This window comes from Actinacidiphila yanglinensis, assembly GCF_900107965.1.
Lineage (GTDB): Bacteria > Actinomycetota > Actinomycetes > Streptomycetales > Streptomycetaceae > Actinacidiphila > Actinacidiphila yanglinensis.
This window is the reverse complement of sequence record NZ_FNVU01000027.1, coordinates 56,353-114,023: the sequence shown is the minus strand read 5'-3', so window position 1 is coordinate 114,023 and position 57,671 is coordinate 56,353. Positions and strand designations below refer to the sequence as shown.

Here is a 57,671-nt window from a genome sequence, read left to right as displayed (position 1 = left end):
CGCATATTGTCGTGGGGGCGCGCATGTCGGGGGCGGGTGTCCGTAAGTCGGTTACCGTATCGATGCGTTGGGGGTTTTACGGTGGCCGCTGGGGGTGGGTGGCGGAGGTGGGGTGCCGGACCTTCCGGCGGTGGTGGGTTCTCGCGCAGTTCTCCCCCAGGGCTGCGCCTGGGAGGTGCCCCCTCGCGCGCCTGAGTTGCTGCGGGTCCTACGCGGAGCGGCTATTCGGGGAACTCGATGACGATTTTGCCCTGGACGTGGCCCTGTTCGACGGCGCGGAGGGCTTCCCCGGCGTGGGGGAAGGGGTAGGTGCGGGTGACGAGGGGGTCGAGGTCGCCGCCGACGACGAGGGTGACGAGGTCGTCGAGGACCTGGGCGGTGCGCTTGCGAAGGACCGGGCTGCCGCCGAGTTCGGCGACCGTGGTGCGGTCGCCGGCGCTCACCAGGCGGGCCGGGTCGGCGAGCAGCGTGGCGACGTCCCGGAGCGGCTCGCCGCCGACGAGGTCCACGATCCCGTCCACCCCGCCGGGCGCGACCGCCCTGACCCGGTCCGCGACGCCCGGGCCCGAGGCGACGTGCACCGCGCCCAGCGACTCCAGGAACTCCTTCTTCGCGGCGCCGGCGACCCCCAGCACCGTCAACCCGTCGTGCCGGGCGATCTGGACCGCTGCCACGCCCACTCCACCGCCGGCCCCGTTGATCAGGAGCGTGGCGCCGTCGGGCAGATCGAGCTGGCGGACGGCGTCGTACGCCGTGGCCGAGGCGACCGGCAGCGAGGCGGCGTCGGCCCAGGACAGCGCGGCGGGCCTGTGCGTGGTGACGGAGGCGAGCAGCAGGGCGAACTCGGCGTAGCCGCCGTTGACGGTGTTGCCGAACACCTCGTCGCCCACCGAGAAGCGTGCCGTGTCGCCGTCGCCGTTGTCCGGGCCGACCTCGACGACAACACCGGCCGCCTCGTTGCCGAAGACCGCGGGCAGGTCGGGGAGGGGCGCGCCGGCCGGGCGGAACCCGGCCCGGCGCTTCCAGTCGACGGGGTTGACGCCGGCCGCCCTGACCCGGACCAGCAGCTGCCCGGGCGCGGGCACGGGCCGGGGCAGGTCGGCGAAGGCCTCGGTCTCGGGTCCGCCGGCCTCGGTGAAGACGTACGCCTTGGGCATGGCTGCTACCTCGCGTCGAGAGGGGAGGTCGGGATCGGGTCCGGCACCCGGACCAGGCGGAACACGGTGGTGCGGCGAAGGGCGAACCCGATCGACTCGTACAGCTTGACCGCTGAGGTGTTCGCGGCGGCGGCATGCAAGAACGGCGTGTCGCCGCGCGCGCCGATGCCGGCCGCGACGTGCCGGATCATCCGGGTCGCCAGGCCCTGACCGCGGTACGCCGGATCGGTGCACACCGCGCTGATCTCGGTCCAGCCCGGCGGGCGAAGCCGCTCCCCGGCCATCGCCACCAGGGCACCCTCGCGGCGGATGCCGTAGTAGGCGCCCATCTCGACGGTCCGCGGCAGGAACGGCCCGGGGCGGGTGCGCTCCACCAGGTCCAGCATCTCGGGGACGTCCTCGGCACCGAGCCGCACGGCCTGCGGGTCGAGCTCCCCGCGCAGCGTGGTCGCCACGAGCTGCACGCCGGGGATGGCGTCGCCGCCGGTCCAGCCCTCGGGCAGTTCGGCGACCCCGGCGACGGTGAACGTGTTGCCCGCGCCGACCAGCTCGGCCACGTCGGCCCAGGCGGCGGGGTCGTCGAAGTCGGCGAGGGTCACGAACGGCGACACGTCGCTGAGGTAGCGTCCCGCCCGGCCGACGAACTCCGCGAGGTGCCGGTGCGGGCCGTTCATGGCGGCCCAGGCGGGGTTGTCCAAAACGTGCCCGCCGCCGGCCCCTGCCGGGGGCTGCGGGAGCGGTTCGTGTCGTGATGGATCAAGGCTGGTCGACATGCGCGCCGTGACTCTCCGTTCAGTGCGGTGGTGGGCCGCGGGTGCTGCCGGCCGTACGGCGTCGGGCCGTACGGTTCCGGGCTCCGCACCCGTACCGGACAACGCCGGGTCGGCCCGGGGAAATTTCGCCGGGCCGGCCCGGAAGCGTCAGGAGTTGCTCAGCGGCAGCCCGGGCGGGTTGATCCGGGCGCTGGGCACCGCCTCGTTGCTGAGGTTCCACGCGGCCAGCCACTTGGCGTACTGGCCGTTCTTGATCAGGTAGTTGATGGCGTCGTTCAGCGGCTCGACCAGGCCGTCGCCCTTCTTGGTGGTCGCGCAGATCAGGCCCTGGAGGCTGGCGCCGGCCCCGGAGTAGGTCCCGGCGCTGCGGGTGGCCTGCGGGCTGCCCGCGGTCTTGGCGACGTGGTAGGCGACGCTCGGGTTCGGCGCGAAGTAGGCGTCGATGTGGTGGGAGTTCAGCGCCAGGTAGGTGCTGTTCGCCTCCTGGTAATACGTGACGGTCAGCTTCTTGCCCTGTGCTTCGAGCTGCTTCTGCCAGGCGAGCAGGATCTTCTCCTGGTTGGTACCGGAGCCGACCGCCACGGTCTTGCCGGCCAGCGCGTGGTAGTCGCCGGTGAACGTCCAGGGATCGTCCTTGCGCACCTCGAAGCCGAGGTTGTCCTGCCGGTAGCTGGAGAAGTCGTACTTCTCCTTGCGCTGCTCGGTGTCGGTGATGTTGGAGAAGCCGACATCGGTCCTGCCGCTGTCGATGCCGATGAACAGGTTGTCCCAGGTGGCGTTGGTGAGCTGTGGCTGCAGGCCGAGGACGGCCGCGACCAGCCGGCCGAGGTCGGGCTCGGAGCCGGTGAGGGTCTTCTGGTCGGTGCCGATGTAGCCGATCGGCGGGGAGCCCGCGGGCAGGAAGCCGAGGCCCACCACGAGCTTCCCGCTCTTCCGTACGGACGCGGGCAGCTCGGCGCGGATCGAGGCCACCTCGGGCACCTTGAGGACGGTCTGCCGGGCGGCGCCGTTGGACACCGCGCCGACCACCACCGTCCCCTTGGCCACGGCCGCCGCCGGGGCGCCGGCACCCGGGTCGCTGTCGCTGCCGCAGGCGGCCAGGCCCAGCAGGAGTGAGGTGGCGGCGGCTGCGCTCAGGACGAGTCTGGAAGCGGAACGGTGCATGACGGCCTTCCTGGGGCGAGGGTGGTGGGCACGGTGGAACGAAAGGGCGGTGAGCGGCGGGCGGCGGGCGCGGGTCGCGCGTCGGTGCGGCCCGCGTCACAGGACGCGGCTGAGGAACTCCCGGGTCCGCGGGTGGCGCGGCGCCGACAGCACCTGCGCGGGCGGCCCCTGCTCGACGATCCGGCCGCCGTCGAGGAAGACGACGGTGTCGGCCACCTCCCGGGCGAAGCCGATCTCGTGGGTGACGACGATCAGCGTGGTGCCGCCCGTCGCCAGGTCCCGGATCACCGCGAGCACCTCGCCGACCAGTTCGGGATCGAGCGCGGACGTCGGCTCGTCGAAGAGGATGACGCCGGGCTCCAGGGCGAGCGCGCGGGCGATGGCGACCCGCTGCTGCTGCCCGCCGGAGAGCTGCCGCGGGTACGCCCCCGCCCGGTCGGCCAGTCCGACCCGCGCCAGCAGGTCGCGCGCGGCCTCCCGGGCCTGCGCCCGGTTCCTGCGGCCGGTCGCGACGGGCGCGGCGGCCACGTTCTCCAGCGCGGTCAGGTGCGGGAAGAGGTTGAAGTTCTGGAAGACGAAGCCGATCCGGCCGCGCTGGGCGAGGATCGCCCGCTCGTTCAGCTCCTTGAACCGGCCGCGGTGCCGGCGCACTCCGACGGGCTCGCCGCCGACCTCGACGTGCCCCGCGTCCAGCTTCTCCAGGTGGTTGATCGCCCGCAGCAGGGTGGACTTGCCCGAGCCGGACGGCCCGAGGATCACCGTCACCTCGCCGGCCGGCACCTCGAGGTCGACCCCGGCGAGCACCTGCTGCGCGCCGAACCGCTTGTGGGCGCCGGTCACGGTGACCGAGACCGGCTCCGCCCCGACCGCTCCCACGGCTCCGGCCGCCTCGTTCCCGGCGGCGGGGGCGCTCATCGGGCCGCTCCCGTCGCGAGCCGGGCCCGGGCCCGCAGATCGGCGACCGCCGTACGCAGCCGCTGCCACGGCGTGGGCGGCACCGTGCGCAGCGCCCCTCGGGAGAAGTAGCGCTCCACGTAGAACTGCGCGACCGAGACCACGCTGGTCAGCACCACGTACCAGACCGTCGCCACCAGCAGCAGCGGCACGATGTCGCTCGGGTAGGTGCTGCCCAGCGTCTCCACCCGGCCGAACACGTCCAGCAGCGAGACGTAGAAGACCAGGGACGTGCTCTTCACCAGGCCGATGAGCTGGTTGACGTAGGCGGGCACGATCGCCCGCAGCGCCTGCGGGAAGATGATCCGGGTGAACTGGTAGCGGCGGGGGAGGCCGAGCGCGGCCGCCGCCTCGTGCTGGCCCTGGTCCACCGACAGCAGCCCGCCGCGGACCACCTCGGCGGCGTACGCGGCCTCGTTGAGGCTGATCCCGACCACCGCGACCACCAGGCTGCTCGCCGCCCTGGCCTCGTCGAACTCCACGAAGTGCGGGCCGAACGGCACCCCGAGGCTCACCGTGCGGTACAGCGCGGAGAAGTTCGCCAGGAACAGCAGCAGCACGATCAGCGGCACCGACCGCAGCAGCCACACGTAGGTCCAGCTCACCACCCGCAAAACGGGGCTGCGCGACATCCTCGCGAGCGCCAGTACGATCCCGCCGACCAGCCCGAACACCGCACTCAGCGCGGTGACCTGGAGCGTGACGCCGAGGCCGTGCAGGATGATCGGCCGCAGGAACCAGTAGCGGAACCGGCCCCACTGGAAGAACGGGTTGGTGACCAGGCCGTGGGCGAGCTGCGCGACGAGGACCAGCACGAGCGCGGTGAGCACCCAGCGCCAGGGATGGCGCAAGGGGATCACCCGCTCGTCGTGGGCCGGACCCGCGGGGGTGTCAACGGCCGGGCCGGGCAAGGGATCCGGCGGTGCCGGGTCGGCCGGCGCGAGCCGTTCGGGTGGGACGGCGGCACGGGAAAGGTCGCTCATGGGAGAACTCCGGCGCGAGGGAGGGCCGCACCGCGCACGCGCGGCGGGCGGCATGGCTCGCGGGCGCGGCGGAGGCGGGGACGAGGAGCGGGAAGGGTGGTGCGGCGTCCGGCGCAGCCAGCACGCGGCGCGGGGGGCCGGGCGGGCGGCGGCGCGCCGGTGCTCGGCTGGTGACCTACGTCAACGGGCGTGTGGCCCGGGGGAGTTCAGCCCTGACACAGGGCGCTGCTGACGCGCAGCAGGTCGATGTGGCGGGCCTGCGTGGCGAGGTTGCGGCAGTGGCGTCGCCACCGCGCAGAGCCCGTCGCCGCGTCCATCCCCGCCCACTCCCGTCCGCCCGCGCCGCGGGCCGCGTCCCTGCCGACGGCCGGGGCCGACCCGGCCTTGACCTGCGCGTCAACGTAGGGAACGGCCGGGGGGCTGTCAATGCGGCGAGCGGCGGTTCGTCCCGTTCCAGGCGCGTTTGAGGGCCGGGGTGTTCATGCGGCGTTCACAGCCGCAGGCCCTCGGCGAGCATGCGGAAGGGGCCCTCGTAGAGGGCGGGCAGGTCCGGTTCGCCGTCCCGCTCCACCCAGTACCGGACCACCGCCGTGGCCACCGCCATGATCGCGGCGGCCGCGGCGTGCACCTCCAGGTCGTCCGGCCCGCGCCCGGTGCGGGTCATGATCACCTCGGCCAGCCGGTCCTGGCTGCGCTGCAACTCGTCCCAGGAACGGGCCCTGATCGCGGGGTCGTTGAAGCCGAGCCGGGTCCGCAGCAGCAGATCGTCGACGTCCGACTTGAGGATCGGGCTGAAGGAGTCCGCGAGCGCGGCGAGCAGCGACTCCACGATCGGCTCGCCGGCCGGGCGGGACAGCAGGGCCTCGGCGAGCACCGAGTCGTAGTCGTCGACCAGGACCACGTCCTCCTTGGTCGGGTAGTACCGGAAGAACGTGCTGGGGGAGACCTCGGCCGCCTCGGCGATCTGGTCGACGGTGGTCGCCTCGTAGCCCTGCTCGGCGAAGAGCCGGTACGCCTCCCGCCTGATCGCCTCCCGGGTGCGCTGCTTCTTGCGCTCCCGCAGGCTCGGTGCCGCCACGGCCGGGGTCTCCTCAGTGCTCATGTCCCTGATTCTCCGTGCACGGTGCCGCGGACGACCACCCCGGCCGGGGTGTCGGACGGTCCGGCCACATCGGCGGGCCTCCCGGTACCCGGGTCGTCCGCGGCGGAGGCGGAGGGGGAGGCGCTGGCGGGGGCGCCGTCGGCCCGACCGCCGCGGGGGAGCAGGAACAGTCCGAGCACGGCCGCGAGCAGCGAGCAGGCACCGCAGGTGAGCAGCACCAGGTTCAGGCCGTGCACGAAGGCGGAGTGCGCGGAGGCGAGCAGCGCGGGGTCGTGCAGCCGGGCGGCGACCGCGTCGGCGCCGGTGACCGAGTCGCGGGCGGCGCGCGCGGTGGACCCGTCCAGGTGGGAGACGGAGAGCCGGCCGAGGTAGCCGGCGCTGAGGATGCTGCCCAGGGCGGCCACGCCGAGCACGCCGCCGACCTGCTGGACCGTCTCCAGCAGGCTGGTGCCCTGGCCGGAGCGCTCGGCGGGCAGCGATCCCATGACCAGACTGGTGGCGGGGACCATGGCGCTGCCGAAGCCGAAGCCGATCAGGGACAGCCACACGGCGGCGAAGCCGTACCCGTTGTCCGCCCCGGTGGTCGCGCCGAGCAGGGCTCCGGCGGCGAGCAGCAGCAGCCCGGCCGGGATCACCAGACGGGGCCCGAACCGCTTGGCGATCGGCTCGCTGAGGGTGGCGGCGAGCATGAGCCCGACGATCAGCGGCAGGATGCGCAGCCCGGTGCCGAACGCGTCGTGCCCGAGCACGGACTGGAGGTACTGCGGGACCACGAACAGGATGCCCATCACCGCGAAGTTGACGAACACCGCGAGCAGGGTGCCCCAGCGGAAGGCCCGGTCGGCGAAGAGCTTCAGGTCGACCAGCGGGTGGGCGGTGCGCCGCTGCCGGACCATGAAGGCGGCCAGTACCAGGGCGCCGCCGACGATCCCGGCCAGTACCTTCGGGCTGCCCCAGCCGTCGTCGGGGACGAGGATCGTGCCGTACACCAGGGCGGTGATGCCGACCGCGCTCAGTACGGTGCCGGCGATGTCGAAGGGCGCGGCGGACCGCGGCCGGCCGGTGCGGTCGCCGGGCAGCAGCCACACCGCGGCGACCAGCGCGATCGCGGCGACCGGCACGTTGAAGACGAAGACCGAGCCCCACCAGAAGTGGTTCAGCAGCCAGCCGCCGACCAGCGGGCCGACCGGCATGCCGAGCGCCGTGGCCGCGGTCCAGGTGGCGATCGCCTTGGGCAGCTCCTGACGGGAGAAGATCCGCGGGAGAATCGCCATCGACAGCGGCATGATCATCGCCGCGCCGGCGCCGAGCACGGTGCGCACCGCGATCAGCTCGTCCGGCGACGTGGCCTTGGCGCCGGCCAGCGACGCGAGACCGAACAGCGTGATGCCGCCGATCAGCAGGCGCTTGTGCCCGTACCGGTCGCCGAGCAGCCCGACCGGCAGCATCACCACCGACAGCGCGAGCAGGTACCCGCCGCCGATCCACTGCAACTGGGCGCTGCTCGCGCCGAGTTCGCCGGACAGGGTGGGCAGCGCGACGTTGATGACGGTGCCGTCCAGACCGATGATCAGCACGCTCAGGGTCAGGGCCGCGAGCGCCAGCCAGCGGCGTGGCGACGCGGCCGGCGGCGGGGGCGCGGACGATTCGGCGAGCGCGGCGGATGCGGCGGGCACGGCGGCCATGGGAAGCCTCCTGAGAGTCGACTGTAAAAAGACAGTACACTCTCAAAAAGCTTGCAAACAGCAAATGACGGCAGACTTTCACTTTATCCGGGAGGTGCCTCCGCTCAGCTCGCCTTCCGTCCGGAGGAGGCCGTCTTCCGCGCCGCCGTCTTCTTCGCCGCGCCCTCCTTCGTCCCGGCCGACCCGTCGGTGCCGGACTTCGCCCCGGTCTTCTTCGCCGCCGCCCGCTTGCCGGGCGCCGCCTTCTTGGCCGTGCGCTTCGCCGCGGCGCCGGACCGCCCACCGGACGACGGCTTCGCCTGCTCCACGGACGCACGCAGCGCCGACATCAGGTCCACGACGGTCCCACCGCCGGCCTCCTCGCCCGCGGTCGGCGGCTCCGCGCCCTCCAGCTTCGCGGTCACCAGCGCCTCGACGGCCTGCGCGTACTCGTCGCGGTACGCGCTCAGGTCGGCCTCGCCGAGCGCCTCGATGAGGGTGTCGGCGAGCTTCAGCTCGGAGTCGCTGATCTTGACGCTGCCCTTGGGTGCCGCCTCCGCGGGGTTGTTCAACTCGTCGGGCCAGCGCAGCGTCTGGAGCATCAGGACGTCGTCGCGCGGCCGGATCAGCGCCAGGTGCTCGGAGTTGCGCATCGCGAACTTGCCGATCGCCGCCTTCCCCGATCGCTCCAGCGCCTCGCGCATGAGGACGTACGGCTTGTTCGCCCCCGCCGACGCCGGGGCGAGGAAGTACGGGGTGTCCAGCTGCATCGAGTCCACCGAGGCCGTGTCCACGAAGCCGCGGACCTCGATGGTCTTCGCGGTGGGCAGCGGCAGCGCCTTGAGGTCGGAGTCGGTGACCTCGACGAGCTGGTCGTCGGGGGTCTCGTAGGCGCGGCCGATGTCGGAGGAGTCCAGCACCTGCTCGTCGAGCTCGCAGGTCTTCTGGTAGCGGACCCGGCCCTGGTCGGCCAGGTGGATCTGCCGGAAGCTGATCTTGTGGGTGGAGACGGCGGAGCCCAGTTTCACCGGTATCGAGACCAGGCCGAAGGCCAGGTTGCCCGACCAGACGCTACGCATCGCATGTCCTTTTTGTCGGCGTATGGGATCTTTATCGTATGCCGATCACCGAGGTCGAGGGCCGCCGGCTGAAGCTCAGCCACCTCGACCGCGTGCTCTGGCCGCAGACCGGCACCACCAAGGCGGAGCTGCTCGAGTACTACGCCACCGTCGCCGGCGTCCTGCTGCCGCACACCCGGGGCCGGCTGGCCAGCTTCGTCCGCACCCCCGACGGGGTGGACGGGCAGCGGTTCTTCCAGAAACGCCCGCCCGCGGGTACGCCCGACTGGGTGACGACCACCGAGCGGGTGCGCAGCGGCGGCGAGCTGATGGAGCAGGTCGAGGTGAACGACCTCGCCACGCTGGTCTGGGCGGGCAACCTCTCCTGCGTGGAGATCCACACGCCGCAGTGGTGTGCCGCGGACCCGGACACCGCCGACCGGCTGGTGCTCGACCTGGACCCGGGGCCGGGCCGCACCGCCGTCGACTGCTGCCGGGTCGCCCTCGACCTGCGCGAGCGGCTGGCCGCCGACGGTATCGCGTGCTGGGCCAAGACCAGCGGCTCCAAGGGGCTGCACCTGCTGGCCGCGCTGCGCGGCGCCACCCCGGACGGGGCGCGGGCATACGCCAGGACGATCGCCCGCGAGCTGGAGGCGACCCGCCCGGACCGGGTGGTGTCGCGGATGGCCAAGGCGGACCGCACCGGGCGGGTCTTCATCGACTGGTCGCAGAACTCGGCCAGCAAGACCACCGCCGTCCCCTACACGGTGCGCGCCCGCGCCCGGCCCACCGTCTCCGCGCCGCTGACCTGGGACGAGGTCGCCGCCGTCGACGCACCGGAGCAACTCGGCTTCGCCATCGGCGACATGCCCGCGCGGTTGGCCGGTACCGGTGACGTGCTCGCGGCACTGCTCGACCCCGGCAGCGCGGCGGCGCTGCCGGGGTGACGAGGCGGTCCCGCCTGCCGGTTACTGCTGCTGCGCGCCGGACAGGTGCTCGGCCAGCTCCTTCTCGTCCTCGTCGGTGAGCGAGGTCTTCAGCAGGGTGCCGCCGAAGGGCTGCATGGCATCGGCGAACTTGTCCTCGGTGATCTTCGACGCCATCACTACCACGGCCGACGTGCCGGGCTTGAGCATCTCCTGCACCTGGCCGCGGAACTGGTCGTCGATCCCGGACTTGCCGAGCTTGCCGAGCAGCCCGCCCATCGCGGCGCCGGCCAGCAGGCCGAGCCCCGGTACCAGGAAGAGAAGGCCGAAGACCATGCCCCACAGGGCCCCCGACGCCGCCGAGACGCCGACGATCTTGCTGGGCGTGTCGACGTGGGTCTTGCCCTCGGCGTCCACGGAGACCACGGCGAGCCCGTTGAGGTTCACCACGTAGTCCTGCTGGAGGCCCTGCACCTTGGCGTAGGCGTCCTCGGCGGTCTTGTGGTCGTTGTAGCCGATCACGATGAGTTCGGACATGGGAGCCTCCTGAGTGGCATGGGCGAGACACTAGGAACTTTATGTCCGAATTGTCGGTAAAGCTATATTTTGTCCGGTCTCGGTCGATCGATCGCACCGCGCACCGGCCGCACAGCCGGGGCGGATGCCGACCCGGGCGCCGCAACGGACGCCGACCCGGGCGCCGTAGGAGCCGCCGAACCGGGCGCCGCCGGGCGGTTCAGCCGCGCGGCTCCCCGTACCAGCGCCACTCCGCCGGCCGTGCCCGGCCCGGGAGTTCGGCCCGACCGGTCGACCACAGGAGCACCGGCCACGGTGCGGCGTCCGTCGGTGCGCCGGGGAACAGCCGGTGCAGCGCCCGCGCGCACAGGTCGGCGGGCGGCTGCCAGGGCAGGCCGAAGCCGGTGGCGACGTCATGGGTGTGCACCAGCGTCTCCACCACGCCCATCGCCCCGAAACCCTCGGGATCGGAGACCCCGTGCACGTGGTGCGCGCGCACCGTCGGCGGGGTGCTGCGCACCATCGCCACCAGCAGCGCGCCGCACGCCTCCAGCACCTGGAGCAGCCCGTCGCGGCCCTCCTCGCGCGCCACGAAGACGGTGCTCGCGGGCCCGCCCGGCCGCTCGCGCCGCCAGGACGCGGGCACGTGCGTGGTCAAGGGCGGTGTCGCCGGGCCGATCTGGAGTGCGTAGGCGAACAGGTCGTCCGCCAGGTGCTCGGTGGTCTCCCAGCGTGACCAGTCCAGGTCGCCGGCCGGCCGGTCCCAGTCCTCGTCCGGCGCCTGGGCGAGCGTCCGCGCCGACAGCGCCACGGCCAGCGCCACGTCGTCGGCGGTGACCGGCCCGGGGTGCGGGGCGTGGCCGGTGGTTTCCGGTGAAGGGTGATCCATGCCGGGCACCGTACGCGCGGCCCGCGGGCGGCGGCAACGCGGTTCCCGGTGCCGCCTCAGGTCACGGAGGCGTCCGCGCCGGTCCGCGGGGCGGGTTGGGCCGCCAGCCGGTCCACCTCGTCGTCGGTCAGCAGTCGCGAGCGCAGCAGGAACCGGACGCCCTCGGGGGCCTCCAGCGAGAAGCCGCTGCCCCGGCCCGCGACGACGTCGACCGTCAGATGGGTGTGCCGCCAGTACGCGAACTGGCTCGCGCTCATCCAGAACGGGGTGTCGCCGGCCACCCGGCCGAGCAGCACGTCCGCGCCCCCGACCCGGAACTCCCCGCGCAGGTAGCACATCGGGGAGCTGCCGTCGCAGCAGCCGCCGGACTGGTGGAACATCAGCGGGCCGTGCCGGTCCGCGAGCCGCTGGAGGAGTTCCTCCGCGGCGGGCGTCAACTCGACCCGGCGCACCGGCTCGACCGGGTCCGCGGGGGAGGCCGGGGGAGTCATCGCAGCCCTCCGTTCCTGACAGGACGGCCGGTCCGCGGACGCGCGGCCTTCGACCCGCACGCCCCGGTCGCCGCTGCCGCGGCGGTCCGTCCCGCTCTTCGATGCTACTGCCGAAGCGCCCGGCCGACCCCGATCGTCAGCAAGGGTGTTGCCCGTGACCGGGCGCGAACGGACGTGCCCGCGCACGGCTTTGGCCCGGAGCAGCGGTGCGCCGCGGCCCGCGGGTGGGGCGGAGGCGGGACCGCGTGCCGCCTGCGGGGGCGGCCGGCCCGACGGGCGAGGACCGCGCCCCGCGGGCCGTACCGGCGCAACGGCGCCCTACGGCAGGGAGGTTGGGCCCGGTGCAAGGGACGGCCTCCCCGGCGCCGGGCCGCGCCCTACCAGGCGGCGGCGTCGCCGGTACGGGGCGAGGGAGGGGGCCGCGTGCATGCGGTCAGCGCGAGGGTCAGGGCGACGGCGTCCTCCAGGAGGGCGGCGGGCCAGTCGGGGTAGCAGCGCCGGGCCCAGGTGCGGCGCCAGCAGGCCCCGGCGAAGGCCGCCGCCACGGCGGCACCCCCACCGACCGCGGCGGCGGCGCCCAGCAGACCCGGCGACAGCCCGGACCCGTCCGCCGCGCCGTCGCCCTCCGCCCCGGTGAGGCCGCCGTTGCCGTTCGGCACCATCGTGACCGGCTTCGCGGCGTCCGCCGCGAGGACGGCGGCGGCCAGCCCGCCGAACAGGAAGCGCGGCACCAGCCCGGCCACGCTCAACCGGCTCGGCGTCATCGGCAGCTTGTCGACGACCAGTTCTCCGACGGCCGCGGTCACCGTGCCGATCACCACCGGCCGGGCGGACAGCAGCGCGAGCGGCTCGGGCGCCCCGGCGGCGGCGCCGCTCACCGCGACCGCCGCCGGCCCGAGTTGGCTGCGCAGCCCGGACGCCGCCCCGATCAGCGCGGCCCGTGCGGGCGCGAGGGCCTTCATGTGCGCTGCTCCCCGGCCGTCATGATGCCGTACGTCACCAGACCGTAGATCAGGTGCGGGATCGCGTCGGACAGCCAGTCGGTGCCCGACCAGGTGCGCGGGTCGCTGACGTCCAGCTCGGCCATCGACAGGTCGGTGACCGCCATGGCGAGTGCTCCGGTGAGGACGCCGCCCATCCACAGCGGCAGCCGTACCCCCGCCTTCCGCAGCACGGCCACGGCCGTCCCGACGCCGACGCCGGTGACGATGCCGGAGAGCGCCCCCAGCCCGGTCAGCCGGTTGCCGCGCGTCTCGCCGGTGCCGCCGACGGTGACCCCCGTGAGGTCCGCGAGCGCCTCGACGGTGCCCTCCGGCGCACTGCTCGTCGGCCGCCCGCGCACGGCCATGTCGCCGTACGTGACGGCGTTCAGCACGGTCGTTCCGGCGGCCCCGGCCACGGTGCCTCGCAGTAGTGTTCCCATCATGGCGTCCGGGTGTCCCCGCGCGCGGGCCTGAAACACCCCGCCACGACCAGGCGCTTCGTGCCGTGACCAGGCGTACCGACCCCACCGGGGCGCCGCGCCGCATCTCCGCACCCCCACCCCACCGGCCCCACGCGCCCCCGGGCCCGAACGCCCCGCCCGTGCCCCCCGCGGGTGAACTGACGCACCGTCACCACCGCACCGTGCGCCGCCCGCCGGGCCGGGCGGGAGCGTTCCCGCGGCCACTTACGTGTACTTGCCCGCGTTTGTCCGGGGCGGTGGCGGATCGATGCTTGACACCCTTCGAGACCCAAGAGGAATATCGTCCCTCGATTCCCTGACAACGTTGTCGGGTGCGGTCCCGCCTCCCCGCCTCCTCCGGGGGAAAGACCGTCCCCTGCCGGTCACCCAGTACGTCACGAAGGGCAGGATTGGTGCCAGAAAGAACCCCGCACCGGGCCGTCGGAACCCGCAGCAGGCGCAGGATCGCCTGCGCGCTGGCGGCGGCGAGCGCACTCCTCGGTCTCGGCCTCGGCGCCGGGACCGCCAACGCGGCCGCCGCGTCCGGCGCCCCCGCCGACCCGGCCGCCACCGTCAACCCGCTGATCGGCACCTCGAACGCGGGGAACACCTACCCCGGCGCCGTGGTGCCGTTCGGCATGCTCGCGTGGAGCCCGCAGAACTCGACGGGCAACCAGTTCTCCACGCCCGCCCCCGGCGGCTACCGCTACGACGCCACGAAGATCCGCGGCTTCAGCCTGACCCACCTCAACGGTGTCGGCTGCTCGGGCGCGAACGGCGACATCCCGATCATGCCGTACGTCGGCGACGTGACCTCCTCGCCCAGCGCGGACACCAAGGACGCCACGTACGCCAGCACCTTCAGCCACGCCAACGAGACGGCGTCGCCCGGCTACTACAAGGTGGGCCTGGACAGCGGCGCCAGCGCCGAGCTGACCACCACCGCGCGGACCGGCACCGGGGAGTTCGGCTTCCCGGCGGACAAGCCGGCGAGCATGCTGCTGCGCACCTCCAACTCCGAGAGCGGCAGCAGCGCGGCCGACGTCCACGTGGACGCCGCGACGCAGACCGTCACCGGCTCGGTCAGCGCGGGCAACTTCTGCGGCCCGCAGAGCGCGAACAACCGGCACGACGTCTACACCCTCTACTTCACCGCGCACTTCGACCAGCCGTTCGCGAAGGTCGGCACCTGGACCGACGGCACGCTGAACGCCGGTTCCACGTCGGCCTCCGGCGGCACCGGCTACAACTCCAGCGGCAACCCCACCGCGGGCAAGGGCTCCGGCGCCTACGTCACCTTCGCCGCGGGCACCCAGCAGGTGCAGGCGAAGGTCGCGATCTCCTACGTCAGCGCCGCCAACGCCGAGGCCAACCTGCGCGCGGAGAACCCGCCCGGGAAGAGCTTCGCCGCGGTGCGCGCGGAGGCCAAGGCCGCCTGGAACACCGACCTGCGCAAGGTCCAGGTGTCCGGTGGCAGCGCCGACCAGACCAGCACCTTCTACACCGCGCTCTACCACTCGATGCTGGAGCCGACGCTCACCAGCGACGTCAACGGGCAGTACCTCGGCTCGGACCGCAAGACCCACCAGCTCAGCCGCGGACAGCACGCGCAGTACGGCACGTTCTCCGGCTGGGACCAGTACCGCGCGCAGGTACAGCTGCTGACGCTGCTCCAGCCCACCGTGGGCAGCGACTATGCCCAGTCCCTGTTCAACTACGCGAGCCAGAACGGTGGTGAGTGGGACCGCTGGCTGCTGGAGAACGGCAAGACCAGCATCATGTCCGGCGACCCCTCCGACGCCGCGCTCGCCGGGATCTACGCCTTCGGCGGCACCGACTTCGACGTCAAGGGCGCCCTCGCCTCGCTGGCCAAGGCCGCCACCGTGCCGACCGCCAACGACTCAGACAGCGCGGGCTGCAACGTCGAGTGCGTCGGTGAACGCCCCGCGCTGGACCAGTACGAGGCGCTCGGCTACGTGCCGGCCGACAACTGCCACTGCTGGGGCGGAGCGGCCGAGACCCTGGAGGACGCCGCCGCGGACTTCGGGCTGTCGCAGCTGGCCGGCCAGGTCGGCGATCACGCCGACGAGAGCAAGTTCGCCCAGCGCAGCGGCAGCTGGACGAACGTCTTCGACCCGAACGCCACCACCCAGGGCGGCTGGATGCGCAACCGCAACTCCGACGGCACCTGGGCCGGCACCAACTTCAGCCCCGCGACCGGCGACGGCTTCGTGGAGGGCAGCAGCGCCCGCTACAGCTGGATGGTGTACTCCGACGTCGCCGGGCTCGCCCAGGCGATGGGCGGCGACAAGGCCACCGTCGACCGGCTCGACTCCTTCTTCCGCGCCCCGGACGGCAGTTTCGACTTCACCGCCCAGGACCAGACCCGCTACGACCCGACCAACGAGCCCGACATCAACGCGCCGTACCTCTACGACTACCTCGGCGCCCCCTACAAGACCCAGCAGACGGTGCGGGCCGAGACCGACACGCTGTGGACCAACACCCCCGGCGGCATCCCGGGCAACGACGACGCGGGGACCATGTCCTCCTGGTACGTCTTCTCCGCGCTCGGCATGTACCCGCAGGTCCCCAGCCGCGCCGACCTGGTGCTCAGCGCGCCGGTCTTCCCGCACGCGGTGATCCACACCGGCCTCGGCAAGACCATCACGGTCAACGCCCCGCAGGCGTCCACGAAGAACATCTACATCCAGAGCCTGCGCACCAACGGCAAGAAGTCCGACCAGCCCTGGGTCCCGGCGTCCTTCGCCACCCACGGCGGCACCCTGGACTACACGCTGGGCAGCACCCCGAACACCACCTGGGGCAGTGCCGCGAAGGACGTGCCGCCGTCCTTCCGTGACGGCGAGGCGCCGTTCTTCGCCACCACCACGCCCGGCGCGGTCAAGGTCGAGCCCGGCGGTTCCGCGGACTCCGCCCTCGCCGTGTCGTCGATCCAGGACCGGGGCCAGGACGTGCGCTGGTCGGCCGCCGCGCCGGACGGCATCACGCTCACCCCGGCGAGCGGCCACCTCAACGTGCCCAAGAACGGCAAGGCCACCGCGAAGCTGTCGGTCGCGGTCGCCGCGGGCACGAAGGCCGGCGTCTACCAGGTCCCGCTGACCCTGACCTCCTCGGCCGCCGCGCACGGCAGCACGTCACCCAAGGCGTGGCTGTCGGTGACGGTCGGCGTGAAGGGGAGCGTGAGCTGGTACGTCAACAACAAGGGCATCTCGGCCGACGACGACAACCCGGCGGCCAACTTCGACGGCGGCGGCTGGAGTTACTCGGCCAAGGCGCTCGCCGCGGCCGGGGCCACCCCGGGCAGCACCGTCTCCGCGGGCGGCTTCGACTTCACCTGGCCCCAGGTGACGCCGGGCGCCCCGGACAACATCCAGGTCGGCGGCGGTGACCAGGTCCTCGACGTCTCGGCGACCTCGGCCGGCGACACCCGGCTGAGCCTGCTGGGCAGCGCCGACGACGGCCCCACCACCGGTACGGCCACCCTCACCTACACCGACGGCACCACCCAGCAGGCCGACATCGGCTTCAGCGACTGGACCCTCGGCGGTGGCGGTGACCAGCCCTCCTTCGACAACACGGTCGCGGTCCACACCGCGTACCGGGACGTCATGGGCGGGACCACCGACCCGGTGGGCACGGACGTGTTCGCGACCGCGCCCATCACCCTCCAGGCGGGCAAGCAGCTCGCCTCGGTGACCCTGCCGGCCACCACCTCGGGAGGCGACATGCACGTCTTCGCGGTGGCGACTGCGTGACGCAGGACGGCAACGGCCGTCCCCGGACCGGGCAGCCGGTTCCGGGGACGGCCGTTGCCGCCGGGTGCGCCGCGCGCGGCGCACCCGGTCGCTCAGCCCGCCGGGCGGACCGCCACGGTCCGGGTGCCGGCGGTGATCCCGTCCAGGACCACGTAGCCGTCCTGGGCCTTGGCGCCGTACGCCTTCGCCTTGCTGCCGTTCCACGCCAGTTTGCCGTCGACGTGCACGGTGACGGCCCGCCCGTCCGTGGGGACGGCGATGCTGCCGGTGGTGCCGCGCGGCACCCGGACGGTCAGCGCGAAGGTGCCGCCGCGGGGGTGCTGCCAGTCCACCGCCAGTGGGCCGCGCGGGGTGGGCACCTGGCCCCGGGCCCAGGCGACCGAGCCGGGGCGGGGCCGCACCGCCCACGTGCTGAAGCCCGGCGCGGTCGGCTGGACGCCGAGCAGCTCGTTGGTCAGCGCCGGCACCACGCCGGTCGACCAGCCGTGCGCCATGCTGGTGTACGCGCCCTCGTACGGCGAGCCGTCCGGGCCGATGCCCTCCCAGCTGGTGATGCCCGGGTCGTGGGTGTCCATCCAGCCGTAGGTGCGCCGGATCTGGTCGAGCGCGGAGTCGGCCCGGTCGCTGCGGAAGCGTGCCACCAGCTCCGGGTACGAGGTGAAGGCGTACACCCGCTGCGAGGCGCCGTCGAAGATGGTGTCGTTGTCCATGAAGGCGTTGCCGTACGGCAGTACCGTCGTGGCGTCCAGGTGGGCGAGGGCGGACGCGGCCCGGCCTGCGTCGGCCACGCCCGCGGTGATCGCGATCGCGTTGCCGTCCTGGGCGTGGCGGGCCGCGCCGCTGGAGGAGTCCAGGTAGGCGCCGGCCGCCGCGTCCCACAGGTGGGCGTTGACGGCGGCCGCGACGGTGCCGGCCCGGGCCGTCCAGCGGGCGGCGTCCGCGGAGTTGCCGAGGTAGGTCGCCAGCGACGCCGCGTCGTTGAGGGCCTGCACGTAGTTGGCGTTGTAGTAGGTGATCTGCCCGGAGCGGCCGAGGAAGGCGTAGTCGCCGTACCCGGAGGTGCCGTTGAGGCCCTTGCTGAGCAGGCCGTCGCCGTCGGTCACCGACGGGTACCAGGAGTCCAGCACCTTGGTGAGGTGCGGGTAGTAGCCGGTGGCGTAGCCGCGGTCGCCGGTGTGCAGTATGTAATCCCAGCTGCAGGTCACCCACCACAGCGGATAGTCGAAGAGCGGCAGCGTGTAGCCGTTGATCGACGCGGGTGGGATCCAGCCGTCGGCGCGCTGGTGGTCGGCGAGGTCCGCGAGCACGTCGCGGGCGGCCGCGGCCGCGTCGTCGTGGGTGAGGTAGAGCGTGCGCGCGGACACCGCGAGGTCGCCGACGTACGGGTCCCGGTCGCGCTTGGCACCGTCCTGGAGGACCAGCTTGCCGTCCAGGGTGGGGCTGTCGGCGCCGCGGGGGTCGATGTCGTCGGACCGGAAGGTGTCGGTGACCAGCTCGTTGGTGTAGGCGGCCCCGTACCAGTAGCGGTTGAGGTCGTCGTCGGAACTGAGGAACCAGCCGGTGTACGACTCCGGGGTGCCGAGGTAGGCGGTGAAGTCCAGCCACACCGCGTCGACGGAGACCTCGCCCCAGGGCTGGGCGGCCGGCGCGTCGGAGGCGAGGGCGTCCAGGCTGATCTGGAGGTAGCGGAACCCGTGCAGGCCGTCGGCGTAGACCTGGGTTCCGCTCTGGTAGCCCTTGGTGTCCTTCCAGTCGGCGCCGCCGGCCGGCACGGCGAACTGGTCGGTGCCCTGGGAGGGCACCCCGGACTGGTCGGAGCGGGTGAAGTCGCTGCGGTCGGTGAGGAACTGCACGGTCTCGGAGAACGCCAGCCGCACGCCGGGGGAGTTGCCCGACGCCGAGGAGAAGCTGATGTGCGGGTAGCCGACCACGACCTTGCCGAAGTCCACCACCACCCGCGGCACGTCGTCGGCGGGCAGCAGCCCCGGGTACACCTCGTTGATCCGGGTGAACTCGCCCTGCGGCGTGCTCTGGTCGGCCGTGACGTTGATCCGCACCTGGGTGGTGGACACGGTCGACCCGAAGGGCACGGCCCGCCGCACATCGGTGTTGCCGGTGACCGTCGCGGCGGTCTGCCAGGCGCTGCCGTCCCAGGTCTGGACGGTGAAGTCGCTCGGCGCGCCGTCGGAGTTGGACAGCAGCGTGATGCCCGGCAGGGACAGCGGCGCGGCCGTGGTGACGGTCAGGGTGTCCGGGTAGGCCGCGATCGTGTCGTCGTTCCAGAACGTGCCGGTGTCGCCGTCGATGGCGTTGGCGGCGTCGTAGGTGCGCGGCTGCCCGTCGTCGCCGCCGTTGGGCGCGTGGAAGGAGGAGGCGGTCGCCGTGGTGCCGTCCGGCCAGCGCGGCGGCTGCTGCGGCTGCGGGCGCTTCAGCACGGTGGCGGCCCCGCCGGGCGCCAGGAGGGCCTCGGGGGCGGTCACCGCGCCGCTGCTGCGCAGCACGCCCACCGGGCGTACGGTCCGGCTGGAGGGGCCCTGGACGTAGTGGTGCCAGTCGCCGGTGTCGTGCGGGGCGGCGGAGCCCGCCGGGCCGACGCGGGAACTCGCCGCGGCGGCGGCTCCGGCGGAGCCGAACGTGAGCCCGGCGGCGGCCAGCGCGGCCCCGCCGAGTCCGGCCTTCATGAGGGTGCGGCGCTGCGGTCCGGTCGCGCGAGGACCTTCTCCCGCAGGGGTGTTGGGCATGGGTGCGGCTCCCGACTCGGGGGGTGTGGAATGAAACGATTCATCCAAGAAGTGCGGCTTGAGGCTACAAGCACATTCCCGCTTCGTCCAGGTGTCGCGCCGAGACGATTCCGGGGGTGCCCGGCAGGCCGATCGCGGCTTGAATCGATATCGACGAAGCCGCAACCGGGGCCGCCTGACGAAGCGTCAGGCGATTAACGCTTGACGCCGGGGCCCGCGGTCGTCAGGATTCCAGTCATTCTTGGCATGTTCCGCACCGTGGGTTCCGCGCGTGCCAGCCTGCGCGGGGAAGCTGACAACGTTGTCAAACAAGGGGAGTACACCATGACCCGAAGGACGCGGCTGCGAAGAGCGGCGACCGCGGCGGTGGTCGCGCTCGCCGCGACGTTCGCGGTGGCGCTGCCGGCGCGGGCGGCCTCGGCGGGCCCGGCGGGCGGAAGCGCGGGCGGCGATCTCACCCACCTGGTCAACCCGTTCATCGGGACGCAGAACGACGGCAACACCTACCCCGGCGCCGCCGTGCCCTTCGGCATGGTCCAGCTCTCCCCGGACACCGGGCACAACACCGGCTACGACTACGGCCAGGACCACATCCTCGGCTTCAGCTCGGTGCACCTGTCGGGCGTCGGCTGCGGGCTCGGCGGCGACCTGCCGGTGCTGCCGACCACCGGCGACATCACCAGCACCGACGACGCCCAGTACGCGGCGCAGTTCAGCCACTCCGACGAGAGCGCGTCGCCCGGCGCGTACCAGGTCAAGCTCGCCACCGGCATCACCGCCGAGCTGACCGCGACCACGCGCACCGGCTGGCAGCGCTACACCTTCCCGGCCACCGACAAGGCCAACGTGCTGCTGAACAGCGGCCAGGCACTGCACAAGGTCACCAGCAGCACCGTGACCGTCGTGGACGACCGCACCGTCCTCACGGCCATCACCGGCAGCGGGTTCTGCCAGGACACCAAGCCGTACACGCTCTACACCGAGACCCGCTTCGACCGGCCCTTCGCCTCCTACGGGACGTGGAACGGCGCCACCGTCACCGCGGGCAGCGCCTCCTCGACCTCCACCGGACGCGGCGGCGCGTACGTGCGGTTCGACACCACCAAGGACCGCTCCGTCACCGCCGTGACGTCGCTGTCGTGGACCGGCCCGGCCGGCGCGGCGAAGAACCTCGCCGCCGAGGGGCACGGCAGCTTCGACCGCACCCGCTCCGCCGCCAAGCAGGCGTGGCAGGACCGGCTCGCCCAGATCCGGGTGACCGGCGGCACGGACGAGCAGCAGCGCACCTTCTACTCGTCGCTGTACCGCTCCTTCCTCGCCCCGAACGTCGGCGACGACGTCGACGGCCGCTACACCGGCTGGGACGGCAAGATCCACCCCGCGAACGGCATCACGTACTACCAGAACTGGTCGCTGTGGGACACCTACCGCACCCAGCAGCAGCTCCTCGCCCTGCTGGCGCCGCGTGAGTCCCGCGACATGGCGCTGTCGCTGCTGCGCGTCGCCGACGAGAGCGGCCAGCTGCCGCGCTGGGGCTACGCCACCGTCGAGACCAACATCATGACCGGCGACCCGGTCACCCCGTTCCTGGTGGACGCCTACCGGCAGGGCCTGCTCAAGGGCCACGAGGAGGAGGCCTACCGGGTGCTCAAGGAGCACGTGGACCACGCGGCCCCCGACTCGTCGCCGTCCGCCGACCGCCAGGCCGACGCGGAGTACCTGGCGAACGGCTACGTGCCCTACGACCCGACGCGGCCGCAGACCAAGCCCGGCGACGACGACTACCAGCACGGCCCGTCCGCGACCCTGGAGTACGCCCTGGCCGACGCGGCCCTCGGCGGCATGGCGAAGGACCTGGGCCACACGGCGGACGCCGCGAAGTACCTGACCCGCGGCCAGAACTACCGCAGCATCCTCAACCCGGCGACCGGCTTCTTCCAGGCCCGCGACACCGACGGCGCCTTCGTCGGCCCGAGCGACCCGGCCGCGAGCGTCGGCTTCCACGAGGGCACCTCCTGGCAGTACATGTGGCTGGTCCCGCAGGACCTGCCCGGCCTCGTCGACCGGATCGGCGGCGAATCCACCGCGAACGCGCGGCTGGACTCCTTCTTCGCCTACGACCAGTTGCTGAAGGACCCGGCCGGCACCGCCCGGGACGTGTGGGTCAACGGCCCCTACTCGTACTACAACCAGGACAAGTACAACCCGCAGAACGAGCCCGACCTCAGCGCCCCGTACACCTACCTGTCGACCGGGCAGCCGTGGAAGACCACCGACGTGGTGCACGCCGCGCTGACGCTGTTCGCCGACGCGCCCGACGGCGTCACCGGCAACGACGACCTCGGCACCATGTCGGCCTGGCAGGTGCTGTCCGCGATCGGGATCTACCCGATGGCGCCGGGCACCGACCAGTGGGGCGTGTCCACGCCGCTGTTCGACCGGGTCGACCTGAAACTCGACAAGGCGTACTACCCGGGCGGCGGGATGACCGTCACCGCGCCCGGCAGCAGTGACACCGACCGCTACATCCAGACCGCGCGGCTGGGCGGCAAGGCGCTCACCGACACCTACCTGACCACGGCCGACATCAAGGCGGGCAAGGACCTCGCGCTGACCGTCGGCGGCAAGCCCTCGACCTGGGGCACCGCCGCGTCGGCCGCGCCGCCCGCCCTGGACCACGTGCCGGACAACCGCCGGCACACCTCGGCTGCCGCCGACCCGGCCGCGCCGGGGATCCTCACCGGCGGCGCAGCGGCCGACGTCGACGTGTCCGCGGTGCTCTCCGGGCCCGGCACGGTCAGCGGCTCCGTCACGGTCTCGGCGGCCGGACCGCTGACCGTCGACCCGAAGCAGGCGTCCTTCACCGTCGTGTCGGACTCGCTGCCCGCCACCCACGTGGTGCCGCTGCACGTCTCCGCCCCGGCCGGCACACCCGACGGCACCTACCCGGTCACCGTCGCGGTCAAGCAGGCCGGCGGGCCGACGGCGACCAGGACCGTGCCGGTCTCGGTGACGACCGCGAGCTGCCAGGGCACCAGCGGGTACTGCCCGCAGGACCTGTCCGCGCAGTACGACCTGGACGGGGTCGGCGCGGCGGGCACCGGCGCCGACTTCGACGGCACCGGCACCAGCTACCCGGCGGAGCAGATGCCCGCCGCCGGGACCGGCGTGCTGGCCGGCCGGGCCTACGACTTCCCGGACACCAGCGGCTCGGCGAAGAACTTCGCCACCGCCCACGGCCAGACCGTGCCGCTGGTGCAGCGCGCCTACTCCGGGCTCGACGTGCTGCTGTCCGCCCACGGCGGCGACGTCACCTCGACCGCGACGGTGCACTACACCGACGGCAGCACCTCGCAGGTCGCCCTGAACGCCACCGACTGGGCGGCCGGTTCACCCCGGCTCGGCGAGGACATCGCCGTGCACGCCGACAGCCGCTACAACGCGTCCGGCACCCCGGACGGCGTCGCGGTCAACCTGTGGCACATCTCCGTCCCGCTGGACAGCGGCAGGACGGCGGAGTCGATCACCCTGCCCGACAACACCAACCTGGCGCTGTACGCGATCAGCGGCCACAACGCCTGACGCGCCGTCACGCATGCGCCGGCGCCCCGCCCGTTCGCGACCCCTGGACAGCGGGCGGGGTGCCGGTCACCACCTGGAGCCGTAACCAGAAAGGCAGCACCTTCATGAGAAGTGGCCGATCCCGCCGCACCCTCGCCAGATCACTGCTGGCGGCAGCGGTGTCCATGGGGCTGACCGTGCCCGCCGCCGGCCTCGCGCACGCGGCCGGCGCGCACGGCACGGACGGCGCCCCCGCCCCGGCCTTCACCACGTCCTTCGAGTCCGGGCAGCCGCAGCCGACCTGGACGAGCACCTCCGAGACCGACGCGAAGGGCAAGCCCTGGGTCTCCGGCGTGACCGCCGGGACCGTGCCGGTGCTGGCGGGCAGCATCAAGGACAAGATCGCCCAGGTCACGGCGAGTTCGGACAATCCCCCGAACGAGACCGCGCCCAAGGCCGCCGACGAGGACCCCAACACCAAGTGGCTGACCTTCGCCACCACCGGCTGGCTCCAGTACCAGCTGACCGGTGACGTCACCGTCAAGAAGTACGCCCTCACCTCGGCGAACGACACCCCCGACCGCGACCCGAAGGACTTCGAACTCCAGGGTTCGGCCGACGGCTCCAGCTGGACCACCGTGGACAGCGAGAGCGGGACGAAGTTCAGCGCCCGCTACGCCACCGACATCTTCGACGTGGCCCACCCCGGCGCCTACCGCTACTACCGGCTGAACATCACGGCCAACAGCGGGGACACCGGCTCCACCCAGCTCGGCGACCTCATCCTCTCCGACGGTTCCGCGGCCCCGCCGCAGGTGTCCGGGATGACCACCGAGGTGGGCAGCGGCCCGTCCTCCGGGCCCGACATCAAGCCCAACGTCGGCTTCACCGGCGCGAAGGCGCTGGAGTACGCCGGCACCCACACCGCGTCCGGCGCGGTGCACGCCTGGAACAAGCTGTACGACGTGCACATCCCGGTCGGCCGCGACACGCAGCTGTCGTACGACATCTTCCCGGAGTTGACCGGTGGGGACCTGAAGTACCCCAGCACGTACGCCTCGATCGACCTGCACTTCACCGACGGCACCTACCTGAGCCAGCTGACCCACAGCGCGCAGGACGTCAACGGTGTCGCGCTCACGCCGCGCGCGCAGGGCGACTCGAAGATCCTCTACGCGTCGCAGTGGAACGCGGTCGCCGCGTCCGTCGGCAAGGTCGCCGCGGGCAAGACGATCGACCGCGTCCTGCTCGGCTACGACGACCCGGCCGGCAGCGCCACCGAGGGCGCCGCCACCCAGTTCAAGGGCTGGATCGACGACCTGACCATCGGCGCGGCCCCGGCGGCCGACACCGACAAGAGCTACGTGGACCACGTGGACACCCGGCGCGGCACCAACTCCTCCGGGTCCTTCTCCCGCGGCAACAACCTGCCGCTGACCGCGGTCCCGAACGGCTTCAACTTCTTCACCCCGGTGACCGACGCGGGTTCGGACAGCTGGGAGTACAGCTACGCCGCGCAGAACAACGACGACAACCTGCCCGAACTGCAGGCGCTCGGCATCAGCCACGAGCCCAGCCCGTGGATGGGCGACCGCGACCTGTTCCAGGTGATGCCCTCCACGGCCACCGGCACCCCGGACCTGGACCGCACCAAGCGGGCGCTGCCCTTCAAGCACTCCGACGAGGTGGCGCAGCCCGACTACTACGGCGTGACGTTCACCAACGGCCTGAAGGCGGAGATCGCGCCCGCCGACCACTCGGCGATCATGCGCTTCACCTTCCCCGGTGACACCGGCGACCTGCTCTTCGACAACATCGACAACAACGGCGGCCTGACCTTCGACGCCGCCAAGGGCACCCTCGACGGCTACGCCGACCACAAGAGCGGGCTGTCCACCGGCGCCAGCCGGATGTACATCCACGCCGAGTTCGACCGGACGCCCGGCACGGCCACCAAGACCACCGGCGCGGGCCGCGACAACGTCACCGGCTACGCGCAGTTCGACACCTCCGGCAACAAGGTGGTGACCATGCGCATCGCCACCTCGTTCATCAGCGCCGACCAGGCGAAGAAGAACCTCGACCAGGAGATCCCGCAGGGCACCTCCTTCAGCAGCGTGAAGGACCGCGCCGCGCAGGCGTGGAACGCCAAGCTCGGCAAGGTCGAGGTGCAGGGCGCCAGCGACGACCAGCTCACCACGCTCTACTCCGACCTGTACCGGATGAACCTGTACCCGAACTCCGCCTCGGAGAACACCGGGACGAACGCGCAACCGGTGTGGCAGTACGCCAGCGCGTTCTCGGCGCAGGGCCCGAGCTCGCCGACCGAGACCGGCGCGAAGGTCGTCTCCGGCCAGGTCTACGTCAACAACGGCTTCTGGGACACCTATCGCACCGAGTGGCCGGCGTACTCCCTGCTGGAGTCCGACACCGCGGGCAAGCTCGCCAACGGCTTCGTGCAGCAGTACAAGGACGGCGGCTGGACCGCCCGCTGGTCCTCGCCCGGTTACGCGGACCTGATGACCGGCACCAGCTCCGACGTCGCGTTCGCGGACGCCTACGCCAAGGGCGTCACCGGCTTCGACGCCAAGGCGGCGTACGAGGCGGCGGTGAAGAACGCCACCACGGTCTCGCCGAACTCCGGCACCGGCCGCAAGGGCATCGACACCTCCGAGTTCACCGGCTACACCAACACCTCGGTGGACGGCAGCGTCTCCTGGTCGCTCGACGGCTACGTCAACGACTACGGCATCGGCACCATGGCGGCGAAGCTCGCCACCGCCCCCGGCACCTCCAAGGCCGACCGTGAGCGCTACCAGGAGGAGTCGGCGTACTTCCTGGCCCGCGCGCAGAACTACACCACCCTGTTCAACAAGAACGTCGGGTTCTTCGAGGGCCGCACCGCCGACGGCTCCTGGCGCGTCCCGGACGCCGACTACGACCCCAAGACCTGGGGCTACGAGTACACCGAGTCCAACGGCTGGAACTACGCGTTCACCGTCCCGCAGGACCCGGCCGGCCTGACCTCGCTGTACGGCGGCAAGCAGAACATGGAGAAGAAGCTCGACACGTTCTTCTCCACCCAGGAGACCGCGCAGGGCGACACCGGATCGTACGGCGGCACCATCCACGAGATGATCGAGGCCCGTGACGTCCGGATGGGCGAGCTCGGCATGAGCAACCAGCCGTCCTACGCCATCCCGTACATGTACGACTACGCGGGCGCGCCCGCCAAGACGCAGGCGGCGGTGCGGCAGATCGAGCAGCGGCTGTTCACCGGCAGCTCCATCGGCCAGGGCTACCCCGGCGACGAGGACAACGGCGCCACCTCGACCTGGCAGATCTTCAGCGCGCTCGGCTTCTACCCGCTCCAGACCGGCAGCGGCAACTACGAGATCGGCTCGCCGCTGTTCACCAAGGCGACGATCCACCTCGACAACGGCCACACCATCACGGTCAACGCGCCGAACAACAGCCGCAGCAACGTCTACGTGCAGTCGCTGAAGGTCAACGGCAAGCCGTACGACAAGGTCTACCTGACGCAGGACCAGCTCTCCAAGGGCGCGGTGCTGGACTTCACCATGGGCTCCAAGCCGTCCCAGTGGGGCACCGGGAGCAACGCGGTCCAGACCTCGCTGACCCCGGCCGGCGGAACCCCGAACCCGCTCGCCGACACCACCGGGACCGACCTCGGCACCGGCACGTCGGACGACGGCACGAACGTCGCCGCGCTGTTCGACAACACCTCCAAGACCGCGGTGACCTTCCCGTCCGCGACGCCGCAGTTCACCTACAGCTACCCGGGCAGTGGCAAGGCGGCCGAGCAGAAGGCCACCTTCTACACCCTCACCTCCGGCAGCACCGCCGACCAGGACCCGAAGAGCTGGCAGCTCCAGGGCTCCGACGACGGCGGCAAGCACTGGAAGACCGTCGACACCCGGAGCGGCCAGACCTTCGACAACCGGCTCCAGACCCGTCCCTTCGAGATCGCCCACCCGGGCGCCTACTCCTCCTACCGCGTGGTGGTGACCGCGAACAACGGCGGTACCTCCACCTCGCTGTCCGAGGTGGAACTGCTCGCCCCGTCCGGGGCCGGCGCCCAGCACTGACGCACGACCGCTGAACGCGAACGCCCCCGTCACACCGCGTGACGGGGGCGTTCGCGTTGCATGGCCGCCCGGCGCGTTCCGGGGGTCTGCAGCGCCAGCGGTTCCGCGCCGGGCGAGCGCTGCCCTGCGCGTTGCCGTCCGTCGTGCTGTACTGGCCAGATGAAGGGCAAGCCGACACCGGCGTCCGCCGCGACCTCGGGCGATGCCGCTTCCGACCCCGACAGCACCCCGCAGACCGACGTGATCCGGCGCAGGGTCCGGCTCATGATCGAGATCACCGCGCGTGCCGGGGAGTACCGCCGCGGGCTGGTGAAGGCCGCGGGCCGCCTCAGCCCCGAGGAGGCGGTGATCCTCGCCGACCTGGAGCGGCACGGGCTGCAGGTCCCCCAGATGCGCGACGTGCTGCGCGGCGGCCACGTCCTGGTGGACGATCCCGACCTGTACGAGAAATGGCGCACCGGCAAGGGCAGCCACCCCCGGCTGTCCAGCCACCACCGCGACATCGACAAGAAGCTCTACCCCGACATCGGGATGCGCGGGCACGTCGTGCGGGAGAAGCTGCACGGCCGCACCGTGCAGGGCACGTGGGTGCAGCTGGAGAAGACCCCGGCGGCCTTCGGCGGGAGCAAGATGCCGAGCCTCGACGACCTGCGCCATCTGATGGACTACCTCGTGTACCGGTTCACCGGCAGCAACGTCGGCCCCTGGGGCCTGTCCCGGATGACCGAGCGCCGCCCGATGTACCTGTCGCCGGTGGTGGCGATGCCCACGACGCTGACGCCTCCCGTCGCTGCGTCGCTGACCCGGGCGCTGCGCCGGATCGAGCAGAGCGACGACACCACCGCCGTGGACCAGGAGCTGGCGGCCCGGTTCCCGCCCCCGGACCGGCCGGACCTCAGCGGCGAGCTCGGGCAGGCGCTCTCCAGCAGGGGCGGGCGCGGACTGTTCGGCAACTCCGAGGTATGGGTGACCCAGGCGCCGTCACGCGGCGCCGCCGAGGTCCTCCGCGAGCGGCACGAATCTCCCGCCGTCGACCTGTGGCGGAAGGAAGGGCTGTCATGAGCCACGAGCAGCACGACGTTCCCCCGCCGGACCCGGCGGACCCCGCGGCCCCTTCCGGTCCGCCGGTTCCTCCCGACGCATCGCACACGCCCGGCCCGGGGGAGGCGTCTGTCCCGCCGGGGCTGGTCACGGCCGTGGTGAACCTGGTGGACACCGGACCGGTGCTGCTCGGCGCCTACACCATCGCCGAGCTGACGGCCGTGGACGCCATCGTGGACTTCCTGGAGGCCCGCCCGTCGGAGGACGAACTCGCCGAGGCGGTCCGCTCGCTGGCGGCACGCGAACTGCTCCTGGCCGGGTCCTCCGGCGAGCAGGTCCAGGTCCGCGGCGACCTGGGCATCGCGGTGGCGTTCCAGCAGCGGGCCCGCCGGGTGCTCGACGCCCGGACGACCGGCACCTCCCCGGGGGAGCCGTGGCGCATCCTGCTGATGCCGCAGCCCGAGCGGATCTGCCTGATGGTGCGGATCGACGCGCTCGGCGTCCACCAGATCGGCCTGTACCAGCTCGACGAGGCGCTGCGCATGGTCCTCGACTGGCTGCCCCGCGGCCAGTCGGCCGATCCCGACCCGGCCATGGACACCGGCGCCCTGCTCGGCGACTCGGAGCGCGCGGCGCTGCTGACGGTGACCGAGTACACCGCGGAGGGCTCCGCCGAGATCGCCGGCGAGAGCACCGACCTGGTGCTCGCCCGCAAGGGCGGCCGGCTGCACCTGCTCACCCGCGACCCGCAGCAGCGAGGCAAGCTCGTCCCGGGCGCGGTGGAGGGCAAGGACGACATCCGGGCGCGGCTGGAGAGCCTGCTGGTGTAGCGCGGCCCCCGGCCCGCACGCGCCCCCACGGAAGCACGACATGACGGACGATCAGATGCCCGTCACGGCGCCGGTCCCGTGGCCGGAAAGGTTCGCCTGGTTCGCGGCGTCCGGTGCGGTGCATCGCAAGGCGGTGGGGGTACCACCCGGCCGCCGGCCAGTGGGAGGTCGCCCTCGTACCGGGCGTACCCGGGCGACTCCGACAACGCCGGGGGCACCACCCGCCGGAGGCAGGGGGACAGGTGTCGTGCCGGGCGCCGCGAACCGGTGAACCTTTCCGGTTACGGCACTAGGCTGCTCCGCACAGCAGAGGTATCGCGCCACCGGGCCGACGGCGCGGCCCCTGTACGCGAACAAGGAGAGCCATGACCACACCTCCCGGGAGCCCGGGCCCCTACGGCATACCCGGTGGCGCCGGAGCCGACCCCCGAACGGCCGCCGGCTACGGTGCCCCGCCGGCCGGACAGGGTCCCGGGCCCGGCGGGTACGGCCCGCCGCCCGGCGGCCACGGACCGCCCGCCGGTGGTCACCCGCCCCAGGTGCCGGGGCAGGCCGGCGGCCCCGGGCCGGCAGCGGGCCAGGCGCCCCCGAGCGCGGGATGGGTGCCGAGCGGCACCGAGGCGTACCGCAAGCCGGAGCCGGCCGGTCGGCGCGGGTTCGCCGCGGCCCCGCGGCGCTCGCGGTTCGGGCTGGCGGCCCAGTTCGTGCTGCAGTTCGTCTACATACCGGTGTGGGCGCTGATCGCGCTCGCCCTGCTCGCCGCGGTCATCTTCATCGACAGCGGGTCCAACGCCAACATCGGCCTGTCGGACGGCGTGTTCGGTTTCGTCAAGACCGGTATCTCCTGGCGCCGGCTGCGCGCGGAGTGGAGCGGCCGCGCCGAGAGCTGGGCGCCGTTCACCGACGCCCGCTTCGCGGAGTGCTTCGCCAAGGCCGAGAAGAGCAGCGGCTGGGCCGAGTCCGAACTCCCGCCCAGCGGCGTCCGTCGCGCCACCTGCGAGCTGCCGGTGCGCTACTACCGCGGGCTGGACTCCGCGGCGGTCGAGCAACTCGCCCAGCGGCGCGGCTGGTCGGTCGACTGGGCGGCATCCAAGAAGCCGGCCGAGACCCTGCAGCTCTTCCGGCTCATCCCGCCCCCGCCGCTCACCGGCGTGCCGGACCCGTACGCTCCCGCACCGGGCCGGGGGGCGCCGTGGGGGCCGCTGCCGCGCCGCTTCGCGATGCCGCTGCTCACCTTCGTGTTCCTGCCGCGGATGCGCGCCCTCGAACTGCGCGGCAGCGCGGACGCCTACCTCGCCCACCTGCGGGCCCACCTGCCCGAGCGGATCCGCACCGAGACCGCCCGGGACCCGCACAAGGGCTACCGGGCCGACGAGTCCGGCCGGATCCTGCGCCGGGTGGCGGTGCGGAACTGGCACTTCCGCGGCGTGGGCGCCCAGGCCGTGCTGTTCGTCGCGGCGGAGCAGGGATGGCGGATCGACCACTCCTTCCCGGCGCGGCCCGACGGCACGGTGCACCTGTGCCGCCCGGACACCACATCGTCCGCGGCTGCGCCGGCCTCCGGCCGGGGCTGACCGTCGCCGCCGGCCGCGGGTGACCGCGGCGGGGCCGGATCGGGCCGGGCGTGGCCCGGCCCGGCGTTCCGCTGTCCGCTGTCCGGGCGAGCCGCCTGTGCGCCTGAACCCGGACGCCGGGCCGTCGGGGTTGACTTGCGGGACGCCCGTGCCGGGCGGAGCGGCCGGGCCGTGCGGCGAGCGAGACGGGAGGGACGGTGGCGGAGGCAGGCGGCGACGGGCTGGACTACCGGACCCTGTTCACGGCGCTGCCCGCACCATGCATCGTGCTCGACCGCGACCTGGTGATCGTCGCCGTCAACGACGCCTACCTGGAGGTCACCGGCCGCCCGGCGACGGATCTGCTGGGCCGCAACTTCTTCGAGGCCAACCCGCCGGACCCGGGTGACCCCGCCTCCGACGGCGCCGAGGTGCAGCGCGGCTCGCTGGAGGCCGTGCTCTTCTCGGGCCGCAAGAGCATGCTGCTGATGCAGCGCTACGCGCTTCCCCGGCGGGACCGCACCGGCCGGTTCGAGCCCCGCTGGTGGAACGTCATCAACCAGCCGGTGACCGGCCCCGACGGGCGGGTGGAGCTGATCATGCACCGCGTCGAGGACGTCACCGAGTTCGTCCGGACCGAGCGGCGCGTCGCCGACGGGAGCACCGACGAGGCGCCCCGCGCCGAGATCTTCAGCAGGGCGGAGGAACTCCAGCGCGCCAACCTCTCGCTCCAGGAGTCCGCCCTGCGCACCAAGGACGTCGCACTGGCCCTCCAGCGGGCCATGCTCGCCACCCCCGCCCTGTCCGAGCACCCCGAGGTCGCGGTGTGCTACCGGCCCGCGCTGGAGGGGATGAACGCCTGCGGCGACTGGTACGACGTGGTCGACCTGCCCGACGGGCGGTTGGCCCTGTCGGTGGGCGACGTGGTGGGCCACGGGGTCGAGGCCGCCAGCGTGATGGGCATGCTGCGCAGCGCGCTGAGCGCCGCGATCCGGGTCGCCGACGGTCCCAGCGGCGCGCTGGAGGCGCTGGGCCTGTACGCGCGCGCCCAGGAGGGGGCCATGGCCACCACCACCTTCGCCTGCCAGATCTATCCGTTCAGCCGGCTGCTGATGTACAGCAACGCCGGTCACCCGCCGCCCGTCCTCATGCACGCCGACGGTTCCCACGAGTTGCTGGACCAGGCCACCGACCCGCCGCTGGGCGTGCGGGTGGAGCACGTGCCGCGCCCGCAGGCCACCGTCGACTACCGCGAGGGGGACACCCTGGTGATGTACACCGACGGCCTCATCGAGCGGCGCGGCGAGGACATCGACGTCGGGCTGAACCGGCTGGTCCGGGCGGTGCGCGAGCTGCGCGAGCTGCCGCCGGACGAACTCGCCGAGGGCCTGCTGCGCGCCATGGCCGACCCCTCCGGCCAGCGGGACGACATCTCCCTGCTGGCCACCCGGCTCTGACCGGCGGGGTACCGGGCCACCCTCCTCACACAAAGTCACCAGCCTACGGAAAACGGCGCGGTCACGCCCGGGTCACGGGAAGAAAACGCAATTGGCCGCTGTGGTGTTGCTCACGTCGCGACCCGGCGGTGGCGGCCGCCCCATATCGGCTACCTGAGAAGATTCCTCGACTGCTCGCCCGGGCCCGGGAGTTGGTGTAGCGTCTCCGGCCAAAGGAGAACGTCCTTCGGGGGGTCGTTCCATTCCGCTCGCCCACGGAAACACCAGGGAATAACGGCGGACGTCGTCGAGTTCCCGGCCGACGCGGTATCAGGACTCCACTCCTTTCGTCCCATTGTGGTGGAACAAGGAGTTCACGCACATGGCCAGCACCCCGCCGCACGGGCCGCCGCCCGCCCGCAGGACCCCTCCGCCCGCCGCTGTCGCGCTCCTCGCCCTGCTGCTCCTGCTCGCCCTCGCCCTCGCGCTGGCGCCCACGGCGCTCGCCGCCTCCGGCACCCCGATCCCGGGCTCGCCGCTGGACGCGTACGACCGCCAGGTGTCCTACGACGTGGGGGTGCACAAGATCGCCCGGGTCGCGGCGCTGATCGCCTACGCGCTGATGGTCGCCACCGTCGTGCTCGGCGTCCTGCTCAGGCTCCGGTTCATGCAGCGCACGGTCAACCGTGCGACGTTCTACGGCGCGCACATGGTCCTGGCGCTGTCCGCCATGATCTTCGGGGCTATTCACGGCATGACCTTTCTCTACCAGCCGGTCTGGCGGATCGGAATGAAGGAGCTCACCGTCCCGTTCAGCGGCGGAATGCAGCGCATCCCGGTCGGATTCGGAATTCTTGGCACGGAACTCGCCATCGCGGTGGCCTGCGCGATCTGGGCCCAGCAACGACTCGGATACCACCGCTGGCTGCGCTTCCATCAATTCGCCTATGTCGCATTCGCGTTGATCTGGCTGCACGTGTTCCTCGTCCACCCCGAGCCGCGGCACGACAACCTCGTCGCTGTGGGTGTCGGCGCGGGGGCACTGACGGTGCTGCTGGCGCTGCTGGTCCGCGCGCTGCCGTCCCGGTCGAGGCTCAGACGGCGCGGCGTGACCGACCGCTTCGGAGCCGCCGGATGACCCACGTGCCGTACCAACTGCCGAGCCCCCCGCAGCCGTTGCCGCCCGCACCGCCGCAGGCGGCCTACCCACAGGCGCCGTACCCGGCGGCGCCACCCGGGCAACTGCCTCCGGGGCACGCGCTCGCCGGTCACGCGGCGGGTCGCGTCGCGGCCGGCCACGTGGGTCACATGACGGCGGGCCACCTGCCCGCGCCCGTCGCACCCGTCGCGCCCGCCCCCGCCGGACCGCTGCGCACCGACGCCTTCCCGCCGCCGCGGCCCGCGCTCGTCCCGGAGGCCGAGCCGATCCGGGTCAGCGTCGACAACAACCGGTGCCACATCTACGGCATCTGCGAGCAGGAAGCGCCCGAGGTCTTCCGGATCTCGCAGGGCGGCTCGCTGCACTACACCGCCTCGGTGCCCGCGGAACTCGCCGCCCAGGCGCGGCAGGCGGCGCGCTGCTGCCCCATGCAGGCGATCGCGGTCCGCGGCGGGCAGACCCCCGGCGGCTCGCCCGGCCGCAAGCGGACCGGGCCGGCGCTGCGCAGCGGCGCCGGCGCCCGGGCCGGCCGCCGCCGCATCGTGGTCGCCGGCGGGGGACTGGCCGGGCTCAGCGCCGCGACCCGCCTGCGCGAGCGCGGCTTCGACGGCGAACTCGTCGTCGTGGGCGAGGAGCCGATCCGTCCCTACAGCCGCCCCCCGCTGTCCAAGCAGTACCTCGCGGGCGACCTCGACGGCGACGACCTGGCCTTCCGCGCCGACGACGCCCTGGACGCGCACTGGTTGCTGGACACCCGCGTGATCGGCCTCGACCTCCGCGCCTCGGCGCTCGAACTGCGCGGCGGCGAGCGGCTGCCCTTCGACGGGCTGGTCGTCGCCACCGGGGTCGACGCCAAACGCCTGCCGGAGGCACCGCTGTTCAGCGAGCGGGTCCGCACCATCCGCACCCTGGCCGACGCCGCGGCGGTTCGCGAGGCGATGCACGCCGCCGGGGCCGGGCACGTCGTGGTGATCGGGGGAGGCTTCGTCGGCTGCGAACTCGCCTGCACCGCACGCCTGCAGGGCATGGACGTCAGCCTGGTCTCGCACAGCGGGCCGCTGCTGCGCCGCGTGCTGGGCGAGCGGGTCGGCCAGGTCGTCGGCCGGATCCAGGCGCGGGCGGGGGTCGCCCTCCATCTGGGCCGCGAGGTGGTGGACTGGCAGGACCACGGCGACGTGCTGCGGCTGTCCCTGGACGACGGCACCGTGCTCACCTGCGACTTCGTCGTGCTGGGCCTCGGCAGCGTGCCGCGGGTGGAGTGGCTGCGCGGCAGCGGGATCGACCTCTCCGACGGGGTCGGCTGCACGCCCACCTGCCACGTGCGCGACCGCTGGGGGCGGACCCTGCCGCACATCGTGGCCGCGGGCGACGTCGCCAGCTGGCCCAACCCGCGCTTCGACGAGCACCCGCGCAGGGTCGAACACCTCATCCACGCTGTCGAGATGGGCCAGCACGCGGCGGACTCCCTGCTGCGCGGGCCGGGCCGCGCAGCCCGCTTCACCCCGGTGCCGCGCTTCTGGTCCGAGCAGCACGGCACGCGCATCCAGGCCGTGGGCATCCCCGCCCTCGGCACCGACGTCGAGATCGTGGAGGGTTCCCTGCGCTCCGGAAGCTTCGTCGCCCGCTACACCCGGGCGACCCGGTACGGTGACCAGGTCGTGGCCGCGGTCGCCTTCGACCAGCCGCTGCGGCTGCTGGACTACCGCGACCAGATCGGCGGCGCCCGCTCCGCCGCCCGCGCCCTCGGCCGCCGGAGGCGCCGGTGAGCCCTCGCGCGGCCCGCGGCCGCTCCGTGGAAGGGCCGGTCACCCGCCTGTTGAGCCTGCCGGCCCGGCTCCATCTGCGCTGGCTGGTGATCCTCGTCGTGATGGCCGCCGCTGCCGCCGTCTACGGCCGCACGCTGCTCACGGCCTCGCCGATGCCGCCGAGCCGGGCGCCGCAGACGGGCACCGCCACGTACTCGCCCTCGCCGCGCTGACGGCCTTCTCCCCGTACTGCTCCCGGGCCCCGCCGCCGACCGCGTGGCGGGGCCCGGGCGCGGCCGCGCGGGCCGCAGGGGACCGCGGGAAGTGCGTGGATGCCCTGCCCGGGCCGGTGACGCCGCGGCCGGCGGTGGCGCGGATTGAAGCATTTCAGCCGCGCGAGGGGCCGAAGAACCGCACGTACGGCGGTCGTTGCCGCAGATCAATCCTGGTTGAACTCTTGCTTGAACGCGGTGCCGGGTCTAGCGTGCGTCGGCGGATTGAATCGTATCAGTGTGCGAGACGGGGTGCGGGCCTGCCCGTGGCGGCCGGCCGGCCGTCGCGGCGGTGCGCCCTCGGGCTCCCACGTAGGGCGAACGGGAAGAGGGACCATGATCCACCTACCGAGAGGCCGGGGAGCCCTGGCCGCGGTGTCGGTCGGCGCCACCCTGGTCGGCATGCTCGGCCTGAACACCGCGGCGGCGCAGTCCGGCGGCGCCGGGCATCCGGCGGGGAACCCGTGGGCGCAGAGCGACTTCCAGCCCCGGCAGGGGGACTGGCGGCCCTACGTGCTGGCTCCCCAGGGCCACGAGGTCGCGCCGGTCGCCGTGTCGTCGGTCTCCGCCCGCGGCGGCGCCGTCCAGGGGGACCCGAAGGCACTGCTCGGCGACACCAAGAAGCCGGTGCGGCTGGTGAGTTCGGGTGACCGTACCCAGTCGCCGCTGGTGACACTGGACTTCGGCAAGGACGTGGGCGGGAAGATCCGGATCCGGGTGGCGGGCGCCTCCAAGACCCCGCCCCAACTGCACGTGTGCTTCAGCGAGTCGAAGCAGTTCGCGGCCTCGCCGACGCAGCCCAACAACGGCGAGGACGCGATCGCCCCCGGCTGCGACACGGCCAACATCTGGAACGGCTACCCCGGCCAGCCGTACACCTACGACGCCGACAGCCACACCTTCACCATCGACCCGTCGAAGTTGCCGGCCACCCTCACCGACAGCCAGCTGCGGGGCGGTTTCCGCTATGCGACGATCTTCCTCGACGGCCCCGGCTGGGTCGACCTGGGCGCGGCCTCCCTGGACTTCGGTGCCGCGCCCCAGCAGGCCGACCCCGCGGACTACCAGGGCTGGTTCCTGTCCAGCGACAACGAGCTGAACAAGATCTGGTACAGCGGCGCGTACACCGTGCAGCTCGACACCTGGATGTCCGACACCGCCAAGAGCTGGCCATACCAGACCGGCGAGGCCGACCACTCCGACGCGCAGGTCCCCGGCGCCGACCCCGGCAAGGAGGTCATCTTCGACGGCGCCAAGCGCGACCGCGTCGTCTGGCAGGGCGACCTCGCGGTCCAGGCCCCGGTCACCTACCTGACCACCGACGACGTGCCCGCGGTCGACAACTCGCTGTCCTCCCTGGCCTCGCAGCAGCTCCCCGACGGCTTCATGCCCGCCGAGAGCCTGGTCGGCCAGCACAACCAGGACGAGATCCGCACCTACGGCGAGTACGTGACCTGGTTCGTCCAGAACCACTACACGCACTGGCTGTACACCGGCGACCAGGCGTATCTCGCCCAGTGGTGGCCGCAGTTGACCAAGGCGATGGCGTGGCTGGAATCGGTGCGCGCGCAGGACCCGAAGGGACTGATCTCCTTCGCGCAGGTGGGCTCGTGCGGCCACTACGGCTACAGCGACTGCGGCCACGAGACGTACGTCAACGCCCTGTACAAGCGGAACCTCGACGAGATGGCGACGCTGGCGGACTCCCGCGGCGACGGCTCCGACGCGGCGACGTACGCCGCGCGCGCCACCGACGTGAAGAACGCGATCAACTCCCAGCTGTGGGACGCCACGACGGGCGCCTACCGGCTGTCCACCGAGATCCCGAACGCGTACCCGCAGGACGCCAACGCGACGGCGGTGCTCACCGGCATCGCGAGCGCGGACCAGTCCACGCGGGCCATGGACTACCTGCGGCAGAACAGCTGGAGCACCTACGGCCCGCTCACCGTCTCGCCCAGCACCCCCAACTCCTCGATCCAGCCCTTCTACGAGCCGCTGCCGAGCGGCTTCGAGGCGAGCGCCCGACTCGACCTGCCCGACCCGACCGGCGCCCAGCAGGCGCAGGCGCTCCAACTCATGCGCACCTTCTGGGGTCACGAGCTGAGCGAGGACCCGGGCGGGACGCTGTGGGAGAAGGCGAACCTCGACGGCGACCCGGGCATCGCGCAGTTCACCAGCCTGGCGCACGGCTGGGCGGCGGGCCCGACGATCTCCCTCACCAACCAGGTGCTGGGGGTGCAGCCGACCGGCGCGGGTTTCTCCCGCTACTCGATCGTCCCGACGCCGGGCGGCCTGTCGTGGGCGCAGGGCAGCGTGCCGACCCCGCACGGGAACATCAGCGCGTCCTGGACGTCCTCGTCCCACGGGTTCACGCTGCACGCCACCGCGCCGCACGGCACCGTCGGGGATCTCGCGGTGCCGACCGGCGGGCACAAGGTGCGGGTGCAGCTCGACGGCCGCACCGTCTGGGACGGCAGTCACGCGGTGGGCGGCGCGCACGTCAGCAGTGACGGCGTCACCGTCCGGGTCCAGTCGGTGCCCTCCGGGCACCACACGCTGGTCGCCCACACCCTGTCGTAGCGGGGGCGCCCGCGCGACGACGCGCCCGGCCGCAGGACCGGCCGGGCGCGTCTCCCGATTCCCGTTCCACTGCCGCGCGGGGGACGCGGCGCGATCCGGGGGCGGGCCCGGGCCGGAAGGCCGCGGGTCCGGTCGCGTGGGGAACTCGGCCGAGCCGGAGGTCCCCGCGCGGATTTACTTCGCGCGCAGCGGCGCGAGCGCCTCGCTCCAGGCGATCACCTGGTCGAACACCGTGGTCAGGGCGTCGACCTGGAAGTCGGTGGGCTTGAACTCGCTGAAGTTCACGAAGTCGTGGAACAGCGACAGGGCGACCTGGGCTCGCACGTCCGCCATCTGCAGCTCGCCCGCGATGAGCCGCAGGTGCTCCACGGCGCGGGCGCCGCCGGCGCCGCCGTAGCTGACGAACCCGACCGCCTTGTTGTTCCACTCGGCGTAGAGGAAGTCGATGGCGTTCTTCAGCGCGCCGGACGTGGAGTGGTTGTACTCCGGCGTCACCATGATGAAACCGTCGAACGAGTCGATCGTGCGGGCCCACGCCTGCGTGTGCGGCTGCGCGTACTGGCCCATCGACGGCGGAAGCATCTCGTCGAGGTGCGGCAGCTTGTAGTCGAGCAGGTCAATCAGCTCGAACTCGGCGTCGTCACGCTTCGCGGCCAGTTCGTGGACCCAGTGGGCCACGGCCTCGCCGTTGCGTCCGGGGCGGGTGCTGCCGAGGATGATGCCGATCTTGGTCATGTCTAGCCCTTCAAGCCCTTCGGTGCGGGTCATGGACCCGAGGGATCTGCTTGCACTGACAAGTGAACCTCTCAATTATTGCTGCGTCAAGCAAACTCCTTGTTGCTTGACGTAGCAAACGACTACTATGGGTGCATGACCAGCAGCGAGAGGCCCGTGGAGCCGATGAACGAGGCCGAGGAGGAGTTCGTCCGGGCCCTCGGCCGGGTGCTGGTCGCGCTGCCGCGTGCCGTGGAGCAGGACATGGCGCGGGCCCAGCGCCTCCCGCTCAGCGAGTACACCGCGCTGATGTACCTCTCCGAGGCCGAGCACCGGTCCCTGCGGATGAGCGAGCTCGCCTCGGTCTCGAATCTCTCGCTCAGCGGCATGACCCGGATCGTCGACCGCCTGGAGCGGCGCGGCCTGGTCCGCCGCGCGCGCTGCGACGCGGACGGGCGCGGCTGGAACGCCGTCCTGACCGACGAGGGCCTCGCCGCCCTGGAGGACTCCTGGCCGATCCACCTCACCAGCATCCGCGGGCACGTCCTCGACCACGTCCCGGCGGAGGACCTGGCCCGCTTCGCGGAGATCCTGCAGCGGATCGCCCGCACCACCCAGTAGCGCGCGGGCGGGGCGGGGCGGGCGGGTCCGGTCGGGCCCGAATGGTTGGGCCGGAGCGGTCGGGGGACCTTCCGGGCTACCCGATCCGCAGGTTGTCGAGGTTGATGCTGCCGGAGTCGTCAGGACCGACGGCCAGCTGGACCAGATCGTCGCCGGCGGGGAGGGTGACGTCGGCGGTGACCGTCGACCAGGTGTCCCAGCTCCCGGTGACGGGCAGCGAGAGCTGCTGTGTCGATCCCGCGGTGACCAGGCTGATGGTCCGGGTCACCGTCTCGTAGGGCGCGCTCCTGCCGCCGGTCCAGTTGGCGTACCGGATCGTGACGGGGTAGCGGCCGGCGGTGGGCACCCGGACGCCGACCGTGATCGTGGCCCCGGGGTAGAGGGAGTCCACGAAGCCGCTGCCGGTGTAGCCGGCGTGGCCGTTGTCCGTCTCAGCGCCGCCGCCCAGGATCGCGTTCTCGGCGTCGTCGACCGCCCCCGGGTCCACGGTCGGCCCGGCGTACACGGCGGCGGTCGCGACGGTGGAGTCCCGGGCGTTCCGGCCCTGCCACGTGGTCGTCGCGGTGATCGGCACCTGCGCGGGCGCCTGGCCCGCGGGTGCGGTGACCGTCCACGTGTCGGTGGCGGTGGTCCCCTTGGCGATGCTGGTCGCGACGGACTCCGGGGTCGCCGTCCATCCGCCGGGCAGGGACAACCGCGTGTCCACCTGCGTGGCGTCCGCTCCGCCGGAGGACGTCGCGGTCAGGGTCACCTCGCTCGACGAGCCCGGCGTCATGAACTGCGGGGTGCCGAGCGAGGTCGTCACGTCGGCGGCCGCCGCGTCGGGCACGTGCAGTTCCGCGACGCTGGCCGGATCGCCGCCCGTGAAGGTCAGCTTCAGGGCCCGGGCGGCGACGGGGGTCCAACTCGCCTCAAGGTTGCCGGTCGCGGGCACCGGACCGGCGGAGACCTGCTGCCAGCGCCCGGACGCCGTCTGCGCCTGGAGGGTGTACGCCGCCGGCCGGCCCGAGCCCCAGACCACCTCCGCGTGGGCGGTCCTCGGCGCCGACCGCCCGGGGCCGTCCGCCCGGTCCGCGAGCAGCGAGACGGTGTACGACGCGCCGGTGCCGGTCGCCGTCCAGGTGGTGGCGGTGTTGCCGTCCACGGCCGCGGCCGGGAGGTCGACGGCCTGCGACGAACTGGCCGACGCGGAACGGCAGCGGGCCAGGTCGTCGGTCGGGGCCAGGTCGGGACGGGCCGTCGCCAGCGTGGCCCGATGACCGGGGGCCAGCGTGCGGGTGCCGGCGGGGGTGCTGAGGGTCAGCGCCCGGCCCGCGCGGAGGGTGACCGTGGTCGCCTTCGCGCCGATCGCGACGTCGACCGTACGTCCCTGGTACTGGAGGCCGTCGAGGGTGATGCCGCCGGCGAGTTGGGGCGGCAGGGTCGGTGCGAGCGCGAGCGCGTCGGCGTTCCAGCGCAGCCCCGCGAAGCCGTACACGAAGGTCTGCAGGAAGCCGCCGGCGCCGGTGGCGAAGTCGAACGCGGGGTTCGTCTGGCCGCCGGAAGGTGTCAGGTACTGGGTCTCGTTGAACTGGTCGTAGGCGCCGCGCAGGAACGGCAGGTAGGAGTCCTGGAACAAGGTGTAGTCCAGGCAGCCCGGTTGCCCGACCTGCGCGGCGATGACCGACTCGACCGACGCGGTCATCGCGGGGCCACCGGTGTCGGTGACCGGCATGTAGCGGTCCAGGTCGGCGGCGGCGACACCGTCGTCGGTGACGTAGCCGAACGGGTAGGTCATCAGCACGGTGTCGGCCTGCTTGACCGGCTGGTCCTGGTAGCCGGCGTACTCGGGGTGGCTGCCGTCGGGATCGGTGGCGACGTAGAGGTGCGCGGCGACGGTCTCCCACGCGGGGTCCGGGGCCGCGCCGGCCGCCTTCGCCGCGGCCACGGCGTCGCGCAGGGCGATCACCGCTCCGGCGTTGGTGGCGGACTCGTCGTTCACGCCCGCGGTGTACTCGTCCGGGCCGGTCACCCCGTTCACGTGGTAGGTGCCGTCCGCGTCCTTCGTGACGCGGCTGGCCCAGAACTCCGCCACGTCCCTGATCACCGGGTACCCGTAGCTGCGCAACCAGCCCGTGTCGCCGGTGGCCTGGTAGTACTGCCACTGGGCCAGCGCGATGTCCGACTGGACGTGGTCCTCGTACCCGCTGCACGGCGCGAGGCCGCCGCAGGTCCCGCTCGGCCCGTTGTCCCAGGCCCAGGAGCCGCCCTGGTAGCCGGCGCCGCGGGCGTTGGCCTCGGCCGCGCCGATGGTCGCGTGGCGGAACATCACGATCGACTTCGCCAGTTCCGGGTGCAGGGCGAGCAGGGACGGGAACATCCAGGTGTCCGCGTCCCAGAAGATCTCGCCGCCGTAGTCGTCGCTGGACAGCCCGGCGGGCGGGATGCTGGCGTCCACGCCCGCGCGCATGCTCGAATACAGCAGGTAGAAGGCGCTGTTCACCGCGGTCTGCGCGGCGGGTTGCCCGCCGACGGTCACCCGCCGCCGCCACAGCGCCGCCCACTGCGCGGTGTGCGCGGCGACCAGCGCGTCCCAGCCGCGCGCGGCGGCCTGGTCGACCGTCTCCCGCGCGACGGCGGGCGGGCTGCCCGCGTCGCCGGACGTGGAGATGCCGACGTACTTGGTGAAGGTGTAGGTGGACGCGCGCTCGACCGGGACCGTCCACTGCTCGCCCGCGGTGGCCTTGTCGTCGTCGGGTTCCACGGCGGTCCGTCGGGCCACCTTCACACCCCGGCCCGCCACCAGCCGCGCGGTCTCCGCGACCGTGGTGCCGCGCCCGGGCGTGGCCAGTTGGACGGTCGCGGTGTCGGTGGAGGTGTCGACGGTCCGCGCGGTCGGGGTGATCCGCTGGGCGCCCGCGCCGTCCAGCAGCGAACCCACCACCAGGCTGCCGGTCCTGGACGGCTCGATGCTCGCCCGCACCTGGCCGAGGTGCATGCGGTCGCGGTTGGCCAGCACCTCGTACGTCACGGTCGCCGACTCGCCCGGCGCGGGCGTCCAGACGAAGGACGTGGTGACGGTGCCCGCGCGCATGTCCTGCGTCTGGCGGTAGGTGCTGATCTCCTCGGCCGGGACCGCGGCGTCGAGGACGTGGCCGTCGAGGGTGAAGGAGAGGTCCGACCACGTCGGCAGGGTGGAGATGTAGTCACTCGCGCCGTCGGTCTCGTACACCCCGGCGACCAGCGCGGTGGTGGAACGGGGCCGGCTGAGCGGCCAGTTGCCGGTGCCGAGGGTGCCGTCGCCCTGGAAGCCGGCGCCGATGGCGGGGATGCGCTGGGCGAGGTAGCCGTTGCCCACGAACGGTTCCTGGGTGTGGTCCGTGGGCGTGTAGGCGGTGTTCGTCAGCACCCACGGGTCGGAGCCGCCCGGGGAGCCCGCCGTCGCCGCCCGGGCCGCCGGGGTGACCGCCAGGGTGGCCGCCAGCAGCGAAGCCGTCACCACCGCCGCCGTCAACCCCGCCCGCCGCGTGGTCGTGTGGACGCCCATGCGCATGTCCTCTCCGCTCCCGGTTCGGAGCACAGTTGATCACCCGGGGGCCCGCGACGCCATGGGTCTGCCGCATTTATCTGCGAGTTGACCGCTTGCGGCCGGTGCGGGGAGCCTGTCCCCATGACGGAAGGGGCCGGCGGGGTGCCGGAACAGCAGCTCTTGCCGGGGAAGTACGCACGCGTCGAGCGGGAACGGCGGTTCCTCCTCCCCGGGCCGCCGGCGCCCTCGGCGGTGACGGCGACCCGGAGGATCACCGACCGGTACCTGGTGGGTACGCGACTGCGGCTGCGACGCGTCGAACAGCCCGGGGGCGAGAGTCAGTTGAAGCTCACCCAGAAGGTCGCGGTCGCCGGGCCCGGCGCGGTGCAGGGTCTGATCACGAACACCTACCTGTCGGAGGCGGAGTACGACCTGCTCGCGCGGCTGCCGGCGGCGGTGCTGACCAAGACCCGTTTCAGCCTGGGGGAGTTGGGGGTCGACGTCTTCGACGGCGACCTGCGCGGACTGGTGCTGGCGGAGGCCGAGTTCGCCGCCGACGAGGAGGCGCGGTCCTTCGCGCCCCCGGCCGGCTGCGTGGCCGAGGTGACGGACGACGCCCGCTTCACCGGAGGCAGCCTCGTCGTGGCGCCACGCCCCGAACTACTGGGCTGGCTGGCGGAGTACGGGCTGTACCCGGCGGGGGAGTAGCGGTGTCACGGCCGTACGAGGGAGCCCGGTCCGGTCGCGGAGGTGGCACCCCATGCACTCCTGGCATGCGCTGACGATCGCCGAACAGACCCTCATGCGCCGTGCCCTGGCGGGACACGCGCTGGCCGGGGTCGTCCAGGACTACGGCGATGCCCTGCGCTGGGCCGGTCGTGCCGATGCCCCGCCCCTTCGCAGCTTCACCGAGAGGGAGCAACGGGCGCTGGTCCCGCACCTCGCGGGCGTGGCCGTCGATCTGGCGGAACGCGGGCTGCCGACCGTCGAGGTGAGGCAGAGCCACGGAGCCGGCGCTTCAGCCCTGGTGGCCGGGCCGGAACTCCGCGAGGTACTCACCGATCCGGCCCACTGGCTGTGGACGCCCCGCCCCAGCCGCAATGTCGGTCTCACCGCGCCGCAGCCGGTGCGCGAGCGCTGGTTCGGCGCCGGGTATCCGACCGCCGACACCAGTGCGCTTCCCACCTGGGAGGAGCTGAGCATCGGCCGGCGCGAGGTCCTGGTCTGCGCGGCCGAGGCCAGTGGCATGCTCACGGGGGCGTTCGGGATCTGGGCGGACCCGCCGGACGACCTGGGCGCCATCGCGCGCCGTGCGTGGGTCGACCGGCAACTCGCGCCGCTGTCGTCCTTCGTCCGCGAGGGCTGGATCGAGGTCCGGCACCACCCCGACGAAGCCCGCGACGCCTTCACCGTGATTCCCTTCGAAGGACTCCGCGCCGCCCTCACGGACCCCGCCGTCCGCTACCAGGGCGAGGACTGGGGAGTGGGCGTCGGCTGCGTCTTCACCCACGCGGGGCTTGCCGTCTGGCGCGGGGGCTGGGGCGACGCGTGGGGCCGTCGCCTCACCCTCTCCTGATCGTTCCCGAGGGCCGGGTGCGTGGTGTGACGACGGTCCGCCGAGCCCTCCCGCCTGCACGGACAGGTTCCGTCGGACGGCAGGTCTACCGCAGGCCGTCCAGGAACCGGATGACCCGGCTGACCAGCAGGTCGGCCGCGACCGGGTCGTAGGACGGCAGCGAGGAATCCGCGAACAGGTGCTGCTTGCCCGGGTAGAGGAACAGTTCGGCGTCCTCGGTACCGGCGGTCAGTTCCCTTGCGGCGTCGAGATCCCCCTCGCCGGCGAAGAACGGGTCCTCGTCCATCCCGTGCACCTGCACCGGGACGCCCGACGGCCACGCCGCACCGAACTCGGCCACCGGCAGGCAGGAATGGATCAGCAGGGCTCCTTTGGCGCCGCCACGGGTCTGCGCCAGGCGTTGGGCCGGCACGACGCCGAGGGAGAACCCGGCGTAGACCACCTGGCTCCCGAGCTGTTCAGCAGCCGCGATCCCGCGATCCGCGACCGTGCCGAAACCTGTCCGGCGGGCGTAGTCGATGCCCTCCTCCAAGGTCTCGAAGACATGTCCCTCGTAGAGGTCCGGCACGTGGACGGTATGTCCGGCCTGGCGGAGCCCGGTCACGAAGGCCTCGATTCCCGAGGTCAGGCCGTGTGCGTGATGGAACACCACAACTTCGGTCATGACGTGCTCGCCTTCGCTCAATGAACCAGAAAATTGGATCGATCGAGCATGATCGTACAATCCGAGGATGTCGAGCGACACCCCTGACTACGACCTCGACGAGACGATCGAGCTCACCACCGCGGAGCAGGTGCGGGCCATCAGCGACCCCTTGCGCACCACGATCCTCGGCCTGCTGCACGAGCGCGCCGCGACCGTCACCGAACTCGCCGCCGCGGTCAAGCGGCCCAAGAGCACCGTCGCCCATCACGTGTCGGTCCTCGCGAAAGCGGGTCTGCTCCGTGTGGTGCGTACCCGCAAGGTGCGGGCGATCGAGGAGCGTTACTACGGCCGCTCGGCGCGAATGTTCTACGTCGGCCTCGGTCGCCAGACGGTCGGCGGAGCGCTGCCCCCCGACCTCAACGACTTCGAGACGGCAGCGAAGGAATCGGCCGCGGCGTACGAACTCGGGCAGTTGCGCCAGTTCATCCGGCGGGCCCGCGTCTCCGAGGAGCAGGTGGCCGAGTTCTGGGAACGCATCGAGCAGGTGGTCCACGAGTTCGACAGACTGCCGCGGAGCGGTGGGACGGTGCACGGATTCGCCGTGGGTATGTATCCGATCCCCGACTACCCGACCCTGCCGCCGCCTCCGGAAAGCGGAAGCGCGGGCTGAGACGCTGCATCGGTAGGCCACTGACGGAACCCGGATGGGCGCCCGAGAGCGCGCATCCGGGAGGTGTCAGAGTTCGCGGAAGTAGACGGTGAGCGGAACGGGGGTGCATCCGAGCGCCTCGTAGAGGGCTCGGGCCGGAGCGTGGAACCGGTCCCCACCCGTACCGATCTCGACGACCTCGGCGCCGAGGGCCCGCATCTGCGCGAAGGCGTGCTCGCACAGGGCCGTGCCCACGCGGTGGCGTCGGTGCCGGGTGGAGACGGCGAGGATCGTGACCTCGCCTTTCCCGCGGTCCGGTTCGACGCTCCACGCCACGTAGCCCGCGATGGCGTCTTCGGCTTCGGCGACGGCCACGTACGCGTGCCGTTCAGGTTCGTGGAGTGCGGCGACCTGTCTGCGGTAGTCGTCACGCCAGTTGCCGTGCTGAACGGCGAAGACCGTTTCACCCACCAAGGGGCGGAAGGAGTCCTCGTAGAAGGGCCGGCACGTGTCGATGGTCAGTGCGGTGAGTGGTGCCAGGTCGTGCTGGTCGAACGCGCGGATGAGCACGGAAGCGTGCCTCTCAGGCTGAGGGTTTGATACCCGGGCGGAAAAAGGGCATCGGTCGGCCCGCTCCCGGCCACAGGATCGCCGGTGAGTCGGGCCCCTCAGTAACGGGTACGCCAGCTGGCAAAGCACTCCACGGTCGGCATCGTAGTGCCCCGCCCGTACTCCGAATACTCCGATCACGGCGACTCGTTGATCGGCAGTGGTCGATGGGTCGACCGACCGCGGGCCGGAGACACCGGAGCGCTGGATGAGGTGGCGCATCGTCAAGTTCGTTCGGTGATTCCGAGCCCTAGGACTCTTCGGTCGTCATGTCGCCCGTCTCCTTGGCCCATCGTCGGCTCCAGGCGTCCAGCGGGCTCAGTGCCTTGACAAGGTCCCGGCCGAGCGCGGTGAGGTGGTAGCCATCCGGCTGCAGGGTGAGCAGGCGGGCGCTGGTCAGCTCGTCGAGCCGGGTGGTGAGCACGCTGGAGGACATGCGCTCACAGCGGCGCTGCAACTCCCGGAAGCCGGCTGGGACTTGGCTCAGTTCCCACAGAATGCGCATCGTCCAGCGTCGTCCGAGCAGGTCGAGTGCCGCCATGACCGGGCGGCCCGACTCGGACCCTCGTACCGGCACACCCGGCCGCGGCCCTCTTGCTTCCATGCCCACTCCTTGCGCTTCGGTTATCGAAGCATCATAGTGATGCGAAAATCGAAGCAGGAGGTTGCCGCATGCCGCGCATCGAACCGCTCGCCCCGCCGTACCCTCCCTCCGTCGACCAGGCACTCCGCCGATGGATGCCTCCTGATGTGCCGCGCGAACCACTCGCCCTGTTCCGGGTCCTGCATCGCAACCCGGAACTGGCCTCACGCATGTTCTCCTTGGGCGCCGGGCTGTTGGGCCACGGGCTTCTCCCCGCCATCGACCGCGAGATCGTCATCGCCCGCGTGACCGCGCGCGCCGGCTGCGCCTACGAATGGGGCGTGCATGCGGCGACGCTCGCCCAGCAGGCAGGACTCAGCCGGGAACAGCTGCGGGCAACCACCGAGACCCGTACGGCAGCCAGTGCGGCATGGCCGTCGCGCCACGCCGCACTGATCGACGCGGTCGACGAACTGCACGACACGGCCCGGCTCTCCCAGCCCGCCTGGGACGCTCTGCGCGTTCACTACGAGGATGCCCAGTTGCTCGAACTCCTCGTCCTGAACGGCTGGTACCGAACCATCAGCTACCTGGCCAACGGGCTCCTCCTGGACGAAGAGACCTGGGGCGTCCGATTCCCGAGACGGTGACTCCACCGCGGAAGCGCCTGACGCTGCCGAACTGCCCCCGGGCCTCAGCGCGCCTTCCTCGCCCGTGGTCTGCGGACCCTGGGGGAGCGCCACCTCGCTCGGTAGCGGCCGGCGTGACGAACTGTTTACGCGCCGCGCGTCCGCTGCTAGCTTCGAAAATGTGGGAGCGCTCCCATGATGACGTTGGTTGCTCCCTGCTCGTATCCCCCCACTCGCTCCCCGGCCCGGCCGCGGTGGATTCCGGCCCCGGGGACGCTACGGAAAGGTCGACCACCGTGCAGAGAAAACCGAAGAGAAGCAGGAAGCTGTCGCTGGCAGCGGTCGCCTTCGCCACCCTGGTCTCGGCCTTCGGCCTCGTCTTTTTAGGCGGGAGCTCGGCCCAGGCACACGGTGTCGCGATGATGCCCGGCTCCCGTACGTACCTGTGCTACGAGGACGCCGTGACCTCGACGGGCGCGCTGCAGCCCACCAATCCCGCCTGCGCGGCCGCCGTCGCCGAGAGCGGCACCACTCCCCTCTACAACTGGTTCGCGGTGCTCGACTCCAATGCGGCCGGTCGTGGTGCGGGATACGTGCCCGACGGAACGATCTGCAGCGCCGGCAACAAGTCGCCGTACGACTTCTCCGCGTACAGCGCGGCTCGCGACGACTGGCCCCGCACGCATCTGACGTCCGGTTCCTCGATCCAGCTGCAGTACAGCAACTGGGCCCAGCACCCCGGCACCTTCCGGGTGTACCTCACCAAGCAGGGATGGTCCCCCACGACCCCCCTGGCCTGGGCCGACCTGGAGCAGATCGGGAGCGTCACCGACCCGCCCGCGGTGGGCTCGCCGGGCACCGACGGCGGCCACTACTACTGGGACCAGGCGCTGCCCTCGGGCCGTACCGGTGACGCCCTGCTGTTCATCCAGTGGGTGCGCTCGGACAGCAACGAGAACTTCTTCTCCTGCTCCGACATCGCCTTCGACGGAGGCAACGGCGAGGTGACCGGCATCCACAACGGCAGCGGCACCACCACCGGGGGGACCACCTCGGGGACGACCGGGAGCACCACCACCGGCGGCAGCACCACGGGGACGACCGGCAGCACCACCACGGGTGGCAGCACCACCGGCGGGAGCAGCACCGGGACCACTGGCAGCACCACCGGCGGGACCGGCGATGCGGACTGCATGGCCATGTACTCGGTGACCAACTCCTGGAGCGGGGGCTTCCAGGGGGAGGTCGAGGTGATGAACCACGGCACCTCGCCGAGCAGCCACTGGGAAGTGGACTGGACGCCCGGCGAGGGCACGAAGATCACCACGCTGTGGAACGGCACCCTGTCCGCCGACGGCAGCGCGGTCAGCGTGACCAACGCCTCCTACAACGGAACGATCGGGCCGGACGGCTCGACGACGTTCGGCTTCACGGCCAACTCCACCGGCATCAACCTGCCCAACGGATCCATCACCTGCTCCTTCTCCTGAGCCGTCCCTGGCTTCGGGGCCGGACCGGAACCCCGGCCCGGCCCCGATCCCTCCGTGCCGGGCAGGTGAGGAGGCGAAGGGTGGAGCGGATCCTACGACGCGTCGACGTAGGCGACGTGTGTCCCGCAGACCGTGCAGCGGAACAGCATGGCGGAGGCTGAACTGCCCAGGCGGGTCAGGAACTCCACGATTCGGGCTTCGTCCCGCCAGCCGTCGAGGCGCATGTCGGCCCGCAGTTGGTCGAGGGCGTCGGGACGTGCCGCCAGCTCGGCGTACCCGACCTCACCGATGAAGGCGGCCGCGGTCCGGCAGTGGACGAGCCAGTGCGGATCCTGCCAGGCGTGGAACCCAGGCGTACGGCGGGTCACTTCGTGCAGGACGTCATCGCCGACACCGGCGAGCCCGAAGGAGTCGGCGAACTCGCCCGCGAACCGTTCGGCCGCGCTTCCATCCGCGATGCACCACGGGCAGAACCGTCCGTTGACCTCCCGGGCCGTATAGAAGGTCGCCGTGTAGATCCAGCCCCTGTCGCGTTCGCAGCACGCGCATGTCTCGGCTGCCTCGCGGAGGGACCCGCTCGCGACCGGGTCCGGGTGATAGCGGAAGAACGGCAGGCTCGCACTCATCGCAGCCCGCCGGTCCGCGCCCTCGTCGCCACGGCCACTGATCCCATGGCAGGCAGTCTCCCCGCGCGAACGGTCCGCGATCAAGAGCCGACCTCGACGTCCTGGGACTGATCCGGGCGGGTTTCGCGGGCTCCACCCGGTCGGGTCCGAGGTTCGGGTGAGGAGCGGCTTGCACCTCCAGCGGCTGGAGGTCGCAGACTCGAAGCCATGGACGGCACCCAAGCAACTGCCCCGCTGCTGACCATCGGTGACCTCGCCCGCCGGACCGGACTGCCCGTACGGACCATCCGGTACTGGTCGGAGACCGGCGTGGTCCCCGAGGCCACGCGCAGCACGGGCGGGCACCGGCTCTACGACCCGGCCGGGCTGGCCCGGCTGGAGCTGGTGGCCACCCTGCGCGAGCTCGGTCTCAGCCATGCCGAGGTCCGGCGCGTCCTGAGCCGCGAGAACACCGTGGCCGAGGTGGCCGCGATCCATGTCGCGGCACTCGACGCCCGGATCACCACACTGCGGCTGCGCCGGGCCGTGCTGTCCGTCATCGCCGCAGGAGATCGGGAGGAGCCCGAGGACATGGACCGTCTGAACCGTATGGCACGGCTGTCGGCGCAGGAGCGGCAGCAGATCATCGACGACTTCGCGGCCCGCGTCTGCGAGGGCCTGGACGCCGGAACCCAGCTGCGCGACCGGTTGAGCGGCGGCGGCCACCGGCTGCCGGACGCCCCGACCCAGGAACAGCTGGACGCCTGGCTGGAACTGTCCGAGATGGTGCAGGATCCGCAATTCCAGCAGCTGGCGCGGCGAGCCATGGAGCAGAGCATCAGCAGCCCGGCGAGGGCCGGTGGAGCCGGTCGGCACTCCGAGCCGGACCGGCATCGCCGGTTCGCCCAGAACCTCGATCGCACCATCGGTTCGGCGATGCGTGAGGGCATCGCGCCGGACTCGCCCTTGGCGGCCGAGGTCGTCGACCGCCTGCTCGGCGATTCCGGCCCCGAGCGTCGAACGGCCGTCCGGAACCGCCTCAGGGCCCACCTGGACGCCGGCATCGACGAGCGCCTGGAACGGTACCGCCGGTTGCTGGCCGTCATGCACGGCCAGACGCCGCAGTCCCCGCGTGCTGCTCTGTACACATGGCTGGCCGACGCGATCGACGCGGGTTCTGACCCCCAAGTCATCGAGCAACACTGACCGTTCGACCTCACCGGGCCGGCGCTCGCGCCGCGCCTCGTCGATACGGGCGTGGAGGTTGTCGCGGATCTCCTCGCGGGGTCGGCCAGGCCGATCCACTGACCCCGGCTCAGCATTGTTCTGTGGTGGTGGCTAGGCTCCTGCCGCTCACGGGTGGGGGAGGGCGCGATGCTGAGTAGGGCATGGCAGCAGAAGGCGGAAGCGCGGCGGCAGCGGCTGCGGCGGTTCGCGTTGTTCGCCGTGCCTGTTGGCCTCGTCCTGGCAGTGACGGCCTGGCTGTTCGCGGGTGACATCTTCGGCGCAGACCATCCGTTCGGTGATGCGAGGGCCTGCCCGGGCAGCGACACCGCGCTGGCCCCGGCGCTTCAACAGGAGCAGATCAGCCTGCCGTTGGTGGCGACCGGGCTGCACTACACGACCCATGAGTCGGCCGGGAAGCCGGCGGCCGACTATTCCTTCGAGGCCGTCTTCCATACCACCCGGCAGGCTTTGGTGGACTATCTCGCCGGGCAGGGTCTGGCCGACCCGGACCGGTCAGCTCATCCCGACGAGGCGAACGACGGCAGTGAGACGGGTGAGCCGGTGGGTGAGGGGATGGGGTGCGGCGTGGGCAGGATCACTGGGACCTTCGTCAGCATCCCGAAGGACCTGGACGTGAACCGACGATTCACGGTGGCCGTCGAGCTGGGCCGGGACTTCCGGATCCCTGCCGATCCGGAGGTCTTCGTGACCGTCACCTGACGCCTGTCCCGCAACGCCGGTCCCCAGCTGGGATGTTCGGCCACGCCTGCCTCCACGACCCCCCTCTCGGATGCGGATCAGCTCCGGCATCCGGCGTCGGTCCGCTCGCGGTCGGAACGGGCTCCGCGGTCACGGCATCCCGAACCGGGGGCTGTACCGAAAGGACCATAGTGCTGGGTGCCCCATATCGCTAATGTTCGTCACGTGACGTACCCGCCCGCCCCGCAAGGCCCATGGCAGCCGCAGCCTGTTCCCGCACCACGCAGTCCTGCTCCCAAAGGCCCCCGCGTCAACCTCGTGCCGCTGTTCGTCATGGCCGTCGTCGGATGCGGGTTTTTCACCTGGGCCGTGTTCCTGAACCTCGGCCGGAATGCGCAACGCCGCGCCTGGTTCGTGTGGTCCGCGGTGTACGCCGCCCTGATGGTCGCCTTCTGCGTCCTGGAAGCCGTGTCGGGCTCGAGCCTGACCGACCTGGCGGCCGATCTCGCCCCGATTCCGTTCGCCGTCGCCTGGTTCGGCGGCATCGTGCACCTCTCCGTCGTCTCCAAGGACGCCACCCGGCGGATACAGCAGGTACGGCGGGGCCCTGACGGCACTCCTGTCCTCATCGCCGCCCGCGAGCGGATCAAGAAACGGAAAAAGGGCCGCCGCCTGGCGGCGAAGGACCCGGTGCTGGCCCGGGAGGTGGGCGTGGGACGCCCGGACCTTCCCGGAACGCAGGACTTCGGCCTGGTCGACGTCAATCACGCATCGCCGGAGGCCCTCTGCACGCTGCCTGGGATCACCCCGCAGATCGCCGAGCGCATCGAAGAGACGCGCCAGAGCATCGGACTCTTCACCTCCGCGGAGGACCTCTGCGCGACCCTGGACCTGCCGCCGAACCTGACCGACGAACTGCGGGAGCACGCGGTCTTCCTGTAGGTGGCAGTCGGTGGTGACCGGCGGGTGAACGCTGCCGGGCTGCGGCCGGGTGGCCCCGGGCCGGCACTCCGGGCGCAGGGTTCCCCCCTCACCCGCCGATGAGGCTCGCACCCAGGCTGATCGCGAGTCAGGTCGTCACCTCCGGGGACTCGATGGATTCGGGGTGATGACTGGGAACCGAGGCCGTTGGCCGAAGATCGATGAGGGACATGGCGTCGAGGACGTGACGCTTCTGATCCTGGAGTGGCTCGGCGAGCAGGGTGTGAACGCCATGATCAGGATGGACGCCGAGAGACTGGCTGACAACGCGCCCGCGTGGACGTTCGCCGCGAGCGGCGGCCCGTTGGAGCATGGGATGCGAGCTGACGGGAGGACCGTTCAGCAGTGCATGTCCGTTGCTCTGGCCCGACTGCGCGACTCCGGTCTCTCGGTGCCGTTCTGATCTTCGACCGCCCTTTGCCGAACCTCCGGTTGAAGAACTCGGTTGAGGCGATCCGATGGCCCTGGAGCCGGTCGAGGCAGGCGCGGTCGTATCGCGGTCCAGGCGACAAGTCGCTCACGGACCGGTCCTGGTGCCAGGTGGCCGACCAGGCTTTCCAGATGGTCCGTCAGGTTCTTGTGCCACCGCAGCTCGCGGATCCGCTCGACGGGAAGGCGCCAGTTCTCGGCGAGACCCGCGGCCGCTGGGGGCGTGAAGATCGGTATGCCTGTCCCTGCGCCGCAACGCGTGCCCTCTCAAGTTCTGTGCCACGGGCGTCAGGAATGAACGTCTGCAGCCGGCCGAGCGTCCACGTGCTCGGATCGCGGCCCGGTTCCTCTCGGGATGCGCTGCTGCTCGTGGCTCCTGCTCCTGGTCGTAGGCATGCCGAGGCTGATGGTGGCCTTCTGGGGCTGCCGGTCGATCCGGGCGAGCCTGTCTTCGGCGCCGCACACCCCCCTTCGCCCGTGGCCGAGGGCGCCCGCCGCGCCCCAGGCCCAGCCGGTGCCCCTCCGGCCGCCGCCACGGGAAGAGGTTCAGCCGATACCCGGAAAACCCCGCGGACCGCCGCGCAAAACGCACCGCCCCGCAGGGCCACTCTCGCCCCAACTGCCCCCGACTCCTTGACAAAGCCTTCGGGCGCTGCGGATCATAGAGCTCTCTGACAACGTTGTCAAAACTCGGGAGCGACGTGACCCAGTTGAATCGCAGGCGTTTCCTGTCCAGCGGGATCACCATCGCCGGCGGAGGTGTGCTCGGTGCGCTCGGGCTGCCCGGCGTCGCCGGCGCGACGACGGGCGGCAGTTCGGACCCGCACCCCTTCCAGGTCGGCGGCCACGAGATCACCAGCGGCTGGACCTTCGCCGCGGCCGACGGCACGACCGCGTCCGGGGGCGGGCTGTCCAGCGCGCAGCCCGTCGCGGGCATGAAGCCGGCCGTTGTGCCGGGGACCCCGCTCACCAGCATGATCGCCAACGGCGAGTACCCCGATCCGCTGTACGGCCACATCGTGACCGACACGATTCCGGACACCCTCAAGGACACCGGCTACTGGTACCGGGTCTCCTTCCCCGTTCCCCGGCTGATTCCGGGTCAGCGGTTCTGGCTGCAGTTCGAGGGCGTGAACTACCTGGCGACCATCTGGCTCAACGGCACCCAGGTGGGCACCATCGAGGGCGCCTTCAAGCGCGGTGTCTTCGACGTCACGGACATCGTGGCGAAGGCGGACGGCACGGCGTATCTCGCGGTGCTGGTCGGGAAGTTGGACTACACCGATCCTCCGTCGCTGCCGAGCTACGCCAGCGGCGTGACCCGCGGCGGGCGCAACGGCGGCAAGACCGGGATCACCCTGAAGAACGGGCCGACGTTCTTCTGCACGGCGGGCTGGGACTGGCTGCCGACCATTCCCGACCGGGACCTCGGCATCTGGCAGCCGGTCACCTGGTCCACCACCGGACCGGTCCGGCTGACCGACGTCCATGTCGACCCGACCCTCTCCGCCGACCTGGGCACCGCCGACATCGCGATCGACCTCGGGCTGGACAGCGCGTTCGGCGGCGCCGAGTCCGTGGTGGTGAAGGGGTCGCTGGACGGGCACGCGTTCGCGCACACCGTCAGCGTCGCGGCCGGCTCGTCCACGATCTCGCTGACCTCGAAGGACATCGCCGCGCTGCGGCTGGAGCGACCGAAACTGTGGTGGCCCAACGGCTACGGCGATCCGCACCGCTACCGGCTGACGATCGGCGTCGAGGCCGGCGGCCAGGTCCACGACGAGCGGACGGTCGACTTCGGTGTCCGCCGGATCGAGTACACCAAGCCGATCCAGTCGCCGTCGACCGGCACGCCGATCGACTGCCTGGCGGTCACCGTCAACAACCAGCCGATCCTGGTGATGGGCGGGAACTGGGGCCTGGACGAGGCACTCAAGCGGATACCGCGCGAACGGCTGCGCGCGCAGGTGCGGTTGCACCGCGACGCCAACCTCAACCTGATCCGCAACTGGAACGGGCAGAGCAGCACCGAGGACTTCTTCGAGGCGTGCGACGAGTACGGCATCCTCGTCTGGCAGGACTTCTTCTGCTCGACCGAGGGCCCGCCGCCGGAGAACGCGGCCCGCGACCTGGACAACATCCGCGACTGCATCGTGCGGTTCCGCAACCACCCCTCGGTGCTGCTGTGGTGCGGCGGCAACGAGGGCCCGCCGCCGCAGCAGCTGATCGACGGCCTGGACGCGCTGGTCGCCGAACTCGACCCCAAGCGCGCCTCGTTGACCAGCTCGGCCGGGGACACCGGCGCGAACCCGATCGGCGGGTACAGCTCCGGCGGCCCCTACCACTGGGTCACCCCGAGCACCCACTTCTCGCTCAGCGACGGCACGCAGTGGCCGCCGTTCCACAACGAGGTCGGCTCCTACTCGATCCCGACGCTGGAGTTCATCCGGAAGATGATCCCCGAGGCGTCGTGGGAGCACCCGGACGACTCCTGGGCCGACCGCGACGTCAACGGCAACGGGGGCAATGGCGGCGGCGCGGGCTACATCCGGCTCACCGCCCAGCGCTACGGCGAGCCGCGCAACCTCCCGGACTTCGCCCGCAAGTCGCAGCTGATGAACTACGAGTGCATCAAGTCGATCTACGAGGCGCGCGCCGCGAACATGGAGAGCGCCGCGGCGGGCAGGCCGTACCCGAGCACCGGCGTCATCATGTGGATGACCAACCCCGCGCAGCCGAGCTTCGTCTGGCAGATGTACAGCCACGACCTGGAGGCGCACGCGGCGTTCTACGCGGTCCAGCACGCGTGCCGGCGTGTCAACGTGATCCTCAACAGCCATACCCTGGACGTGGTGGTGGCCAACCACACCCGGACGGCGCTGCGGGGCACCGTCAGCGCCACCCTCTACGACCTGAACGGCACCGCGTTCGCGGACGCGTCCCTGCCGGTGGGCGGGGCGGCGGCATCCGATCACACCGTGATCGGCTCCCTGGCCTCGCAGTTGACCGGCGCGCCCTCCGATGTCGCCTTCGTCCGGCTGGTGTTCGAGGACGCGCACGGCGCGGAGCCGGTCCGCAACTTCTACTGGATCGAGAACCCGGCCAAGGCGGCGGGATTCGTGAGCCTGGACGACGCGCCCGAGGCGGCCGTCTCCGTCGTGGCCGACGGGAAGCACACGCAGGACGGCCTCGAACTGGACGTGCAGGTCGAGAACACCGGCCGGGCGATGGCACTGATGCTGCACCTGCAGGCGTACGACACCAGGACCGGTGAGCGCATCCTGCCGGCCACCTTCAGCGACAACTACCTGAACCTGGCGGGCGGCGAGTCCGGCACCGTGCGGGCGGTGCTGACCGGGGACCAGGTCCGGCGCCACAAGGACGTCGGCGTACGGATCGACGGTTGGGGGATCGACCAGCATGCCTCCCGGCTGCGCGGGCACGGCGTGGCGGTCACCTTCAACCAGGAGGCGCTGTCGACCCGTCCGGCGGTGGACACCTTCGGTGGGTGACGCCTTCGGCGGATGACCGGAACGCGCGGGTACGGCCGACGGTGGTCGGCCGTACCCGCGCGCTCCCGGGAGCAGGCTCGCTCAGGCCACCGGCGCCCGCTCGCCGTTGCCCTGCGCGAGGGGGGAGCCGACGGGCGCGTCCTTCGCGGTGTCCCGGTGCGGGGCGAGGAAGAACGCGAGCAGCGTCCCGGCGACGACCAGCGGCACCAGCCACAGGAACCCGGTGCCGGTGGCGCGGGCGAAGGCCTCCAGGGCGGCGTGCCGTACGGCGGAGGGCAGCACCGCTATCGTGTCCGGCCGGGCCGGGTCGAAGCCGCCGGTCACCGGCAGGCCGTGCAGCCGGTGCGCGAAGTCACTGGTCAGCAGGCTGCCGAAGATCGCGACCCCGAAAGCGGCGCCGATCGACCGGGCGAAGGTCACCACGGCGCTGGCAGCACCGATGTCCTGGGCGGGCACGCTGTTCTGCACCGCGGTGAGCACCACCATCGGGACCATGCCCATGCCGACACCGGCGACCAGGAAGTACGCGCTGAGAGCCACGGTGCCCGTGCCGGCCCCCAGCGTGCCGAGCAGCAGCAGTCCGGCGACGTTGAGCGCCATGCCCGTGACCAGGATCAGCCGCAGGCGTTCGACCCGCACCGACCAGCGTCCCGCCAGCGACTGGCTGACGACCAGGCCGAGTACCAGCGGCAGCATGTGCACCCCGGACAGCGTGGCCGACACCCCGTGCACCACCTGGAGGTACGTCGGCAGGTAGAGCAGGACGCTGAACATCGCGGCGTTGGCGGCGAATCCGATCAGCGAGGAGAACACCACGGTGCGGGAGGTGAGCATCGTCACCGGCAGGATGGGGGCGGCGGCGCGGCGTTCCACCGGGACCACCAGCACGGCGAGGACGACCGTCGCGACGATCAGGCCGACGATGGACGGCGAACCCCAGCCCCAGCGCTGGCCGAAGGACGTGACGAGCACGATGCCGGTGGCGATCGCGGCCAGCAGCAGCGCGCCGAGGTAGTCGATGCGGGCCGCCGTCCTGCGGGTCGCGGCCGGCAGTACCCGGCCCGCGATGACGAGCGTCACCACGCCGATCGGCAGGTTGATCAGGAACGCCCACCGCCAGGACAGCTGGTCGGTGAAGACCCCGCCCAGCAGCGGGCCGACGATGCTGGCGACGCCGTACACCGACCCGAACATGCCCTGGTAGCGGCCGCGTTCGGCCGGGCTGACGATGTCACCGACGAGCGCGAAGGTCAGCACGATCAT

General features: G+C 72.1%; 44 protein-coding genes and 1 pseudogene (2 of these 45 only partly in view). 23 read left to right on the top strand and 22 right to left on the bottom strand.

Annotation, left to right across the window (positions count from 1 at the left end):
- The 9 genes from C4U44_RS37305 to ku form a co-directional block, all read right to left on the bottom strand.
- Positions 1-5, bottom strand: partial view of a CU044_2847 family protein gene (locus C4U44_RS37305; RefSeq protein ID WP_200823542.1) — the 5' portion only. 391 nt of this gene lie to the left of the window's left edge; the window shows 5 of its 396 coding nt (coding positions 1-5); its start codon is at positions 3-5; its stop codon lies off the left edge, out of view.
- 216 nt (positions 6-221) lie between these two features.
- A complete protein-coding gene (locus C4U44_RS37300) occupies positions 222-1,157 on the bottom strand; it encodes an NADP-dependent oxidoreductase (RefSeq protein WP_103890557.1) in 936 nt (311 codons plus the stop codon).
- Between the two features lie 5 nt (positions 1,158-1,162).
- Positions 1,163-1,930 (bottom strand): GNAT family N-acetyltransferase, encoded by a 768-nt coding sequence (locus tag C4U44_RS37295; protein WP_103890556.1) that lies wholly within the window; start codon positions 1,928-1,930, stop codon positions 1,163-1,165.
- A 147-nt stretch (positions 1,931-2,077) separates the two neighbouring features.
- On the bottom strand, positions 2,078-3,094 hold the full coding sequence (locus C4U44_RS37290; RefSeq protein ID WP_103890555.1) for an ABC transporter substrate-binding protein: 1,017 nt from the start codon (positions 3,092-3,094) through the stop codon (positions 2,078-2,080).
- Between the two features lie 96 nt (positions 3,095-3,190).
- Entirely contained in the window at positions 3,191-4,009 is an 819-nt protein-coding gene (locus C4U44_RS37285) for an amino acid ABC transporter ATP-binding protein (protein ID WP_103890554.1), read from the bottom strand.
- The gene (locus C4U44_RS37280; RefSeq protein WP_103890553.1) at positions 4,006-5,031 is read right to left on the bottom strand and encodes an amino acid ABC transporter permease; all 1,026 of its coding nucleotides are present in this window, start codon (positions 5,029-5,031) and stop codon (positions 4,006-4,008) included. The genes C4U44_RS37285 and C4U44_RS37280 overlap by 4 nt, the downstream gene beginning before the upstream one ends.
- A 490-nt stretch (positions 5,032-5,521) precedes the next feature.
- The gene (locus C4U44_RS37275; protein ID WP_103890552.1) at positions 5,522-6,133 is read right to left on the bottom strand and encodes an acyl-CoA-like ligand-binding transcription factor; all 612 of its coding nucleotides are present in this window, start codon (positions 6,131-6,133) and stop codon (positions 5,522-5,524) included.
- Complete coding sequence (locus C4U44_RS37270) at positions 6,130-7,818, bottom strand: MFS transporter (RefSeq protein WP_200823541.1); 1,689 nt, start codon at positions 7,816-7,818, stop codon at positions 6,130-6,132. Before C4U44_RS37270 ends, C4U44_RS37275 begins: the two co-directional genes overlap by 4 nt.
- Before the next feature lie 104 nt (positions 7,819-7,922).
- Complete coding sequence (gene ku, locus C4U44_RS37265) at positions 7,923-8,876, bottom strand: non-homologous end joining protein Ku (RefSeq protein WP_103890551.1); 954 nt, start codon at positions 8,874-8,876, stop codon at positions 7,923-7,925.
- Between the two features lie 38 nt (positions 8,877-8,914).
- Between ku and ligD the strand changes: the two genes are divergently transcribed.
- The gene (ligD, locus tag C4U44_RS37260) at positions 8,915-9,802 is read left to right on the top strand and encodes a non-homologous end-joining DNA ligase (protein WP_103890550.1); all 888 of its coding nucleotides are present in this window, start codon (positions 8,915-8,917) and stop codon (positions 9,800-9,802) included.
- Between the two features lie 21 nt (positions 9,803-9,823).
- On the opposite strand, the gene C4U44_RS37255 is transcribed toward ligD, so the two are convergent.
- From C4U44_RS37255 to C4U44_RS37235, 5 genes are all read right to left on the bottom strand, one after another.
- A complete protein-coding gene (locus tag C4U44_RS37255) occupies positions 9,824-10,318 on the bottom strand; it encodes a DUF1269 domain-containing protein (RefSeq protein WP_103890549.1) in 495 nt (164 codons plus the stop codon).
- 199 nt (positions 10,319-10,517) lie between these two features.
- Complete coding sequence (locus tag C4U44_RS37250) at positions 10,518-11,186, bottom strand: maleylpyruvate isomerase N-terminal domain-containing protein (RefSeq protein ID WP_103890548.1); 669 nt, start codon at positions 11,184-11,186, stop codon at positions 10,518-10,520.
- A gap of 56 nt (positions 11,187-11,242) precedes the next feature.
- Positions 11,243-11,677: a DUF779 domain-containing protein gene (locus tag C4U44_RS37245; protein ID WP_103890547.1), complete on the bottom strand. Its 435-nt coding sequence runs from the start codon at positions 11,675-11,677 to the stop codon at positions 11,243-11,245.
- A gap of 377 nt (positions 11,678-12,054) precedes the next feature.
- The gene (locus tag C4U44_RS37240; protein WP_103890546.1) at positions 12,055-12,639 is read right to left on the bottom strand and encodes a hypothetical protein; all 585 of its coding nucleotides are present in this window, start codon (positions 12,637-12,639) and stop codon (positions 12,055-12,057) included.
- Positions 12,636-13,103: a hypothetical protein gene (locus tag C4U44_RS37235; protein WP_103890545.1), complete on the bottom strand. Its 468-nt coding sequence runs from the start codon at positions 13,101-13,103 to the stop codon at positions 12,636-12,638. Before C4U44_RS37235 ends, C4U44_RS37240 begins: the two co-directional genes overlap by 4 nt.
- A gap of 482 nt (positions 13,104-13,585) precedes the next feature.
- Here C4U44_RS37235 and C4U44_RS37230 point away from each other — a divergent pair, with 482 nt between their 5' ends.
- A complete protein-coding gene (locus tag C4U44_RS37230; RefSeq protein WP_103890570.1) occupies positions 13,586-16,900 on the top strand; it encodes a GH92 family glycosyl hydrolase in 3,315 nt (1,104 codons plus the stop codon).
- Positions 16,901-16,992: 92 nt separating this feature from the next.
- On the opposite strand, the gene C4U44_RS37225 is transcribed toward C4U44_RS37230, so the two are convergent.
- Complete coding sequence (locus C4U44_RS37225) at positions 16,993-19,641, bottom strand: alpha-L-rhamnosidase-related protein (protein ID WP_235032632.1); 2,649 nt, start codon at positions 19,639-19,641, stop codon at positions 16,993-16,995.
- A 324-nt stretch (positions 19,642-19,965) separates the two neighbouring features.
- On the opposite strand from C4U44_RS37225, the pseudogene C4U44_RS37220 reads away from it, so the two are divergent.
- From C4U44_RS37220 to C4U44_RS37175, 10 genes and pseudogenes are all read left to right on the top strand, one after another.
- Positions 19,966-22,314 (top strand): annotated as a pseudogene (locus tag C4U44_RS37220) (GH92 family glycosyl hydrolase); the annotation flags it as partial.
- Between the two features lie 1,013 nt (positions 22,315-23,327).
- Positions 23,328-27,311 (top strand): GH92 family glycosyl hydrolase, encoded by a 3,984-nt coding sequence (locus C4U44_RS37215; protein ID WP_146088433.1) that lies wholly within the window; start codon positions 23,328-23,330, stop codon positions 27,309-27,311.
- A 159-nt stretch (positions 27,312-27,470) separates the two neighbouring features.
- Positions 27,471-28,373: a hypothetical protein gene (locus tag C4U44_RS37210; RefSeq protein WP_103890541.1), complete on the top strand. Its 903-nt coding sequence runs from the start codon at positions 27,471-27,473 to the stop codon at positions 28,371-28,373.
- Positions 28,370-29,182, top strand: coding sequence for a hypothetical protein (locus tag C4U44_RS37205; RefSeq protein WP_103890540.1), 813 nt, complete (start codon positions 28,370-28,372; stop codon positions 29,180-29,182). The genes C4U44_RS37210 and C4U44_RS37205 overlap by 4 nt, the downstream gene beginning before the upstream one ends.
- A gap of 365 nt (positions 29,183-29,547) precedes the next feature.
- Entirely contained in the window at positions 29,548-30,756 is a 1,209-nt protein-coding gene (locus C4U44_RS37200; RefSeq protein ID WP_103890539.1) for a hypothetical protein, read from the top strand.
- Between the two features lie 197 nt (positions 30,757-30,953).
- Entirely contained in the window at positions 30,954-32,192 is a 1,239-nt protein-coding gene (locus C4U44_RS37195; RefSeq protein WP_200823540.1) for a PP2C family protein-serine/threonine phosphatase, read from the top strand.
- Positions 32,193-32,553: 361 nt separating this feature from the next.
- A complete protein-coding gene (locus C4U44_RS37190; RefSeq protein WP_103890538.1) occupies positions 32,554-33,309 on the top strand; it encodes a ferric reductase-like transmembrane domain-containing protein in 756 nt (251 codons plus the stop codon).
- Entirely contained in the window at positions 33,306-35,096 is a 1,791-nt protein-coding gene (locus C4U44_RS37185; RefSeq protein WP_103890537.1) for an FAD-dependent oxidoreductase, read from the top strand. Before C4U44_RS37190 ends, C4U44_RS37185 begins: the two co-directional genes overlap by 4 nt.
- Positions 35,093-35,308, top strand: a complete 216-nt coding sequence (locus C4U44_RS37180; RefSeq protein ID WP_103890536.1) for a hypothetical protein — start codon at positions 35,093-35,095, stop codon at positions 35,306-35,308. The genes C4U44_RS37185 and C4U44_RS37180 overlap by 4 nt, the downstream gene beginning before the upstream one ends.
- 375 nt (positions 35,309-35,683) lie before the next feature.
- Entirely contained in the window at positions 35,684-37,930 is a 2,247-nt protein-coding gene (locus tag C4U44_RS37175) for an alpha-L-rhamnosidase-related protein (RefSeq protein WP_146088432.1), read from the top strand.
- A 174-nt stretch (positions 37,931-38,104) separates the two neighbouring features.
- Here the strand turns inward: C4U44_RS37175 and C4U44_RS37170 are convergent, their stop codons facing one another.
- Positions 38,105-38,665: an NADPH-dependent FMN reductase gene (locus tag C4U44_RS37170; protein ID WP_103890534.1), complete on the bottom strand. Its 561-nt coding sequence runs from the start codon at positions 38,663-38,665 to the stop codon at positions 38,105-38,107.
- Between the two features lie 135 nt (positions 38,666-38,800).
- Between C4U44_RS37170 and C4U44_RS37165 the strand changes: the two genes are divergently transcribed.
- Positions 38,801-39,265, top strand: a complete 465-nt coding sequence (locus C4U44_RS37165; protein ID WP_103890533.1) for a MarR family winged helix-turn-helix transcriptional regulator — start codon at positions 38,801-38,803, stop codon at positions 39,263-39,265.
- Positions 39,266-39,341: 76 nt separating this feature from the next.
- On the opposite strand, the gene C4U44_RS37160 is transcribed toward C4U44_RS37165, so the two are convergent.
- Positions 39,342-42,791: an NEW3 domain-containing protein gene (locus tag C4U44_RS37160; protein WP_103890532.1), complete on the bottom strand. Its 3,450-nt coding sequence runs from the start codon at positions 42,789-42,791 to the stop codon at positions 39,342-39,344.
- Between the two features lie 123 nt (positions 42,792-42,914).
- On the opposite strand from C4U44_RS37160, the gene C4U44_RS37155 reads away from it, so the two are divergent.
- Together C4U44_RS37155 and C4U44_RS37150 are read left to right on the top strand one after the other, a co-directional pair.
- Complete coding sequence (locus tag C4U44_RS37155; RefSeq protein WP_103890531.1) at positions 42,915-43,481, top strand: CYTH domain-containing protein; 567 nt, start codon at positions 42,915-42,917, stop codon at positions 43,479-43,481.
- Between the two features lie 52 nt (positions 43,482-43,533).
- Positions 43,534-44,349 carry a hypothetical protein gene (locus C4U44_RS37150; protein ID WP_103890530.1) on the top strand — a complete coding sequence of 272 codons (816 nt, stop codon included), beginning with the start codon at positions 43,534-43,536 and terminating at the stop codon, positions 44,347-44,349.
- An 85-nt stretch (positions 44,350-44,434) separates the two neighbouring features.
- Here C4U44_RS37150 and C4U44_RS37145 read toward each other — a convergent pair whose 3' ends face one another.
- Positions 44,435-45,013, bottom strand: coding sequence for a dienelactone hydrolase family protein (locus C4U44_RS37145; protein ID WP_103890529.1), 579 nt, complete (start codon positions 45,011-45,013; stop codon positions 44,435-44,437).
- A 67-nt stretch (positions 45,014-45,080) separates the two neighbouring features.
- Between C4U44_RS37145 and C4U44_RS37140 the strand changes: the two genes are divergently transcribed.
- Positions 45,081-45,665, top strand: a complete 585-nt coding sequence (locus C4U44_RS37140) for an ArsR/SmtB family transcription factor (protein WP_103890528.1) — start codon at positions 45,081-45,083, stop codon at positions 45,663-45,665.
- Positions 45,666-45,731: 66 nt separating this feature from the next.
- Here C4U44_RS37140 and C4U44_RS37135 read toward each other — a convergent pair whose 3' ends face one another.
- Complete coding sequence (locus C4U44_RS37135) at positions 45,732-46,214, bottom strand: GNAT family N-acetyltransferase (RefSeq protein ID WP_103890527.1); 483 nt, start codon at positions 46,212-46,214, stop codon at positions 45,732-45,734.
- A gap of 289 nt (positions 46,215-46,503) precedes the next feature.
- Positions 46,504-46,857 carry a winged helix-turn-helix transcriptional regulator gene (locus C4U44_RS37130; RefSeq protein WP_103890526.1) on the bottom strand — a complete coding sequence of 118 codons (354 nt, stop codon included), beginning with the start codon at positions 46,855-46,857 and terminating at the stop codon, positions 46,504-46,506.
- Between the two features lie 68 nt (positions 46,858-46,925).
- Between C4U44_RS37130 and C4U44_RS37125 the strand changes: the two genes are divergently transcribed.
- Together C4U44_RS37125 and C4U44_RS37120 are read left to right on the top strand one after the other, a co-directional pair.
- Positions 46,926-47,486 (top strand): carboxymuconolactone decarboxylase family protein, encoded by a 561-nt coding sequence (locus tag C4U44_RS37125; RefSeq protein ID WP_103890525.1) that lies wholly within the window; start codon positions 46,926-46,928, stop codon positions 47,484-47,486.
- A gap of 275 nt (positions 47,487-47,761) precedes the next feature.
- Positions 47,762-48,955 carry a lytic polysaccharide monooxygenase gene (locus C4U44_RS37120; protein ID WP_235032631.1) on the top strand — a complete coding sequence of 398 codons (1,194 nt, stop codon included), beginning with the start codon at positions 47,762-47,764 and terminating at the stop codon, positions 48,953-48,955.
- 92 nt (positions 48,956-49,047) lie between these two features.
- Here the strand turns inward: C4U44_RS37120 and C4U44_RS37115 are convergent, their stop codons facing one another.
- Positions 49,048-49,581 carry a CbrC family protein gene (locus C4U44_RS37115; protein WP_103890523.1) on the bottom strand — a complete coding sequence of 178 codons (534 nt, stop codon included), beginning with the start codon at positions 49,579-49,581 and terminating at the stop codon, positions 49,048-49,050.
- Between the two features lie 207 nt (positions 49,582-49,788).
- Here C4U44_RS37115 and C4U44_RS37110 point away from each other — a divergent pair, with 207 nt between their 5' ends.
- The 5 genes from C4U44_RS37110 to C4U44_RS37090 all read left to right on the top strand — a co-directional run bounded on the left by C4U44_RS37110 (position 49,789) and on the right by C4U44_RS37090 (position 56,408).
- A complete protein-coding gene (locus C4U44_RS37110) occupies positions 49,789-50,766 on the top strand; it encodes a helix-turn-helix domain-containing protein (RefSeq protein WP_103890522.1) in 978 nt (325 codons plus the stop codon).
- A gap of 168 nt (positions 50,767-50,934) precedes the next feature.
- Positions 50,935-51,507 carry a hypothetical protein gene (locus tag C4U44_RS37105; protein ID WP_103890521.1) on the top strand — a complete coding sequence of 191 codons (573 nt, stop codon included), beginning with the start codon at positions 50,935-50,937 and terminating at the stop codon, positions 51,505-51,507.
- 297 nt (positions 51,508-51,804) lie between these two features.
- A complete protein-coding gene (locus tag C4U44_RS37100) occupies positions 51,805-52,428 on the top strand; it encodes a ComEA family DNA-binding protein (protein ID WP_103890520.1) in 624 nt (207 codons plus the stop codon).
- A 223-nt stretch (positions 52,429-52,651) separates the two neighbouring features.
- The gene (locus C4U44_RS37095; RefSeq protein WP_235032630.1) at positions 52,652-52,870 is read left to right on the top strand and encodes a hypothetical protein; all 219 of its coding nucleotides are present in this window, start codon (positions 52,652-52,654) and stop codon (positions 52,868-52,870) included.
- A 727-nt stretch (positions 52,871-53,597) separates the two neighbouring features.
- The gene (locus tag C4U44_RS37090) at positions 53,598-56,408 is read left to right on the top strand and encodes a glycoside hydrolase family 2 protein (protein WP_103890519.1); all 2,811 of its coding nucleotides are present in this window, start codon (positions 53,598-53,600) and stop codon (positions 56,406-56,408) included.
- Between the two features lie 81 nt (positions 56,409-56,489).
- Here C4U44_RS37090 and C4U44_RS37085 read toward each other — a convergent pair whose 3' ends face one another.
- Positions 56,490-57,671 carry the 3' portion of an MDR family MFS transporter gene (locus C4U44_RS37085; protein WP_107504006.1) on the bottom strand. The gene runs 372 nt beyond the window's last position, so the window shows 1,182 of its 1,554 coding nt (coding positions 373-1,554); the start codon falls outside the window, past its right edge — the gene reads right to left on this strand; its stop codon occupies positions 56,490-56,492.

Excerpts from the sequence above, each read along its gene's own strand:
- C4U44_RS37300 (WP_103890557.1), bottom strand. The coding sequence starts at position 1,157 with ATGCCCAAGGCGTACGTCTTCACCGAGGCCGGCGGACCCGAGACCGAG.
- C4U44_RS37295 (WP_103890556.1), bottom strand. The coding sequence starts at position 1,930 with ATGTCGACCAGCCTTGATCCATCACGACACGAACCGCTCCCGCAGCCC.
- C4U44_RS37290 (WP_103890555.1), bottom strand. The coding sequence starts at position 3,094 with ATGCACCGTTCCGCTTCCAGACTCGTCCTGAGCGCAGCCGCCGCCACC.
- C4U44_RS37285 (WP_103890554.1), bottom strand. The coding sequence starts at position 4,009 with ATGAGCGCCCCCGCCGCCGGGAACGAGGCGGCCGGAGCCGTGGGAGCG.
- C4U44_RS37280 (WP_103890553.1), bottom strand. The coding sequence starts at position 5,031 with ATGAGCGACCTTTCCCGTGCCGCCGTCCCACCCGAACGGCTCGCGCCG.
- C4U44_RS37275 (WP_103890552.1), bottom strand. The coding sequence starts at position 6,133 with ATGAGCACTGAGGAGACCCCGGCCGTGGCGGCACCGAGCCTGCGGGAG.
- C4U44_RS37270 (WP_200823541.1), bottom strand. The coding sequence starts at position 7,818 with ATGGCCGCCGTGCCCGCCGCATCCGCCGCGCTCGCCGAATCGTCCGCG.
- ku (WP_103890551.1), bottom strand. The coding sequence starts at position 8,876 with ATGCGTAGCGTCTGGTCGGGCAACCTGGCCTTCGGCCTGGTCTCGATA.
- ligD (WP_103890550.1), top strand. The coding sequence starts at position 8,915 with ATGCCGATCACCGAGGTCGAGGGCCGCCGGCTGAAGCTCAGCCACCTC.
- C4U44_RS37255 (WP_103890549.1), bottom strand. The coding sequence starts at position 10,318 with ATGTCCGAACTCATCGTGATCGGCTACAACGACCACAAGACCGCCGAG.
- C4U44_RS37250 (WP_103890548.1), bottom strand. The coding sequence starts at position 11,186 with ATGGATCACCCTTCACCGGAAACCACCGGCCACGCCCCGCACCCCGGG.
- C4U44_RS37245 (WP_103890547.1), bottom strand. The coding sequence starts at position 11,677 with ATGACTCCCCCGGCCTCCCCCGCGGACCCGGTCGAGCCGGTGCGCCGG.
- C4U44_RS37240 (WP_103890546.1), bottom strand. The coding sequence starts at position 12,639 with ATGAAGGCCCTCGCGCCCGCACGGGCCGCGCTGATCGGGGCGGCGTCC.
- C4U44_RS37235 (WP_103890545.1), bottom strand. The coding sequence starts at position 13,103 with ATGATGGGAACACTACTGCGAGGCACCGTGGCCGGGGCCGCCGGAACG.
- C4U44_RS37225 (WP_235032632.1), bottom strand. The coding sequence starts at position 19,641 with ATGCCCAACACCCCTGCGGGAGAAGGTCCTCGCGCGACCGGACCGCAG.
- C4U44_RS37215 (WP_146088433.1), top strand. The coding sequence starts at position 23,328 with ATGAGAAGTGGCCGATCCCGCCGCACCCTCGCCAGATCACTGCTGGCG.
- C4U44_RS37210 (WP_103890541.1), top strand. The coding sequence starts at position 27,471 with ATGAAGGGCAAGCCGACACCGGCGTCCGCCGCGACCTCGGGCGATGCC.
- C4U44_RS37205 (WP_103890540.1), top strand. The coding sequence starts at position 28,370 with ATGAGCCACGAGCAGCACGACGTTCCCCCGCCGGACCCGGCGGACCCC.
- C4U44_RS37200 (WP_103890539.1), top strand. The coding sequence starts at position 29,548 with ATGACCACACCTCCCGGGAGCCCGGGCCCCTACGGCATACCCGGTGGC.
- C4U44_RS37190 (WP_103890538.1), top strand. The coding sequence starts at position 32,554 with ATGGCCAGCACCCCGCCGCACGGGCCGCCGCCCGCCCGCAGGACCCCT.
- C4U44_RS37185 (WP_103890537.1), top strand. The coding sequence starts at position 33,306 with ATGACCCACGTGCCGTACCAACTGCCGAGCCCCCCGCAGCCGTTGCCG.
- C4U44_RS37175 (WP_146088432.1), top strand. The coding sequence starts at position 35,684 with ATGATCCACCTACCGAGAGGCCGGGGAGCCCTGGCCGCGGTGTCGGTC.
- C4U44_RS37170 (WP_103890534.1), bottom strand. The coding sequence starts at position 38,665 with ATGACCAAGATCGGCATCATCCTCGGCAGCACCCGCCCCGGACGCAAC.
- C4U44_RS37165 (WP_103890533.1), top strand. The coding sequence starts at position 38,801 with ATGACCAGCAGCGAGAGGCCCGTGGAGCCGATGAACGAGGCCGAGGAG.
- C4U44_RS37160 (WP_103890532.1), bottom strand. The coding sequence starts at position 42,791 with ATGGGCGTCCACACGACCACGCGGCGGGCGGGGTTGACGGCGGCGGTG.
- C4U44_RS37155 (WP_103890531.1), top strand. The coding sequence starts at position 42,915 with ATGACGGAAGGGGCCGGCGGGGTGCCGGAACAGCAGCTCTTGCCGGGG.
- C4U44_RS37150 (WP_103890530.1), top strand. The coding sequence starts at position 43,534 with ATGCACTCCTGGCATGCGCTGACGATCGCCGAACAGACCCTCATGCGC.
- C4U44_RS37145 (WP_103890529.1), bottom strand. The coding sequence starts at position 45,013 with ATGACCGAAGTTGTGGTGTTCCATCACGCACACGGCCTGACCTCGGGA.
- C4U44_RS37140 (WP_103890528.1), top strand. The coding sequence starts at position 45,081 with ATGTCGAGCGACACCCCTGACTACGACCTCGACGAGACGATCGAGCTC.
- C4U44_RS37130 (WP_103890526.1), bottom strand. The coding sequence starts at position 46,857 with ATGGAAGCAAGAGGGCCGCGGCCGGGTGTGCCGGTACGAGGGTCCGAG.
- C4U44_RS37125 (WP_103890525.1), top strand. The coding sequence starts at position 46,926 with ATGCCGCGCATCGAACCGCTCGCCCCGCCGTACCCTCCCTCCGTCGAC.
- C4U44_RS37115 (WP_103890523.1), bottom strand. The coding sequence starts at position 49,581 with ATGAGTGCGAGCCTGCCGTTCTTCCGCTATCACCCGGACCCGGTCGCG.
- C4U44_RS37110 (WP_103890522.1), top strand. The coding sequence starts at position 49,789 with ATGGACGGCACCCAAGCAACTGCCCCGCTGCTGACCATCGGTGACCTC.
- C4U44_RS37105 (WP_103890521.1), top strand. The coding sequence starts at position 50,935 with ATGCTGAGTAGGGCATGGCAGCAGAAGGCGGAAGCGCGGCGGCAGCGG.